The organism is Massilia sp. BGA-UO-ETr-WB1 (genome assembly GCF_059567845.1).
The window spans coordinates 629,516-686,955 of sequence record NZ_JCAQOT010000023.1 but is presented as its reverse complement, the minus strand read 5'-3'; the positions used below and the strand labels follow the sequence as shown (position 1 = coordinate 686,955).

46 protein-coding genes and 1 pseudogene (2 of these 47 running past the window's edge) are annotated in these 57,440 nt (G+C 66.9%); 22 read left to right on the top strand and 25 right to left on the bottom strand.

The window, feature by feature from the left end; genetic code table 11:
- Positions 1-69, bottom strand: partial view of an alkene reductase gene (locus AC56DV_RS11495; protein ID WP_496314405.1) — the 5' portion only. 1,023 nt of this gene lie to the left of the window's left edge; 69 of the gene's 1,092 nt are visible here — the first part of the coding sequence; its start codon is at positions 67-69; the stop codon falls past the left edge of the window.
- Between the two features lie 111 nt (positions 70-180).
- On the opposite strand from AC56DV_RS11495, the gene AC56DV_RS11490 reads away from it, so the two are divergent.
- Positions 181-1,113 (top strand): LysR family transcriptional regulator, encoded by a 933-nt coding sequence (locus tag AC56DV_RS11490; protein ID WP_496314404.1) that lies wholly within the window; start codon positions 181-183, stop codon positions 1,111-1,113.
- Between the two features lie 20 nt (positions 1,114-1,133).
- On the opposite strand, the gene AC56DV_RS11485 is transcribed toward AC56DV_RS11490, so the two are convergent.
- Positions 1,134-2,726, bottom strand: a complete 1,593-nt coding sequence (locus AC56DV_RS11485) for a methyl-accepting chemotaxis protein (RefSeq protein WP_496314403.1) — start codon at positions 2,724-2,726, stop codon at positions 1,134-1,136.
- 193 nt (positions 2,727-2,919) lie between these two features.
- On the opposite strand from AC56DV_RS11485, the gene AC56DV_RS11480 reads away from it, so the two are divergent.
- Both AC56DV_RS11480 and AC56DV_RS11475 read left to right on the top strand, forming a co-directional pair.
- On the top strand, positions 2,920-3,759 hold the full coding sequence (locus AC56DV_RS11480) for an alpha/beta fold hydrolase (RefSeq protein WP_496314402.1): 840 nt from the start codon (positions 2,920-2,922) through the stop codon (positions 3,757-3,759).
- Between the two features lie 57 nt (positions 3,760-3,816).
- Positions 3,817-4,758 (top strand): MBL fold metallo-hydrolase, encoded by a 942-nt coding sequence (locus AC56DV_RS11475; protein ID WP_496314722.1) that lies wholly within the window; start codon positions 3,817-3,819, stop codon positions 4,756-4,758.
- 21 nt (positions 4,759-4,779) lie between these two features.
- On the opposite strand, the gene AC56DV_RS11470 is transcribed toward AC56DV_RS11475, so the two are convergent.
- From AC56DV_RS11470 to AC56DV_RS11415, 12 genes are all read right to left on the bottom strand, one after another.
- Positions 4,780-5,190: a DUF3597 domain-containing protein gene (locus AC56DV_RS11470; RefSeq protein ID WP_496314401.1), complete on the bottom strand. Its 411-nt coding sequence runs from the start codon at positions 5,188-5,190 to the stop codon at positions 4,780-4,782.
- A 115-nt stretch (positions 5,191-5,305) separates the two neighbouring features.
- Complete coding sequence (locus AC56DV_RS11465) at positions 5,306-5,656, bottom strand: hypothetical protein (protein WP_496314400.1); 351 nt, start codon at positions 5,654-5,656, stop codon at positions 5,306-5,308.
- A 7-nt stretch (positions 5,657-5,663) separates the two neighbouring features.
- Positions 5,664-6,617, bottom strand: coding sequence for an MvdC/MvdD family ATP grasp protein (locus AC56DV_RS11460; protein ID WP_496314399.1), 954 nt, complete (start codon positions 6,615-6,617; stop codon positions 5,664-5,666).
- Between the two features lie 16 nt (positions 6,618-6,633).
- Positions 6,634-7,848: a Dot/Icm T4SS effector Zinc-dependent metalloprotease LegP gene (legP, locus tag AC56DV_RS11455; protein ID WP_496314398.1), complete on the bottom strand. Its 1,215-nt coding sequence runs from the start codon at positions 7,846-7,848 to the stop codon at positions 6,634-6,636.
- 106 nt (positions 7,849-7,954) lie between these two features.
- Positions 7,955-10,411 (bottom strand): beta-galactosidase GalB, encoded by a 2,457-nt coding sequence (gene galB, locus AC56DV_RS11450; RefSeq protein WP_496314397.1) that lies wholly within the window; start codon positions 10,409-10,411, stop codon positions 7,955-7,957.
- Positions 10,412-10,576: 165 nt separating this feature from the next.
- A complete protein-coding gene (locus AC56DV_RS11445; RefSeq protein ID WP_496314396.1) occupies positions 10,577-11,977 on the bottom strand; it encodes a 3-oxoacyl-ACP reductase in 1,401 nt (466 codons plus the stop codon).
- A 126-nt stretch (positions 11,978-12,103) separates the two neighbouring features.
- The gene (pelA, locus tag AC56DV_RS11440; RefSeq protein ID WP_496314395.1) at positions 12,104-13,441 is read right to left on the bottom strand and encodes a pectate lyase; all 1,338 of its coding nucleotides are present in this window, start codon (positions 13,439-13,441) and stop codon (positions 12,104-12,106) included.
- Positions 13,438-15,108 carry a DUF5060 domain-containing protein gene (locus AC56DV_RS11435; RefSeq protein WP_496314394.1) on the bottom strand — a complete coding sequence of 557 codons (1,671 nt, stop codon included), beginning with the start codon at positions 15,106-15,108 and terminating at the stop codon, positions 13,438-13,440. Before AC56DV_RS11435 ends, pelA begins: the two co-directional genes overlap by 4 nt.
- Positions 15,105-17,339: a hypothetical protein gene (locus AC56DV_RS11430; RefSeq protein WP_496314393.1), complete on the bottom strand. Its 2,235-nt coding sequence runs from the start codon at positions 17,337-17,339 to the stop codon at positions 15,105-15,107. The genes AC56DV_RS11435 and AC56DV_RS11430 overlap by 4 nt, the downstream gene beginning before the upstream one ends.
- A 126-nt stretch (positions 17,340-17,465) precedes the next feature.
- Complete coding sequence (locus AC56DV_RS11425; RefSeq protein WP_496314392.1) at positions 17,466-20,378, bottom strand: TonB-dependent receptor domain-containing protein; 2,913 nt, start codon at positions 20,376-20,378, stop codon at positions 17,466-17,468.
- A gap of 194 nt (positions 20,379-20,572) precedes the next feature.
- On the bottom strand, positions 20,573-22,030 hold the full coding sequence (locus tag AC56DV_RS11420) for a Gfo/Idh/MocA family protein (RefSeq protein WP_496314391.1): 1,458 nt from the start codon (positions 22,028-22,030) through the stop codon (positions 20,573-20,575).
- A 146-nt stretch (positions 22,031-22,176) separates the two neighbouring features.
- Entirely contained in the window at positions 22,177-22,788 is a 612-nt protein-coding gene (locus AC56DV_RS11415) for a TetR/AcrR family transcriptional regulator (protein ID WP_496314390.1), read from the bottom strand.
- A gap of 104 nt (positions 22,789-22,892) precedes the next feature.
- Here AC56DV_RS11415 and AC56DV_RS11410 point away from each other — a divergent pair, with 104 nt between their 5' ends.
- Positions 22,893-24,140: an MFS transporter gene (locus tag AC56DV_RS11410; protein WP_496314389.1), complete on the top strand. Its 1,248-nt coding sequence runs from the start codon at positions 22,893-22,895 to the stop codon at positions 24,138-24,140.
- A 44-nt stretch (positions 24,141-24,184) separates the two neighbouring features.
- Here AC56DV_RS11410 and AC56DV_RS11405 read toward each other — a convergent pair whose 3' ends face one another.
- Positions 24,185-25,090, bottom strand: a complete 906-nt coding sequence (locus AC56DV_RS11405; protein ID WP_496314388.1) for a LysR family transcriptional regulator — start codon at positions 25,088-25,090, stop codon at positions 24,185-24,187.
- A gap of 268 nt (positions 25,091-25,358) precedes the next feature.
- Here AC56DV_RS11405 and AC56DV_RS11400 point away from each other — a divergent pair.
- From AC56DV_RS11400 to AC56DV_RS11375, 6 genes and pseudogenes are all read left to right on the top strand, one after another.
- Positions 25,359-26,477: pseudogene (locus AC56DV_RS11400) on the top strand (MFS transporter); the annotation flags it as partial.
- Positions 26,478-26,525: 48 nt separating this feature from the next.
- Positions 26,526-26,864 (top strand): cyclophilin-like fold protein, encoded by a 339-nt coding sequence (locus tag AC56DV_RS11395; RefSeq protein ID WP_496314721.1) that lies wholly within the window; start codon positions 26,526-26,528, stop codon positions 26,862-26,864.
- A 109-nt stretch (positions 26,865-26,973) separates the two neighbouring features.
- Positions 26,974-29,160, top strand: coding sequence for a TonB-dependent siderophore receptor (locus AC56DV_RS11390; RefSeq protein WP_496314387.1), 2,187 nt, complete (start codon positions 26,974-26,976; stop codon positions 29,158-29,160).
- A 16-nt stretch (positions 29,161-29,176) separates the two neighbouring features.
- Positions 29,177-29,458 carry an iron uptake protein gene (locus AC56DV_RS11385; RefSeq protein ID WP_496314386.1) on the top strand — a complete coding sequence of 94 codons (282 nt, stop codon included), beginning with the start codon at positions 29,177-29,179 and terminating at the stop codon, positions 29,456-29,458.
- A gap of 36 nt (positions 29,459-29,494) precedes the next feature.
- Complete coding sequence (locus AC56DV_RS11380) at positions 29,495-31,183, top strand: PepSY-associated TM helix domain-containing protein (protein ID WP_496314385.1); 1,689 nt, start codon at positions 29,495-29,497, stop codon at positions 31,181-31,183.
- Complete coding sequence (locus tag AC56DV_RS11375) at positions 31,176-31,502, top strand: DUF3325 domain-containing protein (RefSeq protein ID WP_496314384.1); 327 nt, start codon at positions 31,176-31,178, stop codon at positions 31,500-31,502. Before AC56DV_RS11380 ends, AC56DV_RS11375 begins: the two co-directional genes overlap by 8 nt.
- An 84-nt stretch (positions 31,503-31,586) precedes the next feature.
- On the opposite strand, the gene AC56DV_RS11370 is transcribed toward AC56DV_RS11375, so the two are convergent.
- Together AC56DV_RS11370 and AC56DV_RS11365 are read right to left on the bottom strand one after the other, a co-directional pair.
- Entirely contained in the window at positions 31,587-32,024 is a 438-nt protein-coding gene (locus tag AC56DV_RS11370) for a type II toxin-antitoxin system VapC family toxin (protein ID WP_496314383.1), read from the bottom strand.
- Between the two features lie 8 nt (positions 32,025-32,032).
- Positions 32,033-32,239: a FitA-like ribbon-helix-helix domain-containing protein gene (locus AC56DV_RS11365; RefSeq protein ID WP_496314382.1), complete on the bottom strand. Its 207-nt coding sequence runs from the start codon at positions 32,237-32,239 to the stop codon at positions 32,033-32,035.
- Between the two features lie 228 nt (positions 32,240-32,467).
- Here AC56DV_RS11365 and AC56DV_RS11360 point away from each other — a divergent pair, with 228 nt between their 5' ends.
- Positions 32,468-34,699, top strand: a complete 2,232-nt coding sequence (locus AC56DV_RS11360; protein ID WP_496314381.1) for an NADP-dependent isocitrate dehydrogenase — start codon at positions 32,468-32,470, stop codon at positions 34,697-34,699.
- A 72-nt stretch (positions 34,700-34,771) separates the two neighbouring features.
- Here the strand turns inward: AC56DV_RS11360 and AC56DV_RS11355 are convergent, their stop codons facing one another.
- Positions 34,772-35,467, bottom strand: a complete 696-nt coding sequence (locus AC56DV_RS11355; protein WP_496314380.1) for a hypothetical protein — start codon at positions 35,465-35,467, stop codon at positions 34,772-34,774.
- A gap of 550 nt (positions 35,468-36,017) precedes the next feature.
- Here AC56DV_RS11355 and AC56DV_RS11350 point away from each other — a divergent pair.
- On the top strand, positions 36,018-36,254 hold the full coding sequence (locus AC56DV_RS11350) for a hypothetical protein (protein WP_496314379.1): 237 nt from the start codon (positions 36,018-36,020) through the stop codon (positions 36,252-36,254).
- Positions 36,255-36,267: 13 nt separating this feature from the next.
- Here the strand turns inward: AC56DV_RS11350 and AC56DV_RS11345 are convergent, their stop codons facing one another.
- From AC56DV_RS11345 to AC56DV_RS11325, 5 genes are all read right to left on the bottom strand, one after another.
- Entirely contained in the window at positions 36,268-38,706 is a 2,439-nt protein-coding gene (locus AC56DV_RS11345; protein WP_496314378.1) for a glycoside hydrolase family 95 protein, read from the bottom strand.
- Between the two features lie 68 nt (positions 38,707-38,774).
- On the bottom strand, positions 38,775-39,716 hold the full coding sequence (locus tag AC56DV_RS11340) for a Gfo/Idh/MocA family protein (RefSeq protein WP_496314377.1): 942 nt from the start codon (positions 39,714-39,716) through the stop codon (positions 38,775-38,777).
- Positions 39,717-39,928: 212 nt separating this feature from the next.
- A complete protein-coding gene (locus AC56DV_RS11335) occupies positions 39,929-40,093 on the bottom strand; it encodes a hypothetical protein (RefSeq protein WP_496314376.1) in 165 nt (54 codons plus the stop codon).
- The gene (locus AC56DV_RS11330; RefSeq protein ID WP_496314375.1) at positions 40,068-41,558 is read right to left on the bottom strand and encodes a glycoside hydrolase family protein; all 1,491 of its coding nucleotides are present in this window, start codon (positions 41,556-41,558) and stop codon (positions 40,068-40,070) included. Before AC56DV_RS11330 ends, AC56DV_RS11335 begins: the two co-directional genes overlap by 26 nt.
- Positions 41,559-41,583: 25 nt before the next feature.
- Complete coding sequence (locus AC56DV_RS11325) at positions 41,584-43,251, bottom strand: glycoside hydrolase family 43 protein (RefSeq protein WP_496314374.1); 1,668 nt, start codon at positions 43,249-43,251, stop codon at positions 41,584-41,586.
- 117 nt (positions 43,252-43,368) lie between these two features.
- On the opposite strand from AC56DV_RS11325, the gene kduI reads away from it, so the two are divergent.
- The 10 genes from kduI to AC56DV_RS11275 all read left to right on the top strand — a co-directional run bounded on the left by kduI (position 43,369) and on the right by AC56DV_RS11275 (position 54,511).
- Entirely contained in the window at positions 43,369-44,217 is an 849-nt protein-coding gene (gene kduI, locus AC56DV_RS11320) for a 5-dehydro-4-deoxy-D-glucuronate isomerase (protein WP_496314373.1), read from the top strand.
- 9 nt (positions 44,218-44,226) lie between these two features.
- Positions 44,227-44,994 (top strand): 2-dehydro-3-deoxy-D-gluconate 5-dehydrogenase KduD, encoded by a 768-nt coding sequence (gene kduD / locus AC56DV_RS11315; protein ID WP_496314372.1) that lies wholly within the window; start codon positions 44,227-44,229, stop codon positions 44,992-44,994.
- Positions 44,979-45,998, top strand: coding sequence for a sugar kinase (locus AC56DV_RS11310; RefSeq protein ID WP_496314371.1), 1,020 nt, complete (start codon positions 44,979-44,981; stop codon positions 45,996-45,998). The genes kduD and AC56DV_RS11310 overlap by 16 nt, the downstream gene beginning before the upstream one ends.
- Positions 45,985-47,037 (top strand): hypothetical protein, encoded by a 1,053-nt coding sequence (locus tag AC56DV_RS11305; RefSeq protein WP_496314370.1) that lies wholly within the window; start codon positions 45,985-45,987, stop codon positions 47,035-47,037. The genes AC56DV_RS11310 and AC56DV_RS11305 overlap by 14 nt, the downstream gene beginning before the upstream one ends.
- 16 nt (positions 47,038-47,053) lie before the next feature.
- Entirely contained in the window at positions 47,054-48,277 is a 1,224-nt protein-coding gene (locus tag AC56DV_RS11300; RefSeq protein ID WP_496314369.1) for an AGE family epimerase/isomerase, read from the top strand.
- Positions 48,274-49,200, top strand: coding sequence for a carbohydrate kinase family protein (locus tag AC56DV_RS11295; RefSeq protein WP_496314368.1), 927 nt, complete (start codon positions 48,274-48,276; stop codon positions 49,198-49,200). Before AC56DV_RS11300 ends, AC56DV_RS11295 begins: the two co-directional genes overlap by 4 nt.
- Positions 49,197-51,101: a glycoside hydrolase family 97 protein gene (locus AC56DV_RS11290; RefSeq protein WP_496314367.1), complete on the top strand. Its 1,905-nt coding sequence runs from the start codon at positions 49,197-49,199 to the stop codon at positions 51,099-51,101. Before AC56DV_RS11295 ends, AC56DV_RS11290 begins: the two co-directional genes overlap by 4 nt.
- Positions 51,102-51,170: 69 nt before the next feature.
- Positions 51,171-52,427 (top strand): oligosaccharide MFS transporter, encoded by a 1,257-nt coding sequence (locus tag AC56DV_RS11285; RefSeq protein ID WP_496314366.1) that lies wholly within the window; start codon positions 51,171-51,173, stop codon positions 52,425-52,427.
- A gap of 46 nt (positions 52,428-52,473) precedes the next feature.
- Positions 52,474-53,673, top strand: a complete 1,200-nt coding sequence (locus tag AC56DV_RS11280; RefSeq protein WP_496314365.1) for a glycoside hydrolase family 88 protein — start codon at positions 52,474-52,476, stop codon at positions 53,671-53,673.
- Between the two features lie 10 nt (positions 53,674-53,683).
- Entirely contained in the window at positions 53,684-54,511 is an 828-nt protein-coding gene (locus AC56DV_RS11275) for a hypothetical protein (RefSeq protein ID WP_496314364.1), read from the top strand.
- Positions 54,512-54,524: 13 nt separating this feature from the next.
- Here the strand turns inward: AC56DV_RS11275 and AC56DV_RS11270 are convergent, their stop codons facing one another.
- Complete coding sequence (locus tag AC56DV_RS11270) at positions 54,525-55,604, bottom strand: LacI family DNA-binding transcriptional regulator (RefSeq protein WP_496314363.1); 1,080 nt, start codon at positions 55,602-55,604, stop codon at positions 54,525-54,527.
- 36 nt (positions 55,605-55,640) lie between these two features.
- On the bottom strand, positions 55,641-57,440 hold the 3' portion of the coding sequence (locus AC56DV_RS11265; RefSeq protein WP_496314362.1) for a glycoside hydrolase family 2 TIM barrel-domain containing protein. The gene runs 1,332 nt beyond the window's last position; only the last 1,800 of its 3,132 coding nucleotides appear in the window; the start codon falls outside the window, past its right edge — the gene reads right to left on this strand; its stop codon occupies positions 55,641-55,643.

The following is a 57,440-nucleotide window of genomic DNA, read 5'->3' as shown; positions in this document are numbered from 1 at the left end:
GGGCGCCATGGCAATGCGGCTGCTGAAGGTCAGGCCGCCAAGGGTAAGTGGTTGCAAGAGGTTTTTCATATTCGGCTCCGTGTAAGTGATGCCTCCACTGTAGCGTTGCAGGGGCGCGCCGATAAGCGGGACGGCGCCGACAACACCGTTGCGCTGTGCGCAAAGATGAGGGAATAGCAGATGGACCGTTTTGCGGAATTGAAGGCGTTTTGCCTGGTCGCTGCCAGCGGCGGGTTTTCCCCTGCGGCGCGCCAGCTCGGCATGGCCGCGTCGTCGGTGACGCGGCTGGTGGACGCGCTGGAAAAGCGGGTTGGCACGGCGCTGCTGAACCGTTCCACGCGCAAGGTGACGCTGACCGACAGCGGCGAGCAGTATTACGCCAGCGCGCAATCGATCCTGGCGCAGCTCGACCAGGCCGACGACGCGGCAGCAGCCCGCCACGGCCACGCCGGCGGCTTGCTGCGCGTGACCGCGCCGGTGACGTTCAGCACCATGTTCATCGCGCCACTGCTGGGGGAGCTCAGGCGCCGCCATCCCGGGCTGGAGCTGGACCTGCACTTGAGCGACGCGGTGAGCAACATGGTGGACGAGAGCATCGACGTGGCGATCCGCATCGGCGAAGCGCAGCAGCAGCCCAACCTGATCGCGCGCCGCCTGGGTGGCCATCAACGCGTGATCTGCGCCAGCCCTGCCTATCTGCAGCAGCACGGCACACCGGGCACGCCGCAGGACCTGCTGCGCCATAACTGCCTGCTGTTTTCATACGGGGGCACGCGGCGCGGCTGGCGCCTGCAATGCCTGGGCCAGAATCAGGATCAGGAACCGGGCGGCTGCGCCGAGCTGCCGGTGCGCGGCACGCTCAGCATCAACAACTCGGAAATGCTGCGCCGCGCCGCGCTGGATGGGGTGGGCATCGCCATGCTGCCGGACTGGCTGGTGCGCGCCGACGTGGCCGCCGGCGCGCTGCGCCAGGTGCTGGGCGGCTACCAGGCCAACCCGGGCCCGATGGAGGTCGGCCTGTACGCCATGTACGCCGCCAACCGGCGCGGCTCGCAGGCGATCAAGGCCTTTGTCGACCTGCTGGCCGAGCACCTGGCGCAGCAGCAGGCCTGAAGCACGCCGATGGCGCGCCGCTAGTGCGCCGCGCCGTGCAGCCGCAGCGGCTGGCGCGCCAGCCGGAAGCGCCCGACCAGCCCGGCCAGCACGCCGGCCTGGTCGCTCAGGCTGCCGGCCGCCGCCGCTGCCTGCTCCACCAGCGCCGCGTTCTGCTGCGTGACGGCATCCATGTCCGCTATGGCGGCATGCACGTGGCCGATGCCGATGCTTTGCTCGCTGGACGCCTCCCCTATGCCGGCCAGTACGCTGCGCATCCGGTTCACGCTGGCCACCACTTCATCCATGGTGCCGCCGGCGTGGGCGGCTTTCGCGCTGCCTTCGGCGATGCCGCGCACCGACGCGTCGATCAGGGCCTTGATCTCCTTGGCGGCGCTTGCGCTGCGCTGGGCCAGGCCGCGTACCTCGGCCGCCACCACCGCGAATCCCCTGCCCTGCTCCCCTGCCCGCGCCGCCTCCACCGCCGCGTTCAGCGCCAGCAAATTGGTCTGGAACGCGATGCCGTCGATGACACCCGTGATGGCTTCGATGCGGCTGGCGCTGGCATGGATCTCATTCATGGTCTGCACCACTTCGGCCACCGCGTTCCCGCCCCGGTGCGCCACCTCGCCCGCCTCGCCGGCCAGCCGATTGGCGTGCCGCACATGCTCCGCGTTCTGCGCCACGGCCTGCGTGAGCTGCTCCATCGAGGCGGCCGTCTGCTCCAGCGAACTGGCCTGGCTCTCAGTGCGCGCCGACAGGTCCAGGTTGCCGGTGGCGATTTGCGAGGAAGCCGAGGCGATCGTGCCGGCGCTGGTGCTGATGGCGCCTATCATGCCCGCCAGGTTCTGCTGCATGGTCTTCATGGCCTGCAGCAGGCTGCTCTCATCGCCGGGCGCGGTGGCGACGGCCATGCCGAGATTGTTGGCGGCGATCTGCCGCGCCACCTCCACCGCGTATTCCGGACTGCCGCCCAGCGCCCGCTGCAGGCTGCGGTTCACCAGCGCCACCACGCCCGCCAGCAAGACGCACAGCAACGCGGTCAGCCCCAGCGCGCGGTACAGCGAGACACGGAAAGCGGCGTCGATATCGTCCGTGTACACACCTGCCACCAGCGCCCAACCCCACGGCTGGTAGCTCACCACGCGGCTCAACTTGTTGGACGGTTCCTTTTGCCCCGGCCGCAGCCACAAATAGGACAGGAAGCCCTCGCCCTGCGCGGAGCTTCCCAGCCGGGCCACCTCGCGGAACACATAGCGCCCGTCCGGGTCGCGGAAGTCGCGCATGGACTTGCCGTCGTTGGCCGGGTTGCCGGGATTCTGCACCGCCGTGCCGTCCAGCCCGAGGATGGCGATATAGCCGTCTTCGCCGAATCGCATGTGGCGCAGCACGCGCCGCGCTTCGGCCTTGGCGTCGGCGTGGCTTAGCTCGCCGGCTGCCGCTGCCGAAGCGAGGCCGCGCACGATGGACAGCGCTGCCTGGTCCACGTCGGACAGGTTGGACTTGCGCTCGTCGTAGCGCAAGGTGCGGGTTTCAAAAGCATGCAGCACCGACAGGGCGCAGATGCACAGCAGGCTGGCCGCCAGCGGCAGCCAGAGTTTCTGTTGAAAGGTCAGGCGATTCAGGCGTTTCATGGGCGCGCTCCGTGTTCTTGGGAAGAATGCCGACTTTAGCGGCACGGCGGGGGGCCGGGAATACGCGCTGCGCGGCGAGCTGTTTTGCGCTTGGCGCAATGAAGTAGCAGCGCCGTCTCTCCCTTAGTCCAGATAGACGTTCAATCGCGCGCTGCGCAGAATGGCGGCTCCACTCAACCGAAAGGAAGCTGCCATGACCACCACCCGCACCATCAACACCGTTACCGCCCGCGACGGCACGCTGATCAATTTCAAAGACTGGGGCCATGGTCCGGCCGTGGTGTTCAGCCACGGCTGGCCGCTGCAGGGCGACGCCTGGGAAGACCAGATGATGTTCCTGGCCGAACACGGCTACCGCGTTATCGCGCACGACCGCCGCGGCCACGGCCTGTCGAGCAAGCCATGGCACGGCAACGACATGGACACCTACGCCGACGACCTGGCCACGCTGATCGAAGCGCTGGACCTGAACGGCGCCACCCTGGTGGGCCATTCCACCGGCGGCGGCGAAGTGGCGCGCTATGTCGGCCGCCATGGCACCGGCCGCGTGGCGCGCGCGGTGCTGGTGGGCGCGGTCACGCCGCAGATGCTGGTGGGCCCGGCCAACCCGAACGGCGTGCCGATGGAAGTGTTCGACGGCATCCGCAGCGCGGTGCAAGCCGACCGTTCGCAGTCCTTCAAGGACCTGACCATGGCCTTCTACGGCTACAACCGCGACGGCGCCAAGATCTCCGAAGGCGTACGCGACACCTTCTGGCTGCAGGGCATGCAGTGCAGCATCCGCAGCGCCTACGCCTGCATCAAGCAGTTCTCTGAGACGGACTTCACGGAAGACCTGAAGAAGATGACGGTGCCGACCCTGGTGATCCACGGCGACGACGACCAGATCGTGCCGATCGCCGCCACCGCCCGCCGCGCCGTGGAGCTGCTGCCGAACGGCACGCTGAGCGTGTACGAAGGCGCGCCCCATGGCCTGCCGACCACCCACAAGGACAAGCTGAACGCCGACCTGCTGGCCTTCCTGCGTTCCTGATCCAACACCATGGCCGCGACCAACATCAGATTCACGTTCCCGCTGCTGGCCGCAGCCATGCTGCAATTCGCGCCGCTCACATGGCTTGCGCCCCCCGCGCAAGCGGCGGCGCCGCAGGTGCGCAGCCAGGCGCCGGGCTACTACCGCATGCTGCTGGGCGAGTTCGAAATCACCGTGCTGTCCGACGGCACCCACGCCTTCCCCATCGATACGGTGATGAAGCACATCACCCCGGAGCAGATCGGCCGGGACCTGGACAATGCCGGACTGGCGCAGCCGGTGCAGGGCTCCATCAACGCGTTCCTCGTCAACACCGGCAAACGCCTGATCCTGATCGATGCCGGCGCAGGCGCGCTGTATGGCGACTGCTGCGGCAGGATGCTGGAGCACTTGCGCGCGGCGGGCTACCAGCCCGAGCAAGTGGACACGGTGCTGCTCACACACCTGCACAAGGACCACGCCGGCGGCATCCTGCGCCAGGGCGCCGCCGCGTTCCCGAACGCCGTGCTGCGCATGGCGCAGGGTGAAGCGGACTATTGGCTGAGCCGGTCCGCGCAGGACGCGGCGCCGGAATTCCTGCGCAGCTTCTTCGACAGCGCGCGGGCCGCCGTGGCGCCGTACCAGGCCGCCGGCCGCTTCCAGCCGTACGCCGCTTACGGCCAGCTGGAGCCCGGCATCCGCGCCCTGCCGGCGCCGGGGCATACGCCGGGCCACGCGGCCTACCTGGTTGAAAGCCAGGGCCGCCAGTTGCTGGTGTGGGGAGACATCGTGCACGTGGCACCGCTGCAGTTCCCGCACCCCGACGCCACCGTCAAATACGACAGCGACGCGGCGGGCGCGCAGCAGCTGCGCCGTCAGCTGCTGGACATGGCGGCCAGCCGGCAGATGGTGGTGGGAGCCGCCCACATCGCCTTCCCGGGCCTGGGGCGCATCGGCAAGGCGGACGCCGGCTATCGCTGGCTGCCGGTCAACTACGAAGGCACGCCGGGCAAGGACTAGCAATGCCCCGGCGCGCGGACATCAGGACGCCAGGTCGGCCGGCACCTTGCCGCCGTTGGCGGCCAGTTTCGCCATCACCTGCTTGTGCAGCCAGATGTTCATCGCCGCCGAATCGCCGGTGTCGCCGCTGTAGTGCAGCTCCCTGGCCAGTTCCTTGCGCGCATCCAGGCTGCTGTCCAGCTGCAGCAGCTTGAGCAGATCGACGATCGAGGTGCGCCAGTTCAGCGGTTGCCCGGCGCTCTGCGCCTTCTGGTCCAGGATGGCCACCACGTCCACCTCCGGCATGGCGGCCGGCGCAGCGGCGGGTGCGGCGGGGGCAGCTGCCGGAGCGGCTGCGGGCGTGGCGGCGGGCGCCGCTGGGGCGCCGGCCTGCGTGACCGCAGGATGCGAGCCGGGGAAGATCTTGTGGAATATATTACTCAGGATACCCATGATATAGCCCTTCCAAAGTAGTGCAACGTGGACGAGGCGCCGCCATCGCCGGGCGCGCTGACGGTGATAGTACCGGACTGCCCTGCCCCGCCGCGCACGATAGCGGGGCTGCGGCCTACAGCCGGGTCACGGCGACCTGCAGGCCCTGGACGTCGCCGCCGGCCGGCACCCGGACCTCCGCCGTGCTGAGAAAATCTCCCGGCGCGTGGCGGTTGCCGGGCCGCATATCGACCTGCACGCGCATGGACAGCGCGGCGCCGGCGGCGCCGGCCGGCGCCCTCAGGCTGAAGGGGACGCGCAGCCCGGGAGCCACCGCGACCTGGGACAGCGTGGCGCTGGCCAGCAAGGTCGACGCCTGGTCCTGCGCCGACACGTCGCGCAGCTCTACCGTCACTTGCGCCGCAACGCCGCCGCCGGCGTCCGCCGGAAATACAATCTCGCCCTGGATCTGCCGGTCCGCCTGCATCGCCGCCTCACGGCGGGCCGCTGTCGCTCAGCCCGCACAAATAATCTGCCAAAGCCTCGCTGATGGGCAGGCCCGTTCTTTGTTCGACGAACAGCCATTGGCCCGCCGGATTCACTTCCAGGAAATAGTAGGCGCCGTCTTCGCTGCGCCGCATGTCGATGGCGCCGTAGCGCAGTCCCAGGCGCCGCTGCAGCTCGCGCAGCTGCGCCTGCAATGCCTCCGGCAATTCGACGGCGCGGACCAGCCCTTCGCCCACCGTCATGCGCATGTCCACTTCGTACGAGGTGTTGCGCACGTCGATTTCCGCTGCAAAGATTTTATCGCCTATCATGGTGATCCGCAAATCCACGCCGGCAATGTACTCCTGGAAGATCACCGGCGCGTAGCGCACCAGCTCCAGCCGCTCCAGGTCCTCCGCCTGCACCAGCCGGGTTTCGCGCCACTGCTGTATCGCGGCGAGGAAGGCCTTGAAGACCACCCTGGCCTGCCCCATGCCCCCGATGAAGGCGCGCGCCGCCCCGGCGTCGGAGGTGACCAGCGTGCGCGGCAACCTCAAGCCCAGGCGCTGCGCCACGCTCCACTGGTAAGGCTTGTTGTGCGCCATGGCGTCGGCTTCGCGCGGGTTCATCCAGGGACAGTCCAGCGAGTCCAGCATGCCGTGCACCGCCTGCGCGGTTTCGCTTTGCGCAAAGGCGGTGTATTCGCCGCCGCGCACGGCCGGGTCGATGTTGAAATGGCTTACCCGGCGCCACCACACTGCGCGCGCACGCGCCAGGTCCACCCGTTCGCCGCCGTGTTCGACCAGGAATCGCGGCGTTCCCTCGCCCCAATGCAGCGCAACGGCGCGGCGCGCCGGGAAATCGGCCAGGTCCAGCTGCACCACGTCGCGCCCGCGCGCCGCAAGCCGCTGCACCACCTGGCTGGTGTGTTCGTCGTCCGGATAGGAAACGACCAGGATCATGGCCGTTCCCGGGCGCTTAGCCGCGCCCCTGCTGCAGCTGGGCCAGCACTTCGACCGCCTGTTCGTAGGCCTCGGCCAGCGCATCGGCCTGCTGCTGCGCCTCGGTGTGGGCCGCGGCCAGCTGCTGTACCTGGTCCATGGCGTCGGCCAGCGGGTCGCTGCCCTGGAAGCGGCTGCCTCCGGCCAGGATGAAGGGCGTGGCGCCGCCGTCGCCGAACGGCTGGCGCGGGAAACCGGGCGGCGTGATGGGGTCGCGCGCGGCCTCCTTGATGGTATTGATCGGGTCGCGGATCGGATCCTTGCGGATTTCCTTGATGGTGATCGGGTCCTGGATCGGGTCCTTGCGGATCTCCTTGATGGTGATGGGGTCGCGGATCGGATCCTTGCGGGCCTCCTTGATGGTGATCGGGTCCGTGATCGGGTCCTTGATCACTTCCTTGGCGGTGGGCGGCGCCGGATACATCTGGCGCACGCCGTCGATGTCGCCCGCCGACAGCCCGGCGCGCTGCCCCATCGTCACGCCCGGCGGCAAGGGCTGGCGCGGCACGATGGTGGGCTGGCCGTTGATCGAAAACGCGGTGGCGGGATAGTGCATGATGGAGCCGAAATCGTACGGCCCCATGTCGTCGCCGTCGGCGATCTGCTGGTTGAAGTTGTGCTGCATCGCCGGGTCGATATTGGCGAAGACCACATTGATGAAATTGTTGCGGTCCTCGCGGCTCTGCTCGTGCCACAGGCCGACCGTGTGGCCGATTTCATGGATGGCGTTGCCGGTGGTGCAGTTGGCGCCCAGCGTGATGTCCTGCCGGCCGCCCACCATGCCGACCCGCGACGAACAGCCCCCGCCCGGCACGAAGCGCACGTAATTGCTCTCGCCCGCGCGCGGCGCAAAGCGGATGGTGGTGTTGGCGTGCCAGTGCGCGATCGCGTCGGTAACCCGCTGCTGGTTCGGCAGGGCCGGATCGATCTCGTAGGGGATGCGTCCGTTCGGCCATCGGAACTGCTGCCCGCTGATCCCCACCGAAAACAGGACCATGTTGCCGCCTTCGTCGGCCTGCAATTCGTTCACCGACCCCAGCACGATATCGCCTTCGAACATGGCCTGGCCATCCACCTCGGCGTAGTTCAGCCACTTGTTCGAGAACGTGACGCCATTCACCAGCGCGGTACCGAAAATGGGGCCGGACCGGCATTCGCACGCGTCGTTCTTGTCTTTGGGAGTTGTCGCCATGGTGCGCCTCCAAAACAGTAGTCACGTCAAGTAAAGGCAGTCTCCCCGATAAAGATAGGACAATATTCTGCGAAGATTGTCACCAATAATCACGCCCGCGCAGTCTTCACTGCCTGCCGTTCAGCGTCACCCTGGCCGCAGCCAGTCCATCGCTGGTGGCGGTGACCGTGATGGCGCCCGCCTGGCCCGCCTTGGTGCGCACGATGGCCAGCGCCAAGCCATTGAAAGCGGCGCGCTCGGGCGACTGGAACGACACATGGCTGGTGGCGTCGCCGTTGTCGGTGGCCACCAGTTCGCCCGGCCCGCTGACGGTGAAGCGCACCGCGTTGCTGCTGCGCGGGACCGGGCGGCCTTCCTTGTCGGTGATGGCAACGGTGACGAAGGACAGGTCCTTGCCGTCCGCCTGCAGCGCGCTGCGGTCCGCCGTCAGCGCCAGCCTGGCGGCCTTGCCCGCGGTCTGCACGGTATCCTCGGCCCACGGCTTGCCCTGCTTGTAGACCACCGCCTTCAGCGTGCCCGGCTGGTACACCACGTCGTCCCAGCGCAGGCGGTAGTCGCGCGCGCCGCGCTGCTTGCGGCCCAGCGATTTCCCGTTCAGGAACAGCTCCGCTTCGTCGCCCGAGGTGTACAGGTGCACCGGCGTCACCTGCCCCACCCGCTCCGGCCAGTTCCAGTGCGGCAGCAGGTGCGCCATCGGCAGCTCCGGGCGCCAGCGCGCCTGGTACAGGTAATAGCGGTCCTTCTTGAAACCGGCCAGGTCGACGATGCCGAAGTAGGAGCTGCGCGACGGCACCTTGACCTTGCTCAGCGCCGCCAGTTCCTGCCCGGCGCGCGCGCGGGCGGCGGGGTCGGTGAAGTTCAGCACGTTGGTGCTGTCCGCGTTGTACGGCGTCGGCTCGCCCAGGTAGTCGAAACCGGTCCAGACGAATTCGCCCGCCACGAAGGGATTGTCGTCCAGGCCCTTGAATTCCAGCTCCGGCGCGGAAGCCCAGCGCGGCGCCGACAGGTCGTAGCTACTGACCTGGAAGTTGGCCATGCCCTGCGACTTGTCGTCGCTGACCGGGAAGAAGTATTCGCCGCGCGAGCTGACCGTGGACGCGGTTTCGCTGCCGATGACGGGGATCTGCGGCGCGCTCTTGTGGAAGGTCGGGTATTCCCACGGCTTGTAGTTGAAGCCCACCACGTCCACCGCTGTCTGGAAGCCGTTGTAGCCGGAGACGACGTGGTTGAAACCGGCCGTGGTCAGGCGCGTGCGGTCCTCGCTGCGCACGATGTCGGACAGGTGGGCGGCCATCTTCCAGCCTTCCGGTTCGCCCTGCTCGCGGATCTCGTTGCCGATGCTCCACATGATGATGCTGGGGTGGTTGCGGTCGCGCCGCACCATGGCGCGCAAGTCCTTCTCGTGCCACGCGTCGTACAGGAGGCCGTAGTCGTTCTTCTTTTTGCCCAGGCGCCAGGCGTCGAAAGCCTCTTCCACGATCAGGAAGCCCATGCGGTCGGCCAGGTCCAGCAGCTCCGGCGCGGGCGGATTGTGCGTGGTGCGGATGGCGTTCGCGCCCATGTCGCGCAAGATCTCGAGCTGCCGCTCCAGCGCGCGTACATTGAGCGCGGCTCCCAGCGCGCCCAGGTCGTGGTGCATGCACACGCCCTGGATCACCACGCGCTCGCCGTTCAGCAGGAAGCCGCGCTCGGCGTCGAAGGCCACGGTGCGGATGCCGAACGGGGTTTCCACCTGGTCCACCACCTTGCCTTCGCCGGACACCGTGGTCACCGCCACATAGCGCTGCGGCGACTTGGGACTCCAGAATTTGGGCTGGCTCACCTGCAGCGACTGCGCCAGCAGGATCTGGCGGCCGGCGCCCACCTTGGTCAGCGCCGACGGGCTGCTTTGCGCCAGCGCGGGACCGGTGCGGCGCCCCGCCGCGTCCAGCGCGTAGATCGAGGTCGACACCTGGGCGGCGGTGGCGCCGCCGTTGTTCTCCAGTGTCACCTGCACGTCCACCGTGGCGGCATCGGCCTTGACGATGGGGGTGGTGACGAAGGTGCCGTTGTGCGCCACGTGCACCGGCGCGGCCTTCACCAGCCACACGTTGCGGTAGATGCCGCCGCCCGGATACCAGCGCGAGGACTCGGGAGGGTTGTCGACGCGCACCGCCAGCACGTTCTCGGCGCCCGGCTTGAGGTGCTTGCTCAGGTCGACGCGGAAGGAGCTGTAGCCGTAAGGCCAGCCGCCCACCTGCTGGCCGTTGAGCCAGACCGTGGCGTGCGACATGGCGCCGTCGATATCGAGATAGACCTGGCGGCCGGCGTCGCCCGCCGGCGCGGTGAACGTCTTGCGGTACCAGGCCACGCCCCACCATGGCAGCTTGCCGGTCTCGCCCTCGTACTCCTGCTTGAACGGACCTTCGATGCCGAAATCGTGCGGCAGGTCCAGCTTGCGCCAGCCGGCGTCGTCCAGCGCCACGGCCGCGCCGGCGCCGGGGGCGCCGGCCGGCTCGCCCTTCATGAAGCGCCAGCCGGCATTGAAGGAAGTGCGTTCGGCGGCATGGGCGGACATACTCATGCCCACGCCGGCGGCGAGCAGCAGGTGGGGTAACACGCGAGGAAACAGACGCATGGCAGTCGGAATATGGATGATCGGGCACCCAGTATCAACTTGAAAAGCTTTACAGATCAATACCGAAAATCGTATAGCAAAAGCGAAAAAAGGACTAGCTCCGCCACGGTCTCAAGCCCCCATCATGCCTTGGCCACAGACCCGTATCGTCTCGCCGCTGACGCCGCAGGCGCCGGGGCTGCTGAGGAAGGCCACCAGCTCGGCCGCGTCCCTCGGCTGGCCGGCCTGCATCAGCGCGTTCAGGCGGCTGCCCACTTCACGCGTGAAGAACGGCAGCTTGGCCGTCATGGCGGTTTCGATGAAGCCCGGTGCGATGGCGTTGACGCAGATGCCGCGCGGCGCCAGCAAGGGCGCCTGCGCCGCCGCGTAGCCGATCAGCGCCGCCTTGGTGGCGGCGTAGTTGGTCTGGCCGAAATTGCCGGCCACGCCGCTGATGGACGACAGGTACACGATGCGTCCCTGGTCGCGCAGCAGCCCGCGTGCAAGCAGCTCGCTGTCGATGGCGACGATGGCGGCGAAGTTGATGTTCACCACCAGGTCCCAGTCCTGCGGCTGCATGTTCGACAGCGTGCGGTCGCGCGTTACGCCGGCGTTATGCACCAGGATGTCCAGGCCTCCGCCCTCGCTGCGCAGGAATTCCGCCAGCTGGGCCGGCGCGCCGGGCGCGGTGATGTCCAGCGTCAGCGGAATGGCGCCGAACTGCGCGCAGGTGCTGCGCAGCTCCTCGGCGGCGCCCGCCACGTCCAGGCAGATCACGCGCGCGCCCTCCTGCGACAGGCGCTCCACGATAGCCTTGCCGATGCCGCGCGCGCCGCCGGTCACCAGCGCGGTCTTGCCCGCCAGCACTTGCGCCTGCGGCGGCGCAGCGGGGGCAGCGGAGGCAGCGGAGGCAGCGCCGGCGGGAGGCGGTGGCGCGGCAACCCGCGCGGTGACGCGTACGGCCTGCCCGGATACATAGGTGGCTTGCGCGCCGCAGAAGAAGCGCACCACGCCCGCCAGCCTGTCCGTGGCGCCGGCGGCGACATAGGCGGTGTTCACGCAGATGCCCTTGCGCCCGAGTTCCTTGCCCAGCGAGCGGGCGAAGCCTTCGATGCCGCGCGCCACGGCCGCCTGCACCGGGTCGCCGCCGGCTTCATGCAGCGGCGCGACGACCAGCACCCTGCCGTTGCGGGTGATGCGGCGCATGATGGGATGAAAGGCGTCGTACAGCGCGCGGTAATCGGCCGGGGTGCGGCAGCCGGTGGCGTCCATCACCACGATGCCGGCCTGCTGGCCTTCGCCGTCCGGCGGCGCCGCCGGCACGCTGGCGCCGGCTTCCTCCAGCGCGCTGCGCAGCGCGGCTGCCGCGTAACCGCCGCCGGCCGCGCACAGCCACGCGCTCTTGCCTTCGAACGGCCGCGCCTCATAGCCGCCGGCCGCGCGCGCCAGCGCCACCGGCTTGGGCAAACCCAGCGCACGCGCAAAAGGCGCAGCCAGGCGGCTGCCGTGCCATTTCATCAGTATGTCGCTCATGCCGCTTTCCCTTGCCAAGTATCTCGATATGCCAATAGGCGGCCATCATAACCGAGCGGCAGCACGGGTTGACTCGGCAAACTCCTCTATTTTCGGATACTGCAGGCTTCAGCGCCGCTGCCCCGCCTAACGGTGCGGCCAGCTGTTGTACGCCTCCAGCGCCTTGGCCGGGCCGTTGCTGAACCACGCGTAGCCATTGCGGCGTTCGAGGCTGATGGCGTTGACGTCGTCGTGGATGCTGCGGTCGCGGTCGCCGAACACGGGCTTCATGGTGGCGATGTCGTAAAAGCGCGACCACAGCGGGCCTGCGCCGGGTTTGGCTGCCAGCTTGCGGCCAATGCCCGGCTCCTTGCCGGTCCATTCCACGTCGCGCAGTGCGGCGCGCTGCAGCCAGGCGGCGGTGGCGCGCACGGCCGCCACGGTGTCCGGCGCCGGGTCGGGCAGGCGCATGAGCAGCGTCATGAGGCTTGCGCTTTCGCCGCTGGCCAGCGCTATCGGTTCGAAGTTGCGCGCGCCGACCGGGGCCACGGTAAGCGCGTCGTACTGCTGGCACCAGCCGCTGCGCACGCCGCCGGACATCAGCTGGGTGGCCACGATCAGTTGCACTGTCCTGGCGTTGGCGGCGCGCGCCTCGCCTGCCACGGCGGCAGGGACGAAGGCGTAATCGCCCTTCCCGTCCGCCACCTCGGCCAGCAACAGCACCAGGCTGCTCATGGCGTTGTCGTTGAAGGTGATGGCGTCGTGGTAGCCGCCTTGCAGCGGGTAGACCTGGGGATAGCCGCCGTTCGGGTATTGGGCGTTGAGCAGGTAGCGCAGGCCTTTGAGGAAGGACTCGCGGTAGGCGTTGCCTTCCGGGCCGGGCGCCTGCGCCTGCACGCGGGCCAGGAAGCGCAGTTCGGAGGTGGTGGCGTTGTTGTCGATGGTGCCGACATAGCTCCAGGCGTCGCTGCGGGACGGCGTGCCGGAATAGACGTCGTCGACCACGTAGTGCTGGCCGCGCTGGCGCGGGGCGGCGGCGCGGTCGGCGTTCTTGCCCCACCCGCCGGCAGGCGTCTGGAAGCTGACGATGTTGGCGGCGATGCCGCGCGCCTCGGCGCTGCCGTACCAGGCGGCGGGACGGTTCAGCGGCATGCCGCCGTCGGAGCGGGTGTTGCGCGGCGGCGCGGCCGGCAAGGCGGCGGCCGCATTTCCGCGCTCGGCTGCCAGCGCGGCTTTGTCTGCGGCCATCAACGCGCGCGAGCGGGCCAGGTAGTCCAGCCAGGCGCCCTGCTCCGCCGGCGCCAGGCTGGCGATGCGCGCCTCGCTCAGCGCCTCCGGCGGCTGCATATGGCCAACGATTTCGGCCCGCGCCGCCGTCGGCGCCGCGCCGAGGGCCAGCAATGCAGCAGTGGCGAAGGTGGCCGCGAAGGCGGTGGCGACGGCGCGCGGGAGGCGTGCCGGGCGCGGCTTTTTCACATTCATCATTCCGGTACCCTCACAATGCGCAGCGCCATGTAAGGCCGGCCGGGCAGCGCGATGCTGCGGCCGTTCCTGTCGGCGAAATAGTAGTTGTCGCGTTTGACGATCTCGAAGGTGCCGTCCACCGGCGTGACTGTCATGTTCCATGTGTCGATGACTTCGGCCCGGAACTTCATACCGTCCTGCAGGCCGGTCTTGAACAGCACGAACGGCCAGCTCTTCGGCGCGCCAAGGCCGAAGTAGCCCAGGTAGTACTCCGCGTGCTTGCCAGCGAAGGGATTGCCCTGCCACTTGTCGATCGGCTCCAGCCCCTCGCGCGGACTCTCGCTGAGGATCTTGCGGAAGAAGGCCAGGCGCGGCGGGCTTGTTCCCTTGAAGACGCCGCCCTTGGCCAGCCACATCATGCCGTTCGGGTCTTCATAGCTTTCACTGTGGCCCACGTAGGTACCGGCGATGGCGCCCATCCAGAAGCGCAGCACCATCTCCTCCGGCTTGAGCTGGCCCCAGCGGCGCGGGAAGTTGCCTTCGTATTTGACCTCGTCGTACACCACCGGCTTGTTGTAGACGTCGCGCAGCAGCACGGCGCGCTCGAAGTCTTCCGCGATGGCGCCGCTTTGCACACTCACATGCGTCACCCACGGCTTGGTGTGGTTGTAGAACACGAAGGCGTTGTGGATGGAGCGCAGGTGCTGGTATGGGTCGCTGGCCTGCACGATCTGGAAATAGCTGTCCCACTCCGGCATGCTCTTCTCTTTGAGGAAGTCGAACTCGTTGGCCATGGACCACCACACGTTGCGGTAGGAACTCAGCCGCGCCACCACGTAGCGCAGGTAGCGCTCATTCACCTCGGCCGGCATGCGGTCGAAGCCCCAGTAGCCCTTGTCGTAGGGGTGGAACAAGATCAGGTCCGCCTCGACGCCGATGTCGCGCAGCTGGCCGACGCGCTGCTCAAGGTGCCGGAAGAATTCGGGGTTGAAGCGCGTGAAGTCCCAGGCCTTGGGTGGCTGGCCGGCGAAGGGGAAGCGCGGCGCTTCGCTCTTGTCGTCGTGGTTGGGGAAAATGGCCATGCGCAGCTTGTTGAACGGCGCGCCGGCCAGCGTCTTCAGCGTCTGCTGTTCCAGCGCGTCGGTCTGGTGCGCCCAGGCGTAGCTGGTGGTGCCCACTTGCCAGAACGGCGTGCCGTCCGCGTAGGCGAAGTGGCGGACGTTGTGCACGCGCACCGGGCCGTGGTTGCCGGCCGAGGGCGCAACAGCGGTGAGCTGGCCTTTGCGGCCGCGCAGTTCGGGGCGGTTGCTGTGAGTTTCATATACCCAGACTCCCACCGTGTCGGGCATGAAGCGGACTTTGTACTGGCCGCCGCCGTCGTAGAAGCCGGGAACGGTGAGCTTGCGCGCGCCCTGGCTGAAGGTGGCGGAGAAGTCGACTTCCATGAAGGGATTGCCGGTGCCGGGGCCTGGCAGCGTGATCTCGGTGCTGCCCCAGCGTTCCACGGTGACCGGCGCCGCAGCGGCCTGCGGAGGCTGCGCCACGGCGCGGGCGGAAACGAGGCAAAGCGGGAGGCCGAGCGCAAGGACGGCTGCAAGGACGGCCATGAAGCGCGCCGCGAGGCGGGCCATGCGGCGCGGCGGGGCCGGGTTAAACGCAGCAAGGGTAAAGATCGAATATCTGTTCACGGCAATCTCCTGAAGCCTTCGGCGCGCACGGTCCAGCCTTCGGCAGGGAAGCCGGGGGCGGCGCGCTCGGGGGCGCATTCCCAGCCGCCGGCCATCATGGCGACGGCGGCCAGCAGCGCGCCGTTGCCCGGCAGGTAAACGGGCAAGCCTTTGTTGGGGTTGTGGCCCGCTTGCGTGTAGCTGTTGTTGGGACCGTCCGATTTCAGCAGCACGCCGACGGCCTGCCCGGTGGCGCCCAGGCGGGCGGCGGTCATGGCGATCATCGGGTAGTCCCAGCCCCAGATCTTGGTGGCCCAGTCCCAGTGTTCCAGCACGGCGTCCAGCGTGCGGCGCATGGTGTCGCGGTCCACGCCGTCGCCGGGCAGCTGGCCGAGCGCCATCAGGAACGATGGATGGTCATGGCGGCTGTCGACGTTGTCCCAGGTATCCGGGTGGGATTCGACGGCGACGTATTTCCCGTCCTTCTGCGGCAGCGCGGACAGGTGGGTGCGCTTGTGCTCCCAGTCCGGGTCGCGCGGCAGGCCGGCGCGCTCGCGCCATTGCTGCGCTTTTTCCAGGCCCCAGGCCCAGTAGCTCAGCTCATAGGCGGGGTTCATGCTGGTGGACTGGTCGTAGATTTCCTGCGCTATCCATAGCGGCGGGCCAAGGACGTAGCGCTGGCGCCTGGCGTCCCAGTGCAGCATGGAGGCCATGGCGTGCGCGGTTTCGGATACCAGTTCGGCGTAGCGGGCCACCGTGGCGGGCGTGGGGTCGGCGCGGTACAGCAGCTCGGCCAGGTGAATGGGGTGCGGCTGGTTCCAGGCGATCAGGGGATTGCCGCCGGGGCTTTCGCGGCCTTCGGGGCCAGTCATTTTCATCCAGCGGGCGCCTTGCAGGCCGCGCTCCGCAGCCACGGCGCGGGCGGAGGGCAAGGTGCGCTGGAACCAGGAGAGCGTGCGGGCGGTGTAGGCCGGGCGGCCCCACAGGGCGAAGTGGGCGGTGTGCCACCAGACCATTTCGGTGTGATGCTTGCCGAACCAGGTGGCGGTGGTGAGGCCGCTTTCCTGGGCGGGCAGCTCGTCGCCGAGCTGGATGGCGGCCAGGTATTGGGACAGGACCACGCGGCGCTCCAGTTCGTGCGCGCGCGGGTCGGTGCTGCCGGTAAAGTCGACGGCGGCGCCGGATTGCCAGTAGCCGCGCCAGTGGGCGGCGCTGCGGGCGAAGATTGCTTCGGCAGACGGCGCGGCGGGCAGCTTGGCGGCGATATACGCGGCAGGGTCGGCGGCGCCGGAAGCGGCAGCGAGGCCGGCATCGGGCGCGGCGGACGGCGTTGGGCTGCGCTGGGTGAAGGTCAGCGTCAGCTCCATCACGCGGCCGGATGCGGGGGTGATGTCGAAAGTGTGCGGGCCACTGCGTCTGATGATGAGCGGCGCGCTGGCGGCCAGCGTCATGGCGTAGCGCGATGCGTCGCGGCTGTGCTCTACCGACAGCGTGCGCGCGCTTTGCGCCAGCACGGTGGTCCGGTGTGCATCGGGCTGCGACCAGTCGAGCGGCGGGTTGTGCCTGGCGGCGGCCAGGTTGTAGCCCAGCGGCAGCGCGATGCGCACGGCCATGCGGCCCTGGCCCCGGCCCTGCGCAAACAGCGGCGTTTCGATGCGCAGCGCCAGCGTGTCGCTGTCCGGGCTGACGGTGCTGCGCACGCGGGCCGGCTGGCCCAGCAGCTTGACGCGGCTTTCCAGCTGGCCGCGCCACAGGTCCAGCCGCTGGTCCACGGCGCTCACGTCGGCAGCCGTCAGCGCACGCGCGCCCTCCCCGGCCAGCACAAAGCCGATCTGCGGCAGCGGCTGGATGTGCGGATTTTCGCGCAGCCATATACCGGCCGGCGTGGTGGACCTGGTGGGATAGCCTTGCGTGCGGCCGTGGGCGGTGTAGTCGCGGTTGGCGTCGGACAGCTTGTAGCCATTGGGGTTGGCGTTCTCGTGCCAGGACCAGCGCGCCTGCGTTTCCAGCGGCGTGCCGCCGGCGCGGTAGTGGTCCGGGAGCGTTTGCAGGCCGGTGACGTCGGCCGTGAAGCAGAAGCGGCCGTTGCCCACGCTGAGCGGGGCCATGATGTCGATTGCCGTCAGGTGCGGCGAGTGCCGCGCGGCCAGCGCCTGGCGGTCGATCGGGTTGGCGGAGCGGGCCGGCGCACCGGCCGCCAGCGCGAGAATGAATGCGATACCAGCGATACCGGCGAAACTACGGTGCGTCATGATGGAATGCTGCCTCCTGTGTATGCGCGCCGGCAAGGCGGCAAATGCAAACCGAATGCAAACCAAATACCAAATGCAAACAAGCGCGGCTCCGCAATGCGGAGCCGCGCCCTTCATGCAAGTTCCTTAGAACTTGTATTCAACCGACAGGCGATACACGCGGCCCATCATGTCGGCCATGCTGGTCACGTAGCCGCCGCTGTAGATGCTGTTGGACGTGAGCGGCGGCCATTCGTTGGTCAGGTTGTTCACGCCCAGGCTGACGGTGGTGTTCTTGAAGCCCTTGTAGCGTACGTTCAGGTTGTACTGGCTGTACGAATCCACCGTGGTCAGCGAGGAGCCGGCACGCGGCGTCATGTCGTTCAGGCCGGTCTGGAAGCGCTGCGACAGCGTGCTGCTCCAGTCGCCGGTGTTGTAGGTCAACGCCGCAGTGTACTTCCAGCGCGGGTTGATCTGCGGCATGCCGGCCAGGCCGGAGTTCGGACCCGCACCGCCGAAGCGGCCGTCGTTGGTGATGATACCGACGTTCGACAGCCATGCGCCGTCCTTCTCGCTCTGGAACTCATACTTGTGATACCAGGTGGCGTCGATCTTCGCGTTGAAGGTGCCGATGCTGGTGGCCGGGAAGCGGTAGCTGGCCGACACGTCCGCGCCGCGGATGCGCGACTGGCCGCGGTTGGCCTGGCTGGCCACGATGTGGTCGATCACGCCGTTCGAACCGCGAATGATGTACTCGGCGTACTTGGTCGGGTTCTGCTGCACTTCGGCGATGGTCAGCGCGCCCAGCACGTCCTTCAGCTTCAGGCCCCAGTAGTCCACCGTCAGCGCCAGGTCCTTGATCGGCTCGTAAGCGCCGCCGAAGGAGAAGCCGCGCGATTTCTCAGGTTTGAGGAAGGAGTTGTTCGGCGTCTTGGTCCAGTAGTTGGTGGTCACGTTGCAGACCTGGTCTGCGGTGTAGCCGGGCCGTGGCGTACCGGTGCCGGCCACCGTCGGCTGCGAGCTTGGGCACAGGACCGGATCGTCCATCACCTGGGTGCGCACTTCCGGCGTTGGATTCTGGATGTCCATGATGGACGGAGCGCGGAAACCCGTCGACAGGGAGCTGCGCAGCACCAGCGACTGGATCGGCTGCCAGCGCGCGGCCAGCTTCGGATTGACCGTGGTTTGCTTCAGATCGTCGTAGTGGTCGGCGCGCACGGAGCCGTTCAGCAGGAAGCTGGACGTCAGCGGCGCATCGACCTCCATCACCAGCGAGGAAATGTCGCGCTGCAGTTTCTTCGCCACGCCCTGCGGGGTTTCGCCCACCAGGTCCGACTGCACCACGTTGCCGGATGCGTCGATGTTGTAGCTGCCGTCGGCCTTCTTCAGCACGTAGTCCAGCGGCGCATTGAAGGTGCGGGCCGAGTCGCGGCGCAATTCGCCGGACACCGCCAGCGTCAGGTCGCCGCCGCCCAGCGCCATCAGGGCGCGCGAGAACGTCACGTCCACGCTCTTGTTGTAGGCCTTGTTCAGGCGGTAGGTGTAGTCATTGGCCTGGATGTCGCGCAGGTATTGCGCGCCGGCTTCGTCCTGCAGGCCGAACGGATTCAGGATGCCCTTGTCGAAGCCTTCCTGCGCTTTGCTGTACAGGATGTAGCCTTCGCCCACGCGGGTGTCGCGCTCGGAGGCGCCGTAGTTCAAGCCTGCGCGGTAGTCCCAGCCCAGCACTTCGCCCTCGGCCGACAGCACGATGCGGTTGTTGGTCTGCTCGTCGTTGCGGTAGGCAGGTCCCAGCTCCGCAGGGCCCCACTGGAAGAAGACGGTGCGATTGTTCAGGTTCAGGTTGCTGACCGTGCCCGGCGTCTTGGTGCTGTCGATGAACATGGCCGGCGTGTTGGAGCCGGTGTTGCTGCCCACCACCTGTACGGCCGGCGTGATGCCCTTGCCCGGATAGAAGCGGCTGGTGGACGGCAGCGAATAGGTGGTGAACGGCTGCGTGGCTCCCGGCACCTGCATGCCGCGGTATTTCTGCACGGTGAAATTGCTGTGCAGGACATCCAGGTCAATGCGGTGGCCGCCGGCCAAGTTCCAGCTGGCGCGCGCGGCCACGTTGGTGATCTCGCTGCCGTCGGTGACGGCGTTCCAGTACAGCGGATTGCGGAAGCAGCCCGGCGCATACACCGGCGGCGTGTTGGCGCTGGCGTTGCCCAGCGTGGGCAGCGCGTACGGCGAGGCACAGCCGGTGGCGAAAGCCGGGTTGTAGTTCGAGTTGGCGGCGCGGGTGAAACCGAAGTTGGCGATCGGGCTGGGATTGCGCGCGTCCGGCAGCAGGCCCAGGCCCAGCGTGCGCAGGATGGCCGGATCGTGCTGCTCCGGGCGGTCGGCCTGGAACAGCGCGGTCTTCTTCTGGTGGTCGACGGCGATGTAGGCGTTGAAGCCGTCCTTGTTCAGGTTGCCGTAGCCGAAGATGGCGCCGATGCTCTTGGTGTCGCCGCCGCCGCTCATTTCCGGGGTGGCGTATTCGGCCTTGACGGAGGCGCCCTGGTAGCCGCGCTTGGTCCAGTAGTTCTGCACGCCGCCGATGGCGTCCGCGCCGTAGATCGAGGCGGCGCCGCCGCTCAGGGTTTCCACGCGGTCCAGCGCCATGCGCGGCATCACGTTGACGGATACGTACTGGTCCTGCAGCGGCTCGTTGGCCAGGCGGCGGCCGTTCAGCAGCGACAGGGTGCGCATCGGGCCCAGGCCGCGCAGATTGGTCACGGGGCCGGCGGCGCCGGAGTTGGTGCCCAGGGACAGCGACTGCGGCTGTTCCAGCACCAGGTCTTTCAGCTCGGTGTGGCCGCGCGCTTCCAGCTCGGTGGCCTTGATGGTGGTCAGCGGGGTGGCGCCTTCATCGGCCACGCGGCGGATCAGCGAACCGGTGACGACCACGGCCTGCACTTGCTGCTCGCCCGCCGGCGCGGTCTGGGCCTGGGCCTGGGCGGCCATCTGCAGCACGGCCAGGCTGACGGCAGCCGCCAGCGCTGCGCGTTGTAAATTCGGTTTGGCTGTTTGCTTCATGGGGGGTCTCCTCCTTAAGGTGTGCAATCGAAAGTGGCTCGATCAATCTTTTATTTGGTATAGCCAGATAGTAAATTGGTTAGACCACCTTAACAAGAAAAACCTCACAGTTCAGACCAGACTGGCTACGACGTTGCAATTTATCCACATAAAATGCAAGACCGCAGCCAGCCTTTTCAATGAATCAGGGCAGCTTAGGGCATCTTCACGCGCACCGGCATCGGCACCGGGCCGGCGCGGTCCGGCATGGGGGCGCGCTCCGGCGGCGTCAGTCCGGTGACCATGTCGGCGATGCGCACCGAGGTCCCGGTTTCGAAACACCGGTTCGCGGCCACGCCCACCAGGATGGAATAGGCTCCGGCGCGCTCGTCGGACACGCGCTTGTATTTGTCGGCCGGCGCGTCGCCGAAGATCTCCTTGAGCATGGCGTCGTCGCCGCCGCCATGGCCGCCGGTGCCGGTCCAGGGCTCGATCTCGCGCGCGTTGCCGCGCAGCGGGATCACGCGCGTCTGCACGTTGTTGCTCTTGCTCTGGATCTCGCTGGCCCCCGCCACCCCGGCCGATTCCACGATGCGGTGCTCGATGCGGCCCTTGGTGCCGTTGAAGGCAATGTGGTAGCCCTCCCACGCATCGTAGGCCGACAAAGCGTAGTTCAGCTGCGCGCCGTTGTCATAGCGGACCATCACGTTCATGGTGTCCTCGATGTTGATCTCGGGACGCCATACGCACTGGTCGCGGTAGTAGCCGTCGTGCTTCTCATTATCCAGGTAGAGTTCCTTCAGGCCGGGGTCCGCCGCCAGGTCGAAGTAGAAACTGCACTTGGCCTTTTCGGTGCAGGTCAGGCAGCGCTGGTGCGCGCCCTGCAGGCCCATGCGCTTGGCCATCACCGGGGTGTAGAACTGGCGCGAGCCGAAGGCGTGCACGGTTTCCGGCTGCGCGCCCAGCCACCAGTTCACCAGGTCGAAATGGTGGGTGGACTTGTGCACCATCAGGCCGCCGGAATTGGCCTTGTCGCTGTGCCAGCGGCGGAAGTAGTCGGCGCCGTGCTTGGTGTTGAGCAGCCAGGTGAAGTCCACCGACAGCACGTCGCCGATCTCGCCGCTCATCAGCAGGTCCTTGACCTGGGTGCGCGGCGGCGAGTAGCGGTAGTTGAAGGTGACGCGGATGTGGCGCCCGCTGCGCTTGACCGCGTCCAGGATGCGCTGGGCCTTTTCTGCGGTGGTGGTCATCGGCTTTTCAGTGATGACGTCGCAGCCGGCGTCCAGCGCGCGCACGATGTAGTCGTCGTGGCTGGCGTCGGTGGTGGTGACGATGACGAACTGCGGCCTGGTTTCGCGGATCATGCGCTCGAAGTCGTCCGGTGCGTATGCCTTGGGCGCGCCGGTGCCGGTGGCGGTGATCTTCCTGACGGCCAGCGCCGCGCGGCCGGGATTGCGGTCGCAGATGGCCACGATCTCGTTGCGGTCCTTGTAGGTGCCGGTGATGGCGCCGGTGAACATGCGCGCCCGCGAGCCCACGCCCACCACGGCGTAGCGCTTGCGCGCCTCGGCCGCGAAGACGCTATTGGCGCCTGCCGCCAGCGCCAGGCCGGCGGCGCCCGCCGCCTTCAATACGGTACGCCGGTCCATCGGTCCGAAACCTTTTTCGTCCATGCTGTGTCCCCTTACTTGTCATTTTCCAGGCAATAGTGCCGGGGACATGGTAGCCCTGGGCGCGGACAGCGGCAAGACCAATTACAAAATTGGCTAGACCAATCAATTATTTGAGCGAAAAGAACAACGGCGCACTACGAGGCGCATCATGCCGGCCAGGAACGCAGCACCTGGTCCACCACCTGGTGCAGCTGCTGGCGGGTGGCGCCGTCCATGGCCTGCACCGCCATACCGTGCGATACCGTCATCACATAGCGCGCCAGCTGCAGCGCGCAGGTATCGGCCGGCAGGTCGCCTTCACGCCTGGCGCGTTCGAAGCGCTGGCGCAGCTTGTCCTCCTTCTGCGCGCGGCGCTCGGCCAGCGACTGCCGCACCGGCAGCGCCTCTTCCCCGCAGGCCAGCGCGCCGTTGATGACCAGGCAGCCGTGCGGCTTGCCGTCCTCGGTTTGCGCGTCCGCCGCCGCGCGCAGCAAATGCTCCACCACCGCGCGCGCGGTCGGCTCCATCAGCGCGGCGATGGTTTCCGGCTCATGGCCCGCGCTGTAGCGCTCCACCGCCATGCGGAACAGGTTCTCCTTGTTGCCGAAGATGGCGTACAGGCTGGGCCGGTTCATGCCCATGGCGTCGGTCAGGTCCTGCAGCGAACTGCCCTCAAAGCCCTTCTCCCAGAACACTTTCATGGCCTGCTCCAGCGCCGCGTCCTCGTCGAAGGTGCGCGGACGGCCGGTCTTGCGGGCGGTGGCGGAACTATCTTTCATACCGATCGGTTAAAAATTTATTGACAAAAATGGTGCTGGCGTCGATTATGAACTGATCAGTAAAAAACTCAAGCATTTTTACTGCACAGGTCATAAGGATACCCATGCAAAACAAATCAAACGCCCTCCCCGCGCCCGCCGACGACGCGCCCATTTCAACTCTTTCCAGCCCGCCGCCCCGCTCCGCGTGGCTGGCGGTGCTGTCCGTCGCGGTGGGCTCCTTCGCGCTGGTGACCACCGAGTTCCTGCCGGTGGGCCTGCTGCCCGCCATCGCCGCCGAGTTGGGCGTGACCGAAGGCGTCGCCGGCATGATGGTCACCATACCGGGCGTGGTGGCCGCGTTCGCCGCCATCCTCGTCACCGTCGGCGTGGGCAAGAGCGACCGCCGCCACGTGATCCTGGGCCTGACCGCCCTGCTGGCCATCTCCAACCTGATCGTGGCCGTGTCGGACTCGCTGCCGGTGATACTGCTGGGCCGGGCGCTGCTCGGCATCGGCGTGGGCGGCTTCTGGGCCATAGGCGGCGCGCTGGGCGGCCGCCTGGTGCCGGCGGCGTTCGCCACCCGCGCCACCGCCATCATTTTCGCCGGCATTTCGCTAGGTACCGTGGCCGGCGTGCCGGCCGGCGCGCTGATCGGCGAAGTGCTGGGCTGGCGCATGGCGTTCGCGGCGGCGGGCGGCGTGTCCGTGCTGGTGTTCCTGATGCAGTTGCTCCTGCTGCCGCGCCTGCCCACCGACAAGGCCACCACCTTCGCCCACCTGCCGGCGCTGCTGCGCGTGAAAAAAGGCCGCCTGGGCATGCTGGCCACGCTGCTGGTGTTCATCGGCCAGTTCGCCGCCTACACCTATGTGACGCCGTTCCTGACCCAGATCAGCGGACTGAGCGCCAAGGCCACCAGCGCGCTGCTACTCACCTACGGCGCGGCCGGCTTTGTCGGCAACATCATCGGCGGCTGGGCCGTGGCGCGCAGCGTGCGCAATTCGCTGATCGCAACCGGGCTGGTGATGGGGATTTCGGCCGCGCTGCTGCCGCTGCTGGGCACCACCATCTGGGGCGCCACCGCGCTCATCATCACCTGGGGGCTGGCGTTCGGCATGATGCCGATCTCGGTGCAGACCTGGATGTTCCGGGCCGCGCCGGACGCCATGGAAAGCGGCGGCGCCGTGTTTGTCGCCACGGCGCAGGTGTCGCTGGCGAGCGGCGCGCTGGTGGGCGGCATGGCGGTGGACCACCTGGGCGTGGCCAGCGCCATGGTGGTGGGCGGCGCGTTCGCCATCGCCATGGCCGCCGCCATCGCGGCCTGGGGCGGGCGCGATGAAGGGCCGGCGGTCAAGCTGCACGCAGTACATTGAGTTATCCTGCAGTTTCAGCATCCACCGGTGGGTTCCGGCGGAAGCTAAGGCCTGGCTGAGTCCTTGTGCCGAATGGCTTCGACAACAATTCGCAGCGCCCTTGATTCATGGCGGCGGCTGGGGTAGTACGCGTGGAGACCCGGGAACGTTCCGCACCAGTCTTGCATGACGCTGACTAGCCGGCCTTCACGCACATGCTCAGCCGCCAGATCCTCAGTCACGAATGCCAGTCCGTTGCCGCTCAGGGCAGCTTTCACCATGGGCAAGGCGCTGGTGAATAGGGCCTGGCCGCTTACCCTGGCCTCGACGCTGCGGCCGCCATGCTTCAGTTCCCACGCGTAGATGCCGCCACTGCCCGCCAGCCGCAAGGTGATGCAGTTGTGCTTCATGAGATCTTGCAGGGTGGCTGGCCGGGAGTGCCGGGAGAAGTAGCCGGGCGAACCGACGATCATGGTGGGAATGTCGGGTGTGAGCCGGACTGCGATCATGTCCTGCTCCACCTGGTCGCCGTAGCGCACGCCGATGTCATAGCGGTCCGCCGCGATATCGATCAGCTTGTAGTCCGAGTGGATCTCGACGTTCAGGTCTGGATAGTCCGGCAACACCGGCGCCAGCCTGGGCCACAGCAGCGTGTCGATAATATGGTCGATGGCGGTGATGCGCACAGTGCCCACCGGCTTGCCGTTCAAGTCGCTGACGGCAGCGATTTCAGCCTGGACCTCATCAAGCCGCGGCGCAACATTTTTCAGCAGGCGCTCACCCGCATCAGTCGGAGAAACACTCCTCGTCGTACGGTTCAGCAGGCGCACACCCAGGCGGGCTTCCAGGTCGCGAACAATGTGGCTGAGAGTGGATTGAGACATGCCAAGCTTGATTGCTGCTCGCGTAAAACTGCGCTCGCGGGCGACTTCGAAAAATATAAGAATATCAATAATATTGTCTCTGGCCATAAACCTATCCCCGGGCAATGTGCGATTTTAGACATGAATATACAGAACATTCATGGCTACTACACATATACCTTTTCCGTTTTCCTGCGTGTTGGCGCTTTGACCGCAACGTAGGATGTCGCTGAACGAATGAGGCCCGGACTCATTCTCAACGAACACCGGAGAAACAGACATGACCATACAAGATACAGCCCTTGCCGAGGCGGCGCCACAGCGCCACGTGGAATTCGCCGGCGCACGACCGGCCATGTGGGGCGGTGTCTTTGCCATGGCGCTGTGCGTTTTCACGCTGATCGCATCGGAGTTCATGCCGGTCAGCCTGTTGACGCCGATAGCCAGCGATCTCCTGGTCAGTGAAGGCTGGGCAGGACAAGGGATTGCCATCTCCGGCGCATTCGCGGTCCTCACCAGCCTGTCGATTTCGGCAGTGGCGGGCAGCATGGACCGCAAGACCCTCTTGTTGGGGCTGACTGCGCTGATGGCCATCTCCGGGGCCGTTGTCGCAATGGCGCCGAATTACCTGCTCTACATGGCTGGCCGCGCCCTGATCGGCGTGGTAGTCGGCGGCTTCTGGTCCCTGTCAGCGGCGACCGCGATGCGCCTGGTGCCATCTCACCACGTGCCGCGCGCCCTGGCCATCTTCAATGGCGGCAACGCGCTGGCGACCGTGGTTGCGGCGCCCCTGGGCAGTTACCTGGGTGCAGTGATTGGATGGCGAGGCGCATTCTTCTGCCTGGTGCCTGTGGCCTTGATTGCCTTTGTGTGGCAATGGAGCAGCCTGCCCTCAATGCAGCCCCAGGCTGGCGCGGCGGGCTCCCGCAATGTATTCAAACTGCTCCGGAATCCATCGGTGGCCTGGGGGATGCTGGCCGTTACCGCGTTCTTCATGGGACAGTTTGCCTTGTTCACCTATTTGCGCCCATTCCTGGAAACGGTGACGCACGTGGACGTATCCACGCTGTCGCTCATCCTGCTGGCGATCGGGGTTGGCGGCTTTGTCGGAACTTCCGTCATTGGCAACATCCTGCAGTGGAATTTCTACTGGACGCTGGCGGTGATTCCCATCGTGATGGCCTTGATCGCCGTGGCGCTCACCGTCTTTGGCGGCCGGGTCGCCGCGGTGGCTGCACTGCTGGGCGTCTGGGGCGCCGTTGCGACCGCTGCGCCGGTCGGCTGGTGGTCCTGGCTGGCGAAAACGCTGCCACGGGATGCAGAAGCTGGCGGCGGGCTGATGGTGGCCGTTGTGCAGCTCGCCATCGCATCGGGCTCCACCCTCGGCGGCTTGTTGTTCGACAGGGCCGGATACCGAAGCACTTTTATCGCGAGCGCAGCCATGCTGCTGCTGGCGGCCTTCCTCACATTCCTGGCCTCGCGCCCGCAGCCGGCACATGCCGCCAACACTGCCAGCACCGCCGTGGAGGAATCGCAGATCTGGATGGCCGTCGGCGAACGCCGCTTCGCCGTCACCCTGGCCGAGAACGCGACCGGGCGCGCATTTGCCGGGATGCTGCCGCTGACACTGGAGATGGCGGAACTCAACGGGAACGAGAAGCACGCGGATCTGACAATGGCGCTGCCCGCCAACGCCAGCAGTCCGGGAACGATACGCAATGGCGACCTCATGCTGTACGGTGCGAAGACCATGGTCGTCTTCTATAAATCGTTCCCCTCTCCCTACGCGTATTCCAGCATCGGCCGCGTGACCGATCCTTCCGGCTTGGCGCAAGCGCTGGGGAGGCATGGCGCCCGGGTGGAGTTTCGAAAAGGCAGATAAACCGCACTGTCCCGAGGGCGACGGCATTCTTTTTGCAAATTGAGCATCTTCGCCATATAATATTGCGAACAATTCTCATTTGCATTCTCATTTAGAGGCCGACATCCCCATGACATCCCCCGCTCCCCGCCGCCTGGCGCTGGCAGTTTCACTCGCGTTGTGCGCCATGCAAGCCCAGGCGGAAGACCAGCCGCAAGCTGGTACCGCTACCGCCGCCGACGCCGTGCTGCCCCAGGTGGTGGTGCAAGGCTCCAGCCTGACGGACGCCACCGAGGGATCGAACTCCTACACCAAGGGCGCCATGGGCACGGCCACCGGCCTGAACCTGTCGGTGCGCGACACGCCGCAGTCGGTCTCCATCGTCACCCGCCAGCGCATCGAAGACCAGGCCATGATGACCGTGGCCGACGCGCTGGGCGGCACCATCGGCATCTCGGTCAAGCCGGTAGACCGGGGCCGCAACAACGTCTCGGCGCGCGGCTTCGACATCAACAACTACCAGTTCGACGGTATCCCCATGGCCACCGGCAATATCGGCATAGAAACCGGCAACACCGCCATGTACGACCGCATCGAGGTGGTGCGCGGCGCGACCGGCCTGCTGGGCGGCGCGGGCGATCCTTCCGCAGCCGTGAACCTGGTGCGCAAGCATGCCGACAGCAAGGTCTTCAGCGGTTCCGTCAGCGCCCAGCTGGGCTCGTGGAAGCAGCGCACCGGCACGGTGGACCTGAGCACGCCGCTGAACCAGGATGGGTCGGTGCGCGGCCGCTTTGTCGCCGGCATCAGCCAGCAGGACGCTTTCATCGACCTGGAGCACACGGACAACAAAGTGTTCTACGGCGTGGTGGACGCGGACCTGGACAAGAACACCCGCCTGAGCGTGGGCCTGAGCGACCAGCGCGACGAGCGCAACGGCGTGCTGTGGGCCGGCCTGCCCTACTGGTACACGGACGGTTCGCGCACCGACTGGGACACCTCGAAAACCACCGCCACCCGCTGGAACCAGTGGGACACGCACGAGCAGACCGCCTTCATCAACCTGCAGCACACGCTGGCCAACCGCTGGACGCTGCGCGCCGACGTCAGCCACCACCGCCAGAACGAGGATTCCAAGCTGCTGTGGGTATGGGGCGACCCGGACCGCAGCACCGGCCTGGGCCTGCAAGGCCTGCCCTACCACTACATCTCCGATCCGAAGCAAACCCAAGTGAGCGCCAGCGCCGGCGGCCCGTTCCAGCTATTCGGCCGCCACCACGAGCTCAACGTGGGCGTGGTGCACAGCCGCCTGACGGAAGGCTGGAGCAACCGCGACCTGGTGGGCGACATGGCGCCGCTGCCGGATTTCAATAACTGGGACGGCTCCTACCCGGAACCGGCCATGGGCCCGCGCTACCAGGGTTCGCGCGGCACCACCGAGCAGTCCGGCCTGTACGCCGCCGCGCGCCTGCAGTTCACCGATGCGTTCAAGGCCATCATCGGCGGCCGCGTGAGCAATTGGCAGCGCGACGAGGAAGCGGCCGCGTGGACTGCGTCGGCCTACCGGATCGAGCACAAGCGCGTGTTCACGCCGTACGCCGGCCTGGTGTATGACCTGGGCCCGCAGACTTCGGCCTACGCCAGCTACACCGACCAGTTCAAGCCGCAGACCAACCGCGACCGCAACGGCGCCTACCTCGATCCGCTGGAAGGCAAGAGCTACGAGGCCGGCCTGAAGGGCGAATTCCTGGACGGCAAGCTGAATGCCTCGGGCGCCGTGTTCCGCACCGAGCAAAGCAACTTCGCGGTGGCCGACGTCGGCTTCTTCGTGCCGGGCACCACCAATCCGGCCTTCCGCACCGCGCAGGGCGTGACGGTGAAGGGCTATGAAATGGAAGTGAACGGCGACCTGGCGCGCAACTGGAACGTAAGCCTGGGCTGGACGCACTTCTCCGCCAAGGACGCCGGCGGCGTGGACGTGGCGGTGGACCACGCGCGCAAGCAGCTCAAACTGTTCACCAAGTACACCCTGCAGGGCGAGCTGAGCGGCCTGAGCTTCGGCGGCGGCGTCAACTGGGAAGGCGACCGTCCCGCCAGCGCGGCCAATCCGGCCACCGGCCTGACCGAGAAGGTCGGCCAGGGCGCGTACGCGCTGATCGACGTGATGGCGCGCTACGCGTTCGACAAGCACCTGTCGCTGCAGCTGAACGTCTCCAACCTGGCGGACAAGAAGTACCGCTCGGGCAGCTACTGGTGGGGCGCGCCCTACACCTACGGCCAGCCGCGCAAAGTGCTGCTGACGATGGACTACCGTTTCTAATCCACAGGAAAACGCCATGAAACATTCCGCCAGCCACATCGTTTCGCGCGTGGCCGCCAGTTTGCTGGGTGCATATGCCTTCGTCTGGGGCAGCGTGGTGCTGGGCATCACGCTGCTGCTGGCCGCCGGCATGCCTTACGGCGAAGCCCGCACGGTGGCCTACCTGTTGGCCTTCCTGGTCTTCCTGGTGTGCTTCTGCTGGACCTACACGGCAGCCAGCCTGGTGCGCGTGTGGACCGTACTGCTGGGCGGCGGCGCCGCCATGAGCGGCGCCGCCTGGCTGCTGGCGCGCGCCTGAGCCAACCTGAATCAAGCTTCCCTACCGGAGTTCCCCATGTTCCAATCTTTCCGCCTGTCGATGGCCTGGCTGCACACCTGGTTCGGCCTGGTGCTGGGCTTTGTGCTGATGGCCGTCTTCTTCTTCGGCACCTTGTCCGTGTTCGACCGCGAAATCGACCGTTGGGCGATACCGCAGACCCGCTTCGAGCCGCAGCCGATGCCATCCTACGACAAGCTGCTGGCGCCGATTTTCCAGCAGATCAAGCCCGAGGACGAGGAAATCGACGCGGCGCGCGGCCGCATCGGCGCCGCGCCAGCCGTGGGCCCGGCGCGCAGCTGGAGCGCCTACACCACCCACCGCGACCCGGTGCTGCAGCTGTTCGCCGAATTCGGCGTGAGCAACAACCCGGCTGACGCGGACGAGCACGTGCATGGCCACGTCACCATCGACCCGCGCAACGGCAGCGTGCTGCCGCACGACCAGCTCAAAATCGGCAGCGGCTTCTTCTACCCGTTGCATTACAGCCTGCACATTGAATGGAAAGGCCTGGGCTACTGGATCGTCGGCCTGGCGGCGCTGGCCATGCTGGCCGCGCTGGTGAGCGGCGTAGTGATGCACCGCAAGATCTTCCGCGAGCTGTTCACCTTCCGGCCGAAGAAGCAAACCCAGCGCAGCGTGCTGGACCTGCACAACCTGACCGGCGTGGTGGCCCTGCCCTTCCACTTCATCTTCGCCCTGACCGGGCTGGTGATCTTCGCCGGCATCTACCTGCCGGTGGATGAGACCATGCTCAAGCCGCAGGCGATGGAGCACGCCATGGCCGAAGCCAAGGCCAAGGGCCTGCCGTTCACGCCGGCCGGCGTGGCAGCGCCGCTGGCCTCGGTAGACGCCATGGTGGTGGAAGCCAAGCGCCGCTGGGCCGAACGCGGCATACCCGGCACCGTGGGCTTCCTGTTCGTGAACCACATCGGCGACGCCAACAGCTACGTGAGCATATACCGCGCCGGCAGCGACCGGGTGGCGCTGGTGGGCCAGGCCGTGCATTTCAACGCGGCCGGCCGCGTGATCAGCGAAGACCCGGTGCCCACCGTGGCCTCCGGCATCAACGAGTTCCTCACCGGCCTGCACCTGCAGCACTTCGAGCACTGGCTGCTGCGCTGGTTCTACGTGCTGGGGGGCCTGTCCGGCTGCGCTTGCATTGCCACCGGCTTCATCTTCTACGTCGAGAAACGCAAGCGCCAGCACGCCAAGCAAGGCGCAGCGGGCGCGCGCTGGGTGGACGCGCTGGCGGCGGCCGCCGTCACCGGCATGCTGGTGGCCGCGCTGTCCATGCTGGTGGCTAACCGCCTGCTGCCGGCCGACCTGCCGCACCGGGGCGACTGGGAAAAGAACGTGTTCTGGGGCGCCTGGCTGCTGACCCTGCTGCACGCGGCCTGGCGCAGCGCGCCGGTGCTGCAGGCGCGCATCGCACCGGCCTGGCGCGAGCAATGCTGGGCGATCGCGGCGCTGGCGGTGTCCGCCGTGGTGCTGAACGCCGTCACCACCGGCGACCACCTGCTCAAGACCGCCGGCGCAGGCTACTGGCCGGTGGCCGGCCTGGACCTGGCGATGCTGGCCAGCGCCGCCGTCGCCGTCGTGGCCGCGCGCAAGCTGCGCCGGCGCGAACAGCCGGACAGCCTGCCGGCCGCCGCCCCGAACGCCACCGCCGACAACGGCACCGACCCGCGAGGCTCCCATGCATAATGCTTTGATACTGATCGCCGCCTTGGCCGCCACCGTGGCCGGCGCCGCCTGGCTGGCGCTGTCGATGGAGCCCCACTGGGAACAGGTGCGCGGCGCGCAGCCCGCTTCGCCCGGCACGGTGCGCCTGCTGCGCGTTCTGGGCGCGCTGGCCTGGCTCGCCGCGCTGCTGCTCTGCCTGCGGGTGGACCACGCGTCGATGGCGGCGCTGGTGTGGGTGATGGCGCTGGCCGGCTCGGCTTTGATCGTCGCCTTCACGCTGACCTGGCGTCCGCGCTGGCTGGCGCCGCTGGTGGTTTGGGTGCGCGCCAAGGCGGGCTGATTCCCGGAGTCAGCCCATCAGCCCATTGTCCAGTCAGCCTAAGGCATCAGTACTCGGAAATGGGCTGAAGTTTCGCGCCGAGCGTCAATCTCCATTAGTCAAGAATGGATCCAACAGGCTCACTTTGCCACCCGAAACGGCGTGAAAGCCGCTGTCCCGTGTCACCAGCGTCATGTTGCGCACGATGGCGATTGCTGCGATCTGCTTGTCTATGGTGTGCGGATCCTGTCTTTCTCCAGACAGGAGCGCTCCCCACACTTGCGCGCTATCGGCGTCGAATTCGACTATCCGTCCGGCAAAGCTGGCCAGCAGTCCGTCAAGCCATGCCTCATACATCCCGGCCTTCGCATGCTCTTTCCGCCTGCGCACCCTGGCGATTCCGGCCCGGATTTCGCCGATGACCTGCACCGGTAAAAACAGCTCAGCATCGTCCGCGTCCTGGAAAAACCGGGCCACGCCGGGATGGCAGCGGCCGCCCTTGCGGTACTCGGAAATGACATTGGTATCGATCAGATAGGCCATGCCGGCGCCTATCGCACGTCGAAAAGATCATCGTCTTCGAAGTACGGCATGGACGCCAGCACCTCCTTCAGCAACCTCTTGGGTGGCTGCTCCTGCAGAGCGGAGCGCAGGATGTCGCGGTGTTCGGCTTCCGCGCTGCGGCCGCTGCCGGCGGCGCGGCGGCGCAGCGCGTCCACCAGCTCCGGGTCCAGATTTCGAACCAATAATTGGGCCATAACACCCTCCATGCACGCTATCAGTGATAGCAATAGTATCAAACATTGGCAAGAATCCGCGCCGGTCCGAGGGGTTTCCGCCCATTATTAGTGTCAAGGGTCTAAAATACGCACTTGGGCGAAAAAGGGGTCAGCGCCGACACCGTAGCGCCCAGGGCAAGAAAGACAATTCCTGTGCCTGAAAACTTATCCAGTGATACTAGGCACCGACCGCATACGAGGGAAACCATGGCAACACCAACATCAAAAATTATCTACACTCTGACTGACGAAGCGCCGCTGCTGGCGACCTATTCCCTGCTGCCCATCATCAAAAAATTCACGGCGCCCGCCGGCGTCGACGTTGTCGCCAGCGATATCTCGGTGGCCGCGCGCGTGCTGGCGGAATTCCCGGAATTCCTGACCGACGAACAAAAAGTACCGAATACCCTGGCCGAACTGGGCGCCCTGACCCAGAAACCGGAAACCAACATCATCAAGCTGCCGAACATCAGCGCCTCCGTGGCCCAGCTGCAGGCCTGCGTGCGCGAACTGCAAGCGCGCGGCTACAAGCTGCCGGACTACCCGGAAGACGCGAAAACCGACGAAGAGAAAGCACTGAAAGCCCGCTACGGCAAGTGCATCGGCAGCTCGGTCAATCCGGTGTTGCGCGAAGGCAACTCCGACCGCCGCGCGCCGAAGGCCGTGAAAGAGTTCGCGCGCAAGAACCCGCATTCGATGGGCGAGTGGAGCCAGGCTTCCCGCACCCACGTATCGCACATGCACCACGGCGACTTCTACCACGGTGAGAAGTCGATGACGCTGGACGCCGCGCGCGACGTGAAAATGGAACTGATCACCGCTTCCGGCAAAACCATCGTGCTGAAACCGAAGGTCTCGCTGCAGGCCGGCGAAATCATCGACAGCATGTTCATGAGCAAGAAAGCGCTGCTGGAGTTCTACGAGCGCGAGCTGGAAGACGCGCGCAAGACCGGCGTGATGTTCTCGCTGCACGTGAAAGCGACCATGATGAAGGTGTCCCACCCCATCGTGTTCGGCCACTGCGTGCGCATCTTCTACAAGGAAGCGTTCGCCAAGCACGCCAAGCTGTTCGACGAACTCGGCGTGAACGTGAACAACGGCATGGGCAACCTGTACGAGAAGATCGAAAAGCTGCCGGAATCGCAGAAGGAAGAAATCCTGAAGGACCTGCACGCCTGCCACGCCAACCGTCCGGAACTGGCCATGGTCGACTCGGCCAAGGGCATCACCAACTTCCACTCGCCGAACGACATCATCGTCGACGCGTCGATGCCTGCCATGATCCGCATCGGCGGCAAAATGTGGGGCGCCGACGGCCGTCCGAAGGACGTCAAGGCGGTCATGCCTGAATCGACCTTCGCCCGCATCTACCAGGAGATGATCGGCTTCTGCAAATGGCATGGCAACTTCGATCCGAAGACCATGGGCACCGTGCCTAACGTGGGCCTGATGGCGCAGCAAGCCGAAGAATACGGCTCGCACGACAAGACCTTCGAAGTACCGGAAGGCGGCATCGCCAACATCACCGACCTGGCCACCGGCGAAGTGCTGCTGACCCAGACCGTGGAAGAAGGCGACATCTGGCGCATGTGCCAGGTGAAGGACGCGCCGATCCGCGACTGGGTCAAGCTGGCCGTCACCCGCGCGCGCAATTCCGGCATGCCTGCCGTGTTCTGGCTGGACACCTACCGTCCGCACGAGAACGAAGTGATCAAGAAGGTGCAGACCTACCTGAAGGACCACGACACCACGGGCCTGGACATCCAGATCATGTCGCAAACCCGCGCCATGCGCTACACGCTGGAACGCGCCTTCCGCGGCCTGGACACCATCTCGGTGACCGGCAACATCCTGCGCGACTACCTGACCGACCTGTTCCCGATCCTGGAACTGGGCACCTCGGCCAAGATGCTGTCCATCGTGCCACTGATGGCCGGCGGCGGCATGTACGAAACCGGCGCCGGCGGTTCGGCGCCGAAGCACGTGAAGCAGCTGGTGGAAGAGAACCACCTGCGCTGGGATTCGCTGGGCGAGTTCCTGGCGCTGGCGGTGTCGCTGGAAGACATGGGCATCAAGACCGGCAACGCGAAAGCCAAGCTGCTGGCCAAGACCCTGGACGAAGCCACCGGCAAGCTGCTGGACAATAACAAGTCCCCATCGAGCCGCACCGGCGAGCTGGACAACCGTGGCAGCCACTTCTACCTGTCGCTGTACTGGGCGCAGGCGCTGGCAGCGCAGAACGAAGACGCGGAACTGAAAGCGCACTTCGCACCGCTGGCCAAGGCCCTGGGCGAGAACGAGGCGAAGATCGTTGCAGAGCTGGCCGAAGTACAAGGCAAGGCGATGGACATCGGCGGCTACTACTTCCCCGACCCAGCCAAGACCACCGCAGTGATGCGTCCTAGCGCTACCTTTAACACCGCGCTGGACACCATCTAATAACCTTGGCGTTGTAAGTTAGCGTTCTGAAACAGCCCCCGGTGCGCAAGCCGGGGGCTTTTTTTTGGTTCTTCACGGATTTCCGGGAAAGTGTTTCGCTGCACGGCGCTTACGGCGGCTGCGTCGCCCTGGGCGGCGTTGGGCATTACCGCTCGCCGCTGCCGGAGCATCGGACACGGGACGAGCCGGTGGGCTGTTGGCCTGTACGGTAGCGCGTCGCGGGCTTTCAACACGCACGTTGTCAACCGAACGGCCAACTGTTGGGCGCCCGTGCGGCTGCCGCTCGTTCTCTTGCGGCGGGCGGCCTGCCTGAACCGCGCTGCCAAGCAAGCGTGCTATAGCGGCTTTGCTCGCCGACCTGCAGACATCGGCCAGCAGCCATTCATCACTGCCTGGCAGGCGTAGCCAGATGGCCTTCCAGGCGTTGCGGTTGCCGCTGCCTTGCAGATTCGCGAAGCACGACGGCGACACTGCGCGCTCGCCATACTTGATTTCCGCCCCTTCCACCGTGGCGTAGTAGGGCTGCTTGCCGAAACTGGCGCGCAGCCTGGTGCCCTCCGGAAGAAATACCTGCTTCCACTGGTATCCCGCCTCGGATGGCGCCTGCAGCGCCTGTTCGGCTGCCGGCGCCTGCTTCATGAAGTTGTCGATGGCCTGGCAAACGAACGGTTCCAGGTTATAGGTATCCGACCACCATTTTCCGGTGAATTCGCCCAGCGCTTGCAGTGTCTCGAAAGGGAGATGGACCGGGAGTGTATGGATGGACATGGTGTGCCTCTCGAAAAGTGGTTTTTACTATGCGCTGCTAACCAGCGCTAAGCAGTGCTACAACGCGCTACCCGTTACTAAAGTTGCGATGCCGAACGATAGGCAATGCCAGATTGTCTTGCCCATGCTGGTTAGATGCGTCTAGTGACGTTTAGTTCCGGCTTGGCGAAGAATCGTGCGGAATATCGCGGTATATAGCGATGTAGTAAGGGGTAGCATGTTTTAGTAAAAAGCCGAAAACACGAGACACGGCCCAGCGTCGCCGGGCCGTCGAGCGGTGCGGGCACAGCGAGGGGAAGGCTGCAAGTTGACGTTTCGCAGTTCGATTCCCGGAAATCCGTGAAGAACCTTTTTTTTTGCACGTTGCAAAGGCAGTCCCATTCATGAACCTGGACTGCGCTGGATTTATAGCCCGTTGCCACCGGCGCAGCAGTTGCGCCGGTGGCTCGCCCTGCTACACTGGACATCACCCGAAGAACAGGAGCCCCGGCCACCCGATCGCGGCGCGCATGCCGGCTCGCTGAGCCACCTATCCCACCAGGAGAAAGCCATGCCTACCAAAATGATTGACGGCTATGAGATTGAGTTCACGGGCGAATTGCTGGAGGGTACCGAGCAATGGGGAGCGTACGTTTCCATCTTCGCTCCCTCCGCCAACCCGATGCATATGACGCACATCTATCCGAAGCGGCGCGTGTCGGCGGACCTTACTCTGCCGGACCAGCACGCCGCCGAGGCGGAGGCCGAGCGCGCCGCAGCCATCATCCTGGAAGAACTGCGTTCATAGCGCAGCGCGCCTCTCAGCCCGCCTCCCGGCCCGTGAAGTTGCGCCGGTAGCCGCCCTTCCCGTCCAGCGTGACGGTCTGCAGCACCGCGCCGTGGCGCAATGCCGCCTTGCCGTGCGGAGTGCCGCGAATGGCCAGGCGCTTCATGCGCCCGTTCTGCCATTCCATATCCAGCTCCATGCCGCCGCGCACCCGCACGCCGTGCAGCGCGCCGTCCGGCCACGCCTTCGGCAAGGCCGGCAGCAGCAGGATTTCGCCGCCCCAGGACTGCACCAGCATTTCCAGTATGCCCGCCGTGCCGCCGAAGTTGCCGTCGATCTGGAACGGCGGGTGCGCGTCGAACATGTTGGGATAGGTGCGCTCCGGGCCGAGCAAGCCAAGCAGCACCGCGTACGCGCGCTCGCCCTGCCCCATGCGCGCCCACAGCGCCAGCCGCCATGCGGTGGCCCAGCCGGTGGACTTGTCGCCGCGCGTGTCGAGCGTCACCTGCGCCGCCGCCACCAGGGCGGGCGTGTCGCGCACGTTGATCTGCTCGCTGGGGTAGACGCCGTACAGATGCGACACGTGGCGGTGCTGCTGCTCCGGCGCCTGCCCGTCCCAGTCTTCCAGCCACTCCTGCAATTGGCCCTGCGCGCCGACACGGTCGGCAGGCAGGCGCGCGCGCATGGTTTCCAGCACTTTGGCGAAGGCCTCGTCCTGCTCCTTGAGCAAGGCGTGCGCCTGCAGCGTCCACGCAAACAGGTCGCGCACGATCTGGCGGTCCATGGCGGGACCTGCGCAGATCGCCACGCCGGAATGGTGCGTGTTCTCCGGCGAGCTTGAGGGCGACGTGACCAGACCACGCCCCTTGCCGTCTTCCACCAGCGTGTCGATGAAGAACAGCGACGCGCCCTTCAGCAGCGGATAGATGCGGCGCAGGTAGGCCTGGTCCGGCTGGCTGGGCAGGTATTCGTAGTGGTCCCACAGCGTTTTGCACAGCCAGGCGCCGCCGCAGGGCCACATGCCCCACTTGGCGCCGTCGATGGGCGCGGCGGCCCGCCACAGGTCGGTGTTGTGGTGCGCCACCCAGCCCCGCGCGCCATAGCCCTTGCGCGCGGCGACGGCGCCTGTCACGGCCAGCTCTTCCACCATGCGCAGCAGCGGTTCCACGCATTCGCCGAGATTGGCCGCTTCCGCAGGCCAGTAGTTCATCTGCGTGTTGATGTTGATGGTGTACTTCGAGCCCCACGGCGGGTTGTTGCCCTCGTTCCAGATGCCCTGCAGGTTGGCCGGCTGGCTGCCGCCCCGCGACGAGGACAGCAGCAGGTAGCGCGCATACTGCACGTAGAGCGCGGCCAGGCCGGCGTCGGAGCCGGTCTCGCCGGCAGCGATGCGCTGGTCGGTGGGCGCATGCGCCGCAACTGCACCATCCTTGGCGCCGCCGGCCGCGCCAAGGCGTATCGACATGCGGCCGAACAGCGCCTGGTGCGCCTTCACGTGCGCAGCCTTGAGGCGCGCGTATGGCTGCCGCGCGGCAGCGTCGGTGTGCTTGCGCACGGCCGCCACCGGGTCGCCGCCCACGTCCGCATAGTTCACATAACTGGTCGCCGCGCCCACCAGCAGCGTCACTTCGCGCGCGCCGCGCACTTGCAGCCGGTCGCCGTCGGCGGTGATCTTGCCGTCGCCCACAGCCTTGATCCGCACCGCGTAGCGCAGCGCGGCGGGTATGCCGCTCGACGGCTCGTTGCGGCCCTGTACCAGCAGCGCGCCCGCGCCGTCCGCCGCAATCGACAGCGAGGCCGGGCGCTTGCCGGCTTCGAGCGTTTCCAGATACTGGCTATCGTCCGCCGCGGCTGCGCGCACCGGGCCGTACTTCACGTGCATCGGATGCCGGTAGCCGAGATCGACATCCAGCTTGCCGCCGCCCTTGGCCGTCAGGCGGATGACCACCACCTGGTCCGGCGCGCTGGCAAATACGTCGCGCACGTGCTCCGCCTTGCCGACGGCGTAGCGCGTGGTGGCGACGGCGGTGTCCAGGTCCAGCGAGCGGCGGTAGGCTGCGGCGCCGTCCACGCCGATAAAATCGAGCAGCAGGTCGCCGGCGGCCCCGTAGGGCATTTGCTTCATCGGCTTGGCGAACATGGCCGCTTCCGCGAGGTCCGCCGCTTCCTTGAAGCGCTCCTGCTCAATCAGGGCGCGCACCTTGGGCAGCGCCTCCAGCGAGGCCGGATTGTTCGGATCATAGGGACCGCCGGCATACAGCGTGTCCTCGTTGAGCTGGATGCGCTCCTGAACGACGCGGCCGAACACCATCGCCCCCAGGCGGCCGTTCCCGACCGGCAGCGCCTCGACCCACGGCGCGGCAGGCCGGTCGTACCACAGGCTCAGGTTCTCGCGGCCCCCTCGGGCCTGCTGCGCCACGACCGTCGCCTGCGCCAGCGCGGGAAAAGCGGCAGCCAGTCCGGCCGATACCATGAAACTCCTGCGCCGCCGATTCACGCCTGCGTCCGCCCTGCCGGTTTTGCCCGGTTGCATAGGCGTCGTCATTCCACGTACTCAGGTGCGGCGATGCGCTTGCCGAGCATGAAGGCGTCGGCCACGATGCGCAGCGGCGCGAAATCCGCGTCCGTCTTGCCGCCGGCGATCAGCGCGTGGAAGTGCGCGTACAGGCCGGGGTACTCGCGCTCCGGCTCCTGCATCACGGTCACGCCGTCGATCTCCAGCGTGGTGCCGCCCATGTGCAGCGCCAGCTTGCCGCCATCCTCAGCTTCCGCGTAGATGCTCCAGGTCTGCAGGTTCTCCTGCAGGAAGTCGAAATCGGCGCGCACCGGCACGCCGCCCTGCTCGGTCACCATGTCCAGTTGCACTTCGATCGGCGCGTCGCAATTGACCGGGATGTGCAGGTCGGCCTTCTTGACGATCACCTGGTCGCCTGCGACGGCGGTCAGGATGGACAAGGCATTGATGCCCGGATCGAACACGCCCATGCCGCCCGGCGCGAAGATCCAGGCCTGGCCCGGATGCCACTGGCGCACGTTCTCTTTCCACACGATGTGCATGCTCTTCAGCTTGCGCTTCGCAATCCAATCGCGGGTGGCGCCCACCGCCGGCGCAAAGCGCGAATGCCAGCTGGCCAGCAGCGTCACGCGCTTCTGCGCCGCGAAGTCGCGCAGCGCTTCGGCCTCGCCCAGCGTGGTGGCGGGCGGTTTTTCCAGGAACACGTGGCGGCCGGTGGCGAGCGCCTCCTTGGCGATGCGGTGGCGCACCTGCGGCGGCGTGCAGATGGCCAGCGCTTCGATTTCAGGATGGGCCGCCAGCATGGCGGCCATGTCGTTATAGGCCGAAATGCCCTCGGGACGGGCGTGCGGCGAGCAGCCCGCGACCAGCTCGAAGCCGGGGTTGGCGCGGAGTGCCGGGATATGCTGGTCGACGGCGATCTTGCCGAGGCCTACCAGGCCGATCTTGATGGGGGAATTAGTTGCCATGGCATAGGTACAGGTAGTGGAGTATCCCGGCAGCGTACCCGCCTTCCGCCATCCGCACCTATATCTTTTTTTACACGAGCTATGAGTTTTTTGCAAAGATTCGGCATAGCCGAAAAAAAACCCGCTGACAGGTGTAAGCGGGCAAAGAGGGATCAGGCGGCGCGAAAAGAGGAAAAAAACGCGCCACCTGGCTCCGGAGAACGGTTGAGGCGCTAGCACGGCATGTTGCCGTCGCTGTCGTAGCGGATCTCCTGCATCAATATCGAACGCTTGTGGCTGCCGCCGCCGGGCAGCGCGTTGTCGTGGTAGAACAGCAGCGTCTTGCCGCCCTGCTCCAGGATCGCTTGATCGTCACTTGAACTGCACTCCTTCCACATGGGGGCCGATGTCGAGCAGGTTAGCCTCGGGGCCTTTCAGCTTGCGCCCGCCCACGGTCACGTTGTCGATGACGATGTTGCGCACCTTGCGGGTGGCGTCGTAGCCGTAGATGACCGAGGCGCTGGGCGAGCCCTGGCCGGTGTAGCTGATATTGCGCAGCGTGATGTTCTCGATGCCGCGTCCGGGGCTGGTGTTGTACTTGGGCGTGTAGGCGATGTGCAGGTTGAACAGCTTGCCCTCCTCGATGCGCTCGACGCGGATGTCCTCGAAGGTCACGTCGCGCACCAGGTTGTCGTCGCCGGCCATGATGCCGATGGCACCTTCGTATTCCGGGTCGTCCTCGTCGTGCTCCAGGATGTCGATATTGCTGAAGCGGATGCGCTCCAGCACTTCCTGGTCCGGGTGCGCCGGCGTGGGCGTGTTGCCATGGATGCCGATCATGACGGCGTGCGCCACGTCGGCCCACAGGGTGCTGTCCTTCACGCTGATGTCGCGCGTGTTACCCCAGATGTCCCAGCGGTGGTTGTACAGCGTGATGCAGTCGTCCGAGGTGCGGATAAAGCTGTCCGAGATCTTCACCCGCTCGCAGGCGAAGTGGCCCAGGCCGTCGGACCACTGGCCGCCGCCGATGGTGCGGATGCTGCGCTCCTCCAGGTCCTGCGAGGTGATGCAGCGCATGGTGCCTTCGGGCTGGTTGACGAAGATCGGGCCGTCGATCAGCACGTTGCGCGAGTTGCGGATCTGGAGCTGGCTGGCGCCCATGAACAGGCCGTCGCTGTAGACCTTGACGTTCTCCACGGCGTCGATGATGAGCGGCCGTTTCAGCACGGCGGCGCCGTCGATGTAGACCGTGGTGTTCGAGCGCAGCGTGAATTCGCCGTCATGCAGGCCGGGGCCGAAATACACCACGGGCTGGGTGAAGTCCGGCGTGGTGCCTTTGCCGGTGCTCATGCCGGTGACCGGCGCGGCCGGGCGCGGCATGTCCTTGCGGATGGCGTGGGTGAACAGGTGCAGGTTGTGGTGGCGGTCGCCGTCGAATTCCACGCTCAGGTTCTCCGCACGGTTCAGCGTAAAGTAAGCCACGTTGCCCTTGACCGTCGGCTTGATGCCGCGCGCGGTCGGGCGCACAGCCACTTCCGAGAACCTACCGTTGTTCTTCTGCACCGCCACTTCCACCGCGCCGTCGAAGTTGAAGTAGACCATGGACGCGTCCTTGACCGGCTTGTCCAGGTCCACTTTCACGTTGTATTCGTACAGGTCCTGCCACACGCCGCCGGGCGTGCGCACGCGCACGGTGTAGTCGTCGTTGTGGTGGGAGTAGCGGAACGCTTCCGGGAACTGGTGCACCTGCAGGGCGTTTTGCGCCGGGGCCGCGGCGGCCGGCGCGGGGGCTGCTGCGGCCGCAGCGGCGGCGAGGCCTGCTGCCAGGCCGGCCACTAGCGCTCGTATGAATTTACTGATCACTATGTCTCCTTGTTATAGTCGCCGCTCAGGGCGTGATGCGGAAGTAGTCGACGTCCGCCCAGGCGTTCTTGCTTGCCGCAGTAGCGGGCACGGTGCTGAACAGGCCAAGCTGCGCGCCCACCCAGCGCCCCACGCTGGCCTTGAAGGGCTGGCCTGCAGGGGTGAATGTCTTGTTATCCAGGCTGTACGAGAACTGCGCCATCGCGCCGGCATCGACGCGCACGCGCAGGTAGACCTGGGCCGAGGCTGCGGCGGCGGGCAGGGTCGCCAGCACCTCGCTGCGTTCCTGGCATTTGTCGGCCGGCGTTTCGCACACAGAGTACACCAGCTGCGTTGCCTTGCCCTGCCGCCGCAAGCCCACCCACGCGTAGCGGATGCCCAGCACCATCAGGCCTGCGCGCTGGCCGTCGGCGCCGCCGGCGGCATCGCGGGCGCTGCCCAGCGCAATGCTGGCATCCACGCCGAACACGGGCGCCGGGAACTTCTGCGTCAGCACGGAAGGCAGTTCGCGCAGGCTGGCGCCGCCGGCGGCCGGCAGCGCAGCCAGGCGTAAATAGCCCGGGCGCGCCGCCAGCGAGGCCCAGGAAGCCAGGTAGTTGGCGTTCCATTGCCATTGCAGCCCCAGCGCCTTGGCCGAGAATTCATCCGTGGTGGCAGGCACCAGCACGCCCCGGTCGCGCCCTGCCGGCTTGGCATGGCGCATGACCGGTTCACCCACGCCGTCGCCATCCTTGTCCTCGCCGATCACCGGCCAGCCGTCCTTCCAGCGCATGGGCTGCAGGTGCACCACGCGGCCATAGGCGCCCTTGTCCTGGAAGTGGTAGAACCAGTCCCGCCCGTCGGCGCCTTCCACCCAGGCGCCCTGGTGCGGGCCATTCACGGCCGACATCCCCTGCGCCATCACGATGCGGTCCTCGTACGGGCCTTCGATGCTGCGCGAGCGGAACACCGACTGCCAGCCGTTTTCCACGCCGCCCGCCGGGGCAAACACATAATAATAGCCGTGCGCCTTGTGCAGCTTGGGGCCTTCCAGGGTAAAGTAGCCCGGCAGCTTGTCGCCGTTGATGATGTCCCTGCCCTTTTCGTCCAGCAGCTTGCTGCCGTCCGGCGCCATGCTGCGCAAGGTGAGGATGTTGTTGATGCCGGAGCGGCTCTTGGCCCAGCCGTGCACCAGCCAGGCCTTGCCGTCGTCGTCCCACAGCGGCGCCGGATCGATGATGCCTTTGCCAGCCAGGATCAGCCGGGGCGCGCTCCAGGGACCGGTGAATTTCTCGGCCGTCATCACGTAGATGCCCACGTCCGGGTCCGGGTAGAAGATCCAGAATTTGCCGCCGTGGTGGCGCAAAGCCGGCGCCCATACGCCCTTGCCCGGCTGCGGCACGGAGAACGTGCGCTCCGGCGTCAGCTGGGCCAGCGCGTGCCCCACCAGCTCCCAGTTCACCATGTCGCTCGACTGCAGCAGCGGCAAGCCGGGGGCGTTGCTGAAGCTGGAGGACGTCATATAGAACATGTCGCCGACGCGGATCACGTCCGGGTCGGAGTAGTCGGCGTACAGGATGGGGTTGCGGTACTGGCCGTCGCCCAAGTCCGCAACCCAAGGCTGGGCCGGGGCGGCGGCTGGGCTGGCGGCGGGGCTGGCCACTACCGCGCCAGCCGCTGCGGCCAGCGCGAACATGCATAGCTGCTTGATCATCTCGGCGTCTCGTCTCTCGTTATGTTTGTTCTGCTTGGCATTTGCAGCCGACATGGGTATTATAGTTGTTATCGATAACAGATCGCAAGCGTTTTGATGCGCAGTATGGAGACCGCAATGTACGAAAAGACCTACCACGCCACCCATCCCGACATGATGAACCATGTCAGCAACGAGCAGCTGCGTGAGCGCTATTTGATCAGCAAGCTGTTCGTCGCCGACACGGTGCAGTTGAATTACTCGCACCATGAGCGTTTCGTGATCGGCGGCGCGGCGCCGGTGAGCGGCCCGGTATCGCTGCCGCGCCACACCGAACCGGCGTCGGCGGCCGGCCAGCCCTACCTGGTGCAGCGCGAGATGGGCGTCATCAATGTATCGGGCGGCGCCGGCCGCGTCACCGTGGACGGCGCCGCCTATGAGCTGGCCCCGCGCGACGGCCTGTATCTGCCCATGGGCACCCGGGACGTCACGTTCGAATCGCTGGACGCGGCCATGCCGGCGCGCTTCTACCTGGCCTCCACGCCGGCCCACATCCGCTACGAGGTGAGGAAGATCTCGAACGCGGAAGCCGTTCCGCTGGAGCGCGGCAGCGCGGAAACCTCAAACGCCCGCACCATCTACCAGTATGTGATTCCGGGCGTGTGCCAGTCCGCGCAGCTGCTGCTCGGACTCACCATCCTGAAAACGGGCAGCGTATGGAACACCATGCCGCCCCACGTGCACGACCGCCGCTCCGAAGTGTATTTCTACTTCGACCTGAAGGAAAGCGAGCGCGTGTTCCACTTCATGGGCGAACCGGATTCGGCGCGCCACATCATCGTGGCCAATGAGGAAGCGGTGGTGTCGCCGCCGTGGTCGATCCACATGGGCTCGGGCACCGCCAACTACGCCTTCATCTGGGCCATGGGCGGGGAAAACCTCGACTACACGGACATGAATGTGCTCGACATCTGCCAGCTGAAGTAAGGGGCCGCCATGTCTGAACTGTTCAACCTGGGCGGCCGCACCGCCCTCGTCACCGGCGCCAACACGGGCCTGGGCCAGGCCATCGCCGTGGCGCTGGCGCAGGCCGGCGCCGACATCGTGGCGGTGGGCCGCAGCGACGCCGCCGGCACCGCCGCGCAGGTAGCCGCAGCCGGCCGCCGCTTCAGCTTCGTGCACGCGGACCTGTCCGGTACCGAGCCGGTATCGGGCACGGCGCCGCGCGTGATCGCGGAATCGCTGGCCGCGGCCGGGCGCATCGATATCCTGGTCAACAACGCCGGCATCATCCGCCGCGCCGACAGCCTGGACGTGACCGAGGAAGACTGGGACGCCGTCATCAACACCAACCTCAAGTCGCTGTTCTTCCTGTCGCAGGCCGCCGCAGCCCACATGGCGCAGCATGGCGGCGGCAAGATCATCAACGTGGCTTCGCTGCTGTCCTTCCAGGGCGGCATCCGCGTGCCGGCCTACACCGCCAGCAAGAGCGCGGTGGCCGGGCTGACCAAGGCGCTGGCCAACGAATGGGCCGCCAGGGGCATCAACGTCAACGCACTGGCGCCGGGCTACTTCGACACCAACAACACGGCGGCGCTGAAAGCGGACCCGGAACGCAACGCCTCCATCCTGGCCCGCATCCCGGCCGGGCGCTGGGGCGAGCCGGCGGACCTGGGCGGCGCGGCGGTGTTCCTGGCCAGCCGCGCCAGCGACTACGTGCACGGCATCGTGCTGCCGGTGGACGGCGGATGGCTGGCGCGATGATGGGCCGCATCGTCTGCTTCGGCGAAGTGCTGGTGCGCCTGTCCGCGCCAGCCGGCCGCATGTTGCTGCAATCGCCCTCCCTGGAAGTGTGCATCGGCGGCGCCGAGGCCAATGTGGCGGTGTCGCTGGCGCAGTTCGGCCACGCAGCCGCCATGGCCAGCGCGCTGCCCGACAATGCGCTCGGCCACGCGGCCCGCAACGTGCTGCGCGGCCACGGCGTGGACACCGGCGCGATCGCCTTCCGCCCCGGCCGCATGGGCTTGTACTTCCTCACCCCGGGAGCCGTCACGCGGCCGTCCGAAATCATCTACGACCGCGCCGGCTCGGTGTTCGCCGAAGCGCCCGCCGGCCTGCACGACTGGCCCGCCCTGCTGGCCGGCGCCGACTGGCTGCACGTTTCCGGCGTCACGCCCGCCATCGGGCCCGGCGCGGCGCAGGCGGTGCTGGCGGCCGTGCGCGCCGCCTGCGCGCTGGGCGTGCGGGTGGCCTACGACGGCAACTACCGCGCGTCCATGTGGGCCGTGCAGGGCCTGGACGGCGCCGAGGTGCTGCGCGAGCTGATGAGCCATGCCGACCTGGCCTTCGCCGACCAGCGCGACATCGCCCTGGTGCTGCGGCGGCCGGAACTGGCGCAGGGAGATCATCGTGCCGAAGCCGCCGCAGCGGCCTTCGCCGCCTTCCCCAAGCTGGGCGCGCTGGCCGCCACGGTGCGCTTCCAGCACAGTGCCAGCCGCCATACGCTGGGAGCGACTCTGCACACGCGCGCCGCCGCGTTCTCGGCGGCGCCGGTGGAGGTGGACGGCATCATCGACCGCATCGGCACCGGGGACGCCTTCGCGGCAGGCATCCTGCACGGCCTGCACAGCGGCTGGGCGCACGCGGACACGCTGCAGTTCGGCCTGGCCGCCGCCGCGCTGAAGCACGGCGTCGCGGGCGACTTCAACCTGGCCTCCGCCGCGCAAGTGCAGGCCGCCATGACGGGAGCGCTCGATGTGCGCCGCTAAGCCGGGCAGCAGGCCGTGGCGGCTGCAATGGGAACACGGCAGCGCCGAAGTGCAGCCGCTGGGCGGCATGCTGGGCCCGGTCACGCTGCGCCTGGACGGCGGGCGCGATGTCGACGTCATGCACGTCGCGCCGTGGCACGGCATGACGGCCGCCGACACCCTGCCCGGCATCCTGCAGCGCCTGCGCGGCGAATGGCCCTGCGTCCCCTTCGGCCGCGCCGACCAGCCGCAAGACCTGCCGCCGGACTGGCGCACCCACCCGGCCGACGACCAGTGGGACCACGGCTACGCCGCCAACCACGCCTGGCACTGCATCGAGGCCACGCCGCTGCGCCTGCACCTGGACATCGACTATCCGGCCGGATCGGCAGTGGCGCGGGTTGAACGCATCATCGCCGCCGATCCGCACGCGCCGGCGCTCGACATCACCCTCATCGTCCACGCCCGCCGGGAGGCGCGCCTGCCCGCCGGGCTGCATCCCACCTTCCGCCTGCCGCCGGCGGCGGGCCGCGTGCGCGTGCAACTGGGCGCGCACGAGGGCGTGCACAGCTATCCCACCAACGCGCCCGGCGCCATCTCGCGCCTGCGCGCCGACACGCGTTCGGACAACCTGGCCCGCATGGCCGGCATGGACGGCCCGCTGGACCTGACCCGCCTGCCGCTGCCCGGCCCCAGCGAAGAGCTGCTGCAGGTACGCGGCGTGCAGGGCGGCGGTATCGGCGCTAACGGCAGCGACGCCGCGCCCTTCGCGCTGCACTACCTAGACTACGCCGCCTGCGTCGGCATGTGGTGGGACACCGCCCAGCTGCCCGACCTGATGCTCTGGATTAGCAACGGCGGCCGCATCCACTTCCCCTGGATGAGCCGCCACCTCGCCATCGGCGCAGAGCCGGTCAACAGCCTGTTCGACCTGGGCCGCGTGGCGCGCGCGCCCGCCGGGCACCCGCTGTCGGACCGCCTTGGACTGGCGCTGTCTCCGCAGCAGCCATGGCAAACGCAATACCGCATCGCGGCCTGGAACCAGGCCGCACCCGACTAAACCTGACGAGTACAACATGCAACCAAACTTCCGCTCCCGCGACATGCTGCTGTCGCACATCGCGCACACCATGCAGTTCTACTACCCGCGCAGCATCGATCCCAGCGGCGGCTTCTACCATTTCTACATGGACGACGGCGCCATCTACGACCGCACCACGCGCCACCTGGTCAGCAGCACGCGCTTCGTGTTCAACTACGCCATGGCCTACCGCCAGTTCGGCGACGCGTCCTACCTGGACGCCGTGCGCCACGGCGTGGACTTCCTGCGCAACGCCCACCGCGACCCGCACACCGGCGGCTACGCCTGGCAGCTGGAATGGAAGGACGGCGCCAAGCGCGTGCTCGACGGCGACAACCACTGCTACGGCCTGGCCTTCGTCATGCTGGCCTACGCGCACGCGCTGGCGGCCGGCGTGGCCGAGGCGCGCGGCTGGATGGACGAGACCTTCGCGCTGATGGAGCGCCGCTTCTGGCAGGCGGACCACGGCCTGTACGCCGACCAGGCCAGCGCCGACTGGTCCGTGCTGGACGGCTATCGCGGCCAGAACGCCAACATGCACGCCTGCGAAGCCTTGCTGGCGGCCTACGAGGCTTCCGGCGAACAGCGCTACCTGCACCGTGCCGAGCGGCTGGCGCACAACATCACCGTGCGCCAGGCCGCGCTGGCCGGCGGCATGATCTGGGAGCACTACCGCGCCGACTGGTCGGTGGACTGGGACTACAACCGCGAAGACAAGAGCAACATCTTCCGCCCATGGGGCTACCAGCCCGGCCACTTCACCGAGTGGGCCAAGCTGCTGCTGATCATGGAACGCCACGCCGGCGCGCTGGCCGGCCCGGCGGACTGGCTGGCGCCGCGCGCCGCGCAGCTGTTCGACCTGGCGCTGGAAAGGGCCTGGGACCATGAACACGGCGGCATCCACTACGGCTTCGGCCCGCAGGACGAAATCTGCGACGGCGACAAGTACTTCTGGGTGCAGGCCGAAAGCCTGGCCGCCGCCGCCGTGCTGGCAGCGCGCACCGGCGAAGCCCGCTACTGGGACTGGTACGGCCGGATCTGGGCCTACAGCTGGGAGCACATGGTGGACCATCGCCACGGCGCCTGGTACCGCATCCTCACCCCGGACAACCGCAAGCTCAGCGCCGAGAAGAGCCCGGCCGGCAAAGTCGACTACCATACGATGGGCGCCTGTTACGAGGTGCTGAACGTGCTGAACGCAACCGGAAACGCGCCATGACCACCCCGCCCCCTGCAAACTTCCCCGCCTTCGTCGCCGCCGGCGAAGCGCTGACCGACCTGATACGCACCGGCCCCGACGGCTGGCGCAGCCTGGTGGGCGGCTCCACCTGGAACGTGGCCCGCGTGGTGGCCAGCCTGGGCGTGCCGAGCGCCTTCGCCGGCGCCGTCAGCCGGGACGTGTTCGGCGCGCAGCTGGCCGCCGCCAACGCGGCCGCCGGCCTGGATGGCCGCTTCCTGCAACAGCTGGACAAGGCGCCGCTGCTGGCCGTGGTGCACGAACTCGATCCGCCGGCCTACTTCTTCATCGGCGACGACAGCGCCGATCTGCATTTCGACACCGCGCTGCTGCCGCAAGGCTGGCAGTCCGGCGCGCGCTGGGTGCATTTCGGCGGCATCAGCCTGGCGCGCCAGCCGCTGGCGGACAAGCTGCTGGCCCTGGCCGAGGAACTGAAGCTGCACGGCGTGTCCATCAGCTACGATCCCAACTTCCGCGCCCTGATGGACCAGCGCTACGACGCCGTGCTGCAGCGCATGGCGGCGCTGGCCGACGTCATCAAGGTGTCGGACGAGGACCTGCGCGGCCTGTTCCGCACCGGCGACGCGGAGCAGGCTTTCGGCCAGCTGCGCGCCATGAATCCGGACGCCATCTACCTGTACACGCGCGGCGCCGACGGCGCGCAGCTTTACCATGGCGCCAACTGCTGGAGCGCGCCGGCGCCGAACATCGCCGTGGCCGACACCGTCGGCGCGGGCGACGCCAGCATCGGCGCCCTGCTCTACAGCTTTATCGCGCGGCCCGCCGAAACGCTGCAGTCGCACCTGCGCTTTGCCGTCGCCGCCGGCGCGGCTGCCTGCCTGGCGCCGGGCGCCACGCCGCCCACCTTGCAGCAAGTGACCGCTTTGGAAGAACAAGCTCCATGAAAACCATCCTGCTTTTCCTCGCCGCCCTGCTGCTGCCGCTGAACGCCGCCGCGCAGGTCAACGAGCAGCCGGGCCAGGCCAGCGTGGCCTCCCCGGACCAGAATCTGCGCTTCGTGTTCTACCAGAAGGCCAATGCCAATGCCGGCGGCAAGCGCGAGCTGTACTACCGCGTCACCTACAAGCACAAGACCATCATCCTCGATTCGCTGCTCGACCTTCAGCTGGACAACCACTTGTCCGAGAGCGCGATGGCGCTCAAGGTCGACAAGCAGGCCAAGTGGTTCGACAACCTGGCCATCACCGGCATCAGGCACGGCGCGCACGACAGCACCTGGAAGCCGGAAACCGGCGAACGCGCCGCCATCCGCGACCATTACAACCAGATGACCGTGAACCTGGTCAAGGACGACAATCCGATCTATCCGCTGTCGCTGGAAGTGCGCGCCTACAACGAAGGCGTGGCGTTCCGCTTCGTGTTCCCGGAAAACGAGAAAGGCACCTACTACCGCGTGGTGCAGGAGAACACCGAGTTCACCTTCCCGGTCGAGACCAAGGCCTGGTTCCACGGCTGGGCGCAGGCGCCGTACCAGCTGCTGCCGCTGGCCGGCTGGCCGGACGAATCGGAGCGCCCGCTCACGCTGGAAGTGCTGGGCCGCATCCACGTGGCGCTGCTGGAAGCGAACATGGTTGACTACTCGCGCACCAAGTTCAAGCTGCACAAGACCAAGCCCAACACCATCGTCACCGCCATGCACGACCCGGCCGACCTGATTTCGCCCTTCGTCACGCCGTGGCGCGGCATCATGGTGGCGGAAACCGCCGGCGCGCTGGCGGACAACAACCACTTCATCCTCAACCTGAACCCGCCGTCCGCCATCCCCAATGCCGACTGGATCAAGCCCGGCAAGATCATGCGCGTGATGACGCAGACCACCGCCAGCGCCAAGGCCAATATCGACTTCGCCGCCAAGCGCAATCTGCAGTACATCCTGTTCGACTGGAAGTGGTACGGCCACGCGTTCTCGTTCGAGTCGGACGCCACCAAGGTGGCGATCCCGGACTTCGACCTGCCCGAAATCATCCGCTACGCCGCCGGCAAGGGCATCGGCGTGTGGCTGTACGTGAACCAGCAGGCGCTGCTCGCGCAGGGCGACACCATCTTCAAGACCTACAAGCAGTGGGGCGTGAAAGGCGTGAAGTTCGGCTTCGTGCAAGTGGGCTCGCACCGCTGGACCACGTGGCTGGAACAAGCCGTGCGCCAGGCCGCCGACGCGGGGCTGATGGTCAATATCCACGACGACTGGCGCCCCACCGGCGAGCAGCGTACCTGGCCCAACCTGATGACCTCCGAAGGCATACGCGGCAACGAAGAAATGCCGGACGCCACGCACAACACCGTGCTGCCGTTCACGCGCTTCCTGGCCGGCGCGGCGGACTACACCATCTGCTACTACGACCCGCGCATCAAGACCACGCACGCGCACCAGCTGGCGCTGGCCGCCATCTATTACAGCCCGCTGCAAACGCTGTACTGGTACGACAAGCCTGACATGTCGGCCAACGAACCGGAGCTGGAATTCTGGGACCGCATTCCCACCACCTGGGACGACAGCAAGCTGCTGCAGGGCGCTCCCGGCCAGTTCGTCAGCACCGCCCGCCGCAAGGGGCAGGACTGGTTCGTCGGCACCATCACCAACAACGGCGCGCGCGAAGTGAAGATCGCGCTCAGCTTCCTGGATCCGCGCAGACAGTACACCGCCAGCATTTATCAGGACGACCCTTCCGCGGCCACCAGGACCAAGGTCGGCATCGTGCGCGCGCAGGTCGATTCGAGCACGGTGCTCGACGCGAAGCTGCTGCCCTCGGGCGGCCACGCGATCTGGCTCACGCCGATGAAATGATCACAGCAGCGCTATAACTAGAACCAGACACCCCGCCGCCCCCATACCGGGGGCGGCACGGAGACAGACATGACCAGCAGACAATCGCACTACCGCTTCCTGAGCACCTTCGTATATGTGTACTTCTTCGCGCAGGCGATGAGCATCTCGCTGCTCGCGACCTGGCTGCGCTCGGAGCTCAAGCTGACCGGTACGGAAACCGGCATCGTCCTCGGCGCCAACTTCGTCGCAGCCATGATCTCGCAACCCATCTACGGCTACGTCTCCGACCGCATCGGCATGCGCAAGCACATCCTGTTCACGGTGAGCGTGCTGTGCTCCCTGTGCGGCCTGTTCCTGCTGTACGTGTACGCGCCCCTGCTGAAGACCAACATCTACCTGGGCGCCGCACTGGGCGGCCTGTACCTGGGCATCACCTTCTACGCCGGAAGCTACGCCATCGAGTCCTACGTCGACCGCGTCGGCCGCAAGTACGGCTTCGAATACAGCCGCGTCAGGCTGTGGGGCTCGCTGGGTTTCGCCAGCGCCGCCATATTCGCGGGCAATATCTACAATATCAACCCGGGCATCAACTTCTTCCTGGCGTCGAGCGCCGGCGTCCTGATGCTGGTCATGCTTGTGGTCTGGCGCACCCGCGCCGATGAAGACGACGCAATTGAAGCTGCCGGACGCGTGCAACTGAACGAGGCGCTGGCCCTGATGAAGGACAAGCACTTCTGGCGCTTCATGGTCTTCATCCTGAGCGTGACCAACCTCTATCTGGTGTTCGACCAGCAGTTCCAGAACTATTTCCGCTCCCTTTTCCCCACACCGGAGGAAGGGACTGCCATGTTCAGCTATCTGAATTCGGCGCAGATCTTCATCGAGGCCGGCGGCCTGTTCCTGGCGCCGCTGCTGATCAAACGCATCGGCGCGAAAAACGGGCTGCTGCTGGCCGGGTCAATCATGCTGGTCCGCATCGCGGGCTCCGGCCTGGCCGACGGTCCGCTGGCCATCTCCGCGCTGAAAATGCTGCACTCGGTGGAACTGCCTATCCTGGTGGTGTCGGTGTTCCGCTACATCGCCTGCCACTTCGACAACCGGCTCGCTTCCACCGTGTACATGGTCGGATTCAGCTTCGGCCACTCGCTTGGGCTTTCCGCGCTGTCGCCGTTGGTCGGCATGAGCTACGACGCTATCGGCTTCCCACATACCTACCTGCTGCTGGCCGCGCTGGGACTGGTGTTCTGGGTCGTCTCGATCTGGGCGCTCGAACCGACGCCCGCCGAGTTCCAGCACCCTCCCAAGACACGCAAGGATGCGCAGCCTGTCAGCAGCGCCCAATAGACAAGACAAAGACAAGACAAAGACAAGACAAGACAAGGAGCAAAGCATGTCCCCATCCCTCAACCCGGCCGCCATGGAACCGCTGTCCGGCGCCCTGCCGCGCCACTGGGAAGCGCAGCCGGACCAGGCCGCGCTGCAGCAGGCCATCGCGCAGGTGCTGGCGGCCGTCGACCGCAACCTGCAGCACTTCGGCACGGAGTTTCCCGCGCCCTCCAGCATCAACTCGGTGTACCCGGCCATGGGCAATATCGAATGGACCAACGGCTTCTGGACCGGCATGCTATGGCTGGCCTATGAGGTGAGCGGCGCGGCGCGCTACCGCGAGGCGGCCGAAGCGCACGTGCGCAGCTTCCACCAGCGCCAGGCGCAGCGCATCAACACCAACCACCACGACCTGGGCTTCCTGTACAGCCTTTCCTGCATCGCCGCGCACAAGCTCACCGGCAGCGAACTGGCCGCCGAAGCGGCCATGGGCGCGGCGCGCCTGCTGTTGGAGCGCTACATGGAGCGCGCCGGCATCATCCAGGCCTGGGGCGACCTGAACGACCCGGAACAGGCAGGCCGCATGATCATCGACTGCAACCTGAACCTGCCGCTGCTGTACTGGGCGGCGCAGCACAGTGGCGAACGCGCCTTCGCCGACGCGGCCAACCGGCACATCGAAGCGGCCGCGCGCCATATCGTGCGCGCCGACGGCTCCACCTTCCACACCTTCTTCTTCGACCCGGCCACCGGCCTGCCGCGGCACGGCAAGACCCATCAGGGCTTTGCCGACGACTCGTGCTGGTCGCGCGGCCAGGCCTGGGGCATCTCCGGCTTCCCGCTGGTGTGCCGCCACAACGGCGACACGCGCCTGCTGGACCTGTCCAAGGTGGTGGCGAACTACTTCCTGAACCGCCTGCCGGAAGACGGCATCTGCTACTGGGATTTGATCTTCACCTCCGGGCCCGAGGAGCGCGACAGTTCCGCTGCGGCCATCGCGGCCTGCGGCCTGTTGGAACTGGCGCGCCAGCTGCCGGCGGACGATGCGCTGCGCGGCGCCTACCAGCGCGCGGCCGGCGGCATGGTGCAGGAACTGTCCAGTCGCTACCTGGTCACAGACGGCGCGCCCGGCAGCGGCCTGCTGAAGCACGCGGTGTACCACAAGCCGCAGCGCATGGGCGTGGACGAGAGCTGCATCTGGGGCGACTATTTTTATTTCGAAGCGCTGGTGCGGCTGACCCGCGACTGGCAACCATACTGGTAAGGACCAAGGCATGACACTGCAACACCGATTTCTCGCAATCGACGAAGGCCGCCAGCGGCTGCACCTGATCGACACCCGCGACGCGGCCGCAGGCTGGAGCCGCGACCTGGCGGACTTCCCGCTGGCGCGCGACATGCAGCGCATCGGCCCGGACCGCGCACTGGTGGGTTTTGAACGCGGCTTCTTCGAGCTGGCCATTTCCACCGGCGAAGTGCTGCGCGTGTGCGACCGCTGGGTGGGCGTCACCGCCGCCTGCCGCCTGGACAACGGCGACACGCTGGTTACCGGCACGGACCTCGATTTCGGCAAGAACGGCATCAACGTGCTGACGCTGGACCGCGACCTGGTGCAGACCGCGTCGGCGCGCCGCGAAGGCGACTATGTGCGCCTGATGCGCCCCGCCGGCGGCAGCTACCTGCTGTGCACCAACGATCATATACTGGAGACGGACCACGGCCTGAATGAGCTGCGCAAGCTGGCCGCGCCGGGCTTCGAGCACGCGTGGAAGGCGCAGCGCATGGCGGACGGCGGCACGCTGGTGTCGGCCGGCTACGGCGCCTTCATGGCGCGCTTCGACACGCAGGGCCGGCTGACCGGCACCTTCGGCGGCGCGGCGCAGTTGCCTGCCGAGGCGCGGGACGAGGTGGCGCCCTTCTTCTACGCCACCTTCCAGGTACTGGACAACGGCCACGTGGTGGTCGCCAACTGGCAGGGGCACGGACCCGATAACGGCGCCAAGGGGCGCCAGCTGCTGGAGTTCGATGCGGCCGGTACGCTGCTGGGGAGCTGGTCGGATTCGGATAGGCTGTCGTCGCTGCAGGGCATGCTCGTTCTGTAGCGGCGTTGGAGGCTTACGCGGGTTTCCCACCGAGCGGGCCGGCGGATTCGCGCGTGACCAGCGTGAACGGCAGCAGCTTGTGCTGCACCATGGGCGGCTCGCCCGCGCGGCGGCGGCGGATCAGCTCCACCAGCAGGTCCACGGCGGCGCGCGCCATGTCGCCGATGGGCTGGTGGATGGTGGTCAGCTCGGGCCACACCGTGGTGGCGACCGGCGTGTCATCGAAACCGCAGATGGTGAGCTGCTCTGGCACCTGCAGGTGCATGCCGTGCGCCACCGCCATGGCGCCTGCCGCCATGTCGTCGTTGCTGGCAAAAATGGCGGTGGGCCGCGTGGGCTGCGCCAGCAGCTGGCGTGCCGCTTCCAATCCCGACCGGTAAGTGAACAGGCCGGGCGCCACGCGTTCGGGCCGCACCGGCAGGCCGGCTTCGGCCATCGCATCCTCGTAAGCCTTGTAGCGCAGCTGGGCCGGCGTGTGTTTCGGGTCGCCCTGGATGAAGGCGATGTCCTTGTGCCCCAGCGACAGCAGATGGCGCATCATGGCGTAGGCGCCTTCGTAGTCGTCGATGCGCACGGCCGACACGCTGGCCACCGGACGGCCGGTTGCAATCGCCACCGTCGGCATGCCGATCTCGTCGAGCTGCTTCAGCGCGGACTTGGAATCGCACAGCGGCGGCGGCACCAGGATGCCGTCCGCGCCGCTGGAAATCAGCTTGGCGATGGCGTTGCGCTGGCTGCGCAGGTCGTCGCAGCGCTCCAGGATCAGCTGCCCGCCGCTCTGGCTGCACTGGTCCATGGCGCCGACCAGGAAGGCGCTCATGTAGGCCGAGCTGGGATTGCTGTACAACAGGCCGATGCCCAGCGTGCCGATGCGCGCCGCGCGCGCGGCCGTGTTCACCTGGTAGTTCAGCGACTCGATGGCCGCCGTGACCTTTTCCCGCGTGATGTCGGAGACGTGCGTATTGCCGTTCATGACGCGGGACACCGTCATGGCGGATACGCCGGCAACGCGGGCCACATCGTAGATGGTGGCGCCGCTGTTGCCGCGTTCTGCTCGCTTGGATTGCTTGGCTGGTTTCGCTACTGGTGCCATTGTCCCTTGTTGCCGCTGTTTGTAGGAAGACTACTATTATAGTCTGCCCGGCGTCACCGTAAAGCTATAGCGTGCAGGTTCCAGCTTGATGCGGTACTTCTGCAGCGGACGTCCGTCCGGGCTCCAGCCGGTATCGCCGCCCACGCCGGCCTGCACCAGGTCCACCAGCAGCGAGCCGTCGCCATGCGGCGCGATCTCGGAACTCTTCCATGCGCCGCGCGGACGCAGGTACAGGTCTTCGTACGGGAAGGCCAGCGCATTGATGGACAGCGGCTGCGCGCCCTCAACCTTCAGGCCCGCGCCCTGCCCGTCCTGCAGCGCCAGCCAGCGCACGCCGGTCAGGTTGCCGCTCTCCTGCGGACGCATATAGCTGTGGTACTGGTCCGCCAGCTTGCCCTGGTACAGGCCAAGCGGGAAGCCGGTGTAACGGTCCGCATAGGATTCCTGCGGGCCCCGGCCATACCATTTCACATTCTCCAGGCGCGCCGGCTGGTTGAAGCGCAGGCCGAGGCGCAGCGGATCCGGCAGATCGTCGCGCAGCGGCGTGAAGGCCGCCTTGACGCGCAGCGCGCCCTGCGGCGACAGCGCATACTCGGTTTCCCAGTGCGCCGCGCCGGCGCCGAAGCTGTACAGGACCTTGACGCTGCCGGCGCCCACCGTCACGGCGCGCACATTGCGCTCCTCGCTGAACTTCTTCCACACGGCGTGGGTCTTTTCGACGCCGGTGCCTTCGTCGTTGTCGGTCAGGCCGCGCCAGAAGTTCGGCGTGCCGCCGCTCAGCAGCGGCTGGCCCGCCGCGCTGTAGCTCACCTGGCCGGTCAGCGCGTCCACCGCCAGCACCGCGCCGGCGGCGGACATGGTGACGGTGTCGCCCTTGCGCACCGGCTTCACGCCGGACGGGGATTTTGCCATGGCCGCCTTGCCTGCGGCCGGCGCCAGCACGAACTGGGTCCAGCCGGCCACGCTGCCCGCAGCCACGCCGGGCGTGGAAGCAGCCTTGTAGCGCGCCTGCACCGTCAGCACGGATTCGACGCCGGCCGCGCGCTTCAGCGCCGGCAGCCTGATCGGCACGCTTTGGGTAGCGCCGGCGGCCACGCGCACGCCGTCCAGCGTGCCTTTCGCCACCGGCACGCCGTCGTTCATGACGCTCCAGCTGAATTCGAATTCGGACAGGTCCTTGAAGTCGAAACGGTTCACCACCGTCAGCTTGCCGGACTTCGGATCGCCCTCGAACACCACCGGCGAATAGACTTTCTGCAGCTCGTAGTATTCCGGGTCCGGCGTGCGGTCGGCGCGCACCACGCCGTCGCCCACCACGCTGTTGTCGCCGTGGCCGGGATTCAGGTCGAAGCCGGAAGCCCAGTAGCTGCGGCCCTTGCCGTCCTTCGCATAGACAGCCTGGTCGACCCAGTCCCACACGAAGCCGCCCTGCAGCTTCTTGTGCGCGCGGATCACCTGCCAGTAGTCTTCCAGGTTGCCCAGCGAATTGCCCATGGCGTGCGCGTATTCGCACTGTATCATCGGCTGCTTGTAGCGCGGGTCCTGCGCGTAATCCGCCATCTTCTCGATATCGTCGTACATCGGCGCGTAGATATCGACGTAGTTGTTGGGCTTGTGCTCCTCGCCCAGCGTGCCGTGGCCCAGGTAGCTCACCAGGCGGGTGCTGTCGTTCTGCCGTATCCACTGCGCGGCGTTCTCGAAATTGGGGCCGGTGCCGGCCTCGTTCCCCAGCGACCAGAAAATGATGGACGGGTGGTTGCGGTCGCGCTGCACCATGCGCGACACGCGGTCCAGGTGGGCCGCCTTCCAGTGCGGCTTGTAGCCCAGCTGGATGGT

What these genes read in the sequence shown, in the direction of transcription:
- AC56DV_RS11490 (WP_496314404.1), top strand. Translation starts at nt 181, where the DNA reads ATGGACCGTTTTGCGGAATTGAAGGCGTTTTGCCTGGTCGCTGCCAGC.
- AC56DV_RS11485 (WP_496314403.1), bottom strand. Translation starts at nt 2,726, where the DNA reads ATGAAACGCCTGAATCGCCTGACCTTTCAACAGAAACTCTGGCTGCCG.
- AC56DV_RS11480 (WP_496314402.1), top strand. Translation starts at nt 2,920, where the DNA reads ATGACCACCACCCGCACCATCAACACCGTTACCGCCCGCGACGGCACG.
- AC56DV_RS11475 (WP_496314722.1), top strand. Translation starts at nt 3,817, where the DNA reads ATGCTGCAATTCGCGCCGCTCACATGGCTTGCGCCCCCCGCGCAAGCG.
- AC56DV_RS11470 (WP_496314401.1), bottom strand. Translation starts at nt 5,190, where the DNA reads ATGGGTATCCTGAGTAATATATTCCACAAGATCTTCCCCGGCTCGCAT.
- AC56DV_RS11465 (WP_496314400.1), bottom strand. Translation starts at nt 5,656, where the DNA reads ATGCAGGCGGACCGGCAGATCCAGGGCGAGATTGTATTTCCGGCGGAC.
- AC56DV_RS11460 (WP_496314399.1), bottom strand. Translation starts at nt 6,617, where the DNA reads ATGATCCTGGTCGTTTCCTATCCGGACGACGAACACACCAGCCAGGTG.
- legP (WP_496314398.1), bottom strand. Translation starts at nt 7,848, where the DNA reads ATGGCGACAACTCCCAAAGACAAGAACGACGCGTGCGAATGCCGGTCC.
- galB (WP_496314397.1), bottom strand. Translation starts at nt 10,411, where the DNA reads ATGAGTATGTCCGCCCATGCCGCCGAACGCACTTCCTTCAATGCCGGC.
- AC56DV_RS11445 (WP_496314396.1), bottom strand. Translation starts at nt 11,977, where the DNA reads ATGAGCGACATACTGATGAAATGGCACGGCAGCCGCCTGGCTGCGCCT.
- pelA (WP_496314395.1), bottom strand. Translation starts at nt 13,441, where the DNA reads ATGATGAATGTGAAAAAGCCGCGCCCGGCACGCCTCCCGCGCGCCGTC.
- AC56DV_RS11430 (WP_496314393.1), bottom strand. Translation starts at nt 17,339, where the DNA reads ATGACGCACCGTAGTTTCGCCGGTATCGCTGGTATCGCATTCATTCTC.
- AC56DV_RS11425 (WP_496314392.1), bottom strand. Translation starts at nt 20,378, where the DNA reads ATGAAGCAAACAGCCAAACCGAATTTACAACGCGCAGCGCTGGCGGCT.
- AC56DV_RS11420 (WP_496314391.1), bottom strand. Translation starts at nt 22,030, where the DNA reads ATGGACGAAAAAGGTTTCGGACCGATGGACCGGCGTACCGTATTGAAG.
- AC56DV_RS11415 (WP_496314390.1), bottom strand. Translation starts at nt 22,788, where the DNA reads ATGAAAGATAGTTCCGCCACCGCCCGCAAGACCGGCCGTCCGCGCACC.
- AC56DV_RS11410 (WP_496314389.1), top strand. Translation starts at nt 22,893, where the DNA reads ATGCAAAACAAATCAAACGCCCTCCCCGCGCCCGCCGACGACGCGCCC.
- AC56DV_RS11405 (WP_496314388.1), bottom strand. Translation starts at nt 25,090, where the DNA reads ATGGCCAGAGACAATATTATTGATATTCTTATATTTTTCGAAGTCGCC.
- AC56DV_RS11395 (WP_496314721.1), top strand. Translation starts at nt 26,526, where the DNA reads ATGGCCGTCGGCGAACGCCGCTTCGCCGTCACCCTGGCCGAGAACGCG.
- AC56DV_RS11390 (WP_496314387.1), top strand. Translation starts at nt 26,974, where the DNA reads ATGACATCCCCCGCTCCCCGCCGCCTGGCGCTGGCAGTTTCACTCGCG.
- AC56DV_RS11385 (WP_496314386.1), top strand. Translation starts at nt 29,177, where the DNA reads ATGAAACATTCCGCCAGCCACATCGTTTCGCGCGTGGCCGCCAGTTTG.
- AC56DV_RS11380 (WP_496314385.1), top strand. Translation starts at nt 29,495, where the DNA reads ATGTTCCAATCTTTCCGCCTGTCGATGGCCTGGCTGCACACCTGGTTC.
- AC56DV_RS11375 (WP_496314384.1), top strand. Translation starts at nt 31,176, where the DNA reads ATGCATAATGCTTTGATACTGATCGCCGCCTTGGCCGCCACCGTGGCC.
- AC56DV_RS11370 (WP_496314383.1), bottom strand. Translation starts at nt 32,024, where the DNA reads ATGGCCTATCTGATCGATACCAATGTCATTTCCGAGTACCGCAAGGGC.
- AC56DV_RS11365 (WP_496314382.1), bottom strand. Translation starts at nt 32,239, where the DNA reads ATGGCCCAATTATTGGTTCGAAATCTGGACCCGGAGCTGGTGGACGCG.
- AC56DV_RS11360 (WP_496314381.1), top strand. Translation starts at nt 32,468, where the DNA reads ATGGCAACACCAACATCAAAAATTATCTACACTCTGACTGACGAAGCG.
- AC56DV_RS11355 (WP_496314380.1), bottom strand. Translation starts at nt 35,467, where the DNA reads ATGTCCATCCATACACTCCCGGTCCATCTCCCTTTCGAGACACTGCAA.
- AC56DV_RS11350 (WP_496314379.1), top strand. Translation starts at nt 36,018, where the DNA reads ATGCCTACCAAAATGATTGACGGCTATGAGATTGAGTTCACGGGCGAA.
- AC56DV_RS11345 (WP_496314378.1), bottom strand. Translation starts at nt 38,706, where the DNA reads ATGGTATCGGCCGGACTGGCTGCCGCTTTTCCCGCGCTGGCGCAGGCG.
- AC56DV_RS11340 (WP_496314377.1), bottom strand. Translation starts at nt 39,716, where the DNA reads ATGGCAACTAATTCCCCCATCAAGATCGGCCTGGTAGGCCTCGGCAAG.
- AC56DV_RS11335 (WP_496314376.1), bottom strand. Translation starts at nt 40,093, where the DNA reads ATGTGGAAGGAGTGCAGTTCAAGTGACGATCAAGCGATCCTGGAGCAG.
- AC56DV_RS11325 (WP_496314374.1), bottom strand. Translation starts at nt 43,251, where the DNA reads ATGATCAAGCAGCTATGCATGTTCGCGCTGGCCGCAGCGGCTGGCGCG.
- kduI (WP_496314373.1), top strand. Translation starts at nt 43,369, where the DNA reads ATGTACGAAAAGACCTACCACGCCACCCATCCCGACATGATGAACCAT.
- kduD (WP_496314372.1), top strand. Translation starts at nt 44,227, where the DNA reads ATGTCTGAACTGTTCAACCTGGGCGGCCGCACCGCCCTCGTCACCGGC.
- AC56DV_RS11310 (WP_496314371.1), top strand. Translation starts at nt 44,979, where the DNA reads ATGGCTGGCGCGATGATGGGCCGCATCGTCTGCTTCGGCGAAGTGCTG.
- AC56DV_RS11305 (WP_496314370.1), top strand. Translation starts at nt 45,985, where the DNA reads ATGTGCGCCGCTAAGCCGGGCAGCAGGCCGTGGCGGCTGCAATGGGAA.
- AC56DV_RS11300 (WP_496314369.1), top strand. Translation starts at nt 47,054, where the DNA reads ATGCAACCAAACTTCCGCTCCCGCGACATGCTGCTGTCGCACATCGCG.
- AC56DV_RS11295 (WP_496314368.1), top strand. Translation starts at nt 48,274, where the DNA reads ATGACCACCCCGCCCCCTGCAAACTTCCCCGCCTTCGTCGCCGCCGGC.
- AC56DV_RS11290 (WP_496314367.1), top strand. Translation starts at nt 49,197, where the DNA reads ATGAAAACCATCCTGCTTTTCCTCGCCGCCCTGCTGCTGCCGCTGAAC.
- AC56DV_RS11285 (WP_496314366.1), top strand. Translation starts at nt 51,171, where the DNA reads ATGACCAGCAGACAATCGCACTACCGCTTCCTGAGCACCTTCGTATAT.
- AC56DV_RS11280 (WP_496314365.1), top strand. Translation starts at nt 52,474, where the DNA reads ATGTCCCCATCCCTCAACCCGGCCGCCATGGAACCGCTGTCCGGCGCC.
- AC56DV_RS11275 (WP_496314364.1), top strand. Translation starts at nt 53,684, where the DNA reads ATGACACTGCAACACCGATTTCTCGCAATCGACGAAGGCCGCCAGCGG.
- AC56DV_RS11270 (WP_496314363.1), bottom strand. Translation starts at nt 55,604, where the DNA reads ATGGCACCAGTAGCGAAACCAGCCAAGCAATCCAAGCGAGCAGAACGC.